Here is a 49,583-nt window from a genome sequence, read left to right on the forward strand (position 1 = left end):
GGGAGATCCCGCCGGGCCGGGCGTCCTCGGGCTCCCCGACGTCCGGGCCGCCCCAGGAGACCCGGACGTCGCGGGGCCCGCCGAACCCTGCCTGGTGCGCGGGATCCGCCTGCCAGCCCCCGTACCCGGGCGGCTCCCGCCCGGCGTCGGGCGCGGGCGCTCCCGAGGGGGCCCCGCCCCAGGGGCCGTCGCCCCGCCAGGCCGTCGCGGCCGCGTGGTCGTCCCGTACCGCCGGACGGGGGTCGGGGAGGGCTTCCGTCGCGGAGGTCTCGTCGAGGAACACCGGCCCCGTCTCGTCCACCCGGGCGGGGGCGGGACGGCTCGTACCCGGGACCCAGGCGGCGCCGTTCCAGTACCGGACGTAGCCGGGGATGGACGGATCGGGGTAGAAGCCCTCGCGGGCCGCGTGCTCGCCGTCACCAGGGGAGGCCGTCAATGTCCCCAACTCCGATCGTGGCTCAAGGCTTGTGCAGGGGAGGACCCAAGGGGAGGACCATAGCCAAGAACCCCCTCCCGACAGGTCCGGTAACGGCAGATTCCAAGCCTTTGAGCGAACCTCACCCCACCCCCGGCCCAGCCTCCGCCCCAACCCCTTGATTTCGGTCATCCGACAGATTCCGGCCAACCTCGAAATCGGTGCCCGAAGTCGCGTCATACCCGGGCACATCGGCGCTCTCTCCGGGTGTGGGGCGGTCCGCGTCCCACGTCCGAGGACGACGCACCGAAGTGAGGCCCCCGTGCACCACCACCCCGTCATCGAGCGCGAGCTCGAACTCAAGCTGGTCCTGTCCCCCGAGCGCAGCATCCGCGTCCCCGCGAAGCTGCTCTACCTCACCGACGACCCCTACGCCGTGCACATCACCTTCCACACCGGCACCAGCGCCCCCGTCAACTGGACCTTCGCCCGCGAGCTGCTCGTCGAGGGCGTGTTCCGCCCCTGCGGCCACGGGGACGTCCGGATCTGGCCCACGAAGATCGACAACACCTCCGTGCTGTGCATGGCGCTCAGCTCCCCCGACGGCGACGCCCTCCTGGAGGCCCCGGCCGGGGCCGTGTCGGCCTGGCTGGAGCGCACCCTGCGCGCGGTCCCGCCCGGGTCCGAGCCGGAGCGGCTCCGCCTGGACGAGGCCCTGGCCGAGCTGCTCACCCCGACCCCGGCCGACGAGCTGTGGCTGCGCGACCCGTGGCCCTCGGACGAGTCCGCGGACGGTGACCTGTGAGGGCCTCCGGCGGGGGACGCCCGGGCGGGACGGGCACCGGCGCGGACGGGCCCGGCACGAGCGGGTCCGGCACGAGCCGGCCCGGCGGGGTCTCAGAACAGCTTGCCGGGGTTCAGCAGCCCGAGCGGGTCGAAGGCCTGCTTGACGGCGCGCTGCAACTCCAGCCCGACCGGCCCGAGTTCGCGGGCGAGCCACTCCTTCTTGAGCACCCCGACCCCGTGCTCCCCGGTGATGGTCCCGCCCAGGGAGAGCCCGAGGGCCATGATGGCGTCGAAGGACTCGCGGGCCCGCCGCGCCTCGTCCTCGTCCGCGGGGTCGAAGCAGACGACCGGGTGGGTGTTGCCGTCGCCGGCGTGCGCGCAGACGCCGATGAGCAGGTCGTGCTTCCGCGCGATGGCGGCCGTGCCCTCCAGCATGTCGGCGAGCCGCGACCGGGGCACGCACACGTCGTCGATCATCGTCGCGGGCCGCAGGGCCTCCAGCGCGGTCAGGGACATCCGCCGGGCCTGGAGCAGCAGGTCCGACTCCGCCTCGTCCTCGGCGGGGACGACGGCGCTCGCCCCGGCGGCCGCGCACAGTTCGCCGACGGCCGCGAGGTCGGCGGGCGCGTCCGGGGTGTCGAAGGCGGCCAGCAGCAGCGCCTCCGTGCTGTCGGGCAGGCCCATCCGGCCGAGGGCGTTGACGGCGCGGACGGTCGTCCGGTCCATCAGCTCCAGCAGCGAGGGCGTCAGGCCCGCCTCCATGACGGCGCACACGGCGGCGCAGGCGGCGGCGACGGACGGGAACTCGGCGGCGAGGGCCAGCTGGCGGGGCGGCGCCGGCCGCAGCGCGAGGACGGCCTCCACCACCACGCCCAGGGTGCCCTCGGAGCCCACGAAGAGCCGGGTCAGGTCATATCCGGCGACCCCCTTGGCGGTCCGCCGCCCGGTGCGCAGGAGCCGTCCGTCGGCCAGCACCACGTCGAGCCCGAGCACGTACTCGGCGGTGACCCCGTACTTGACGCAGCACAGCCCGCCCGAGGCGGTGCCGATGTTGCCGCCGATCGTGCACTGCTCCCAGCTGGAGGGGTCGGGCGGGTAGTACAGGCCCTGTTCGGCGACGGCCCGGGAGAGGACCGCGTTGACCACGCCCGGCTCGACGACGGCGGTCCGGTCGACGGTGGAGACCTCCAGGATCCGGTCCATCTTCACCAGGGAGAGCACGATGCAGCCGTCGGAGGCGTTGGCGGCTCCGGAGAGGCCGGTGCGGGCGCCCTGGGGGACCACGGGGACGCGTAGGGCGGTGGCGGTGCGCATCACGTGCCGCACCTGTTCCACCGTCCGGGGCAGGACGACGACGGCCGGGCTGCCGGCGGGGCAGAAGCCGGCCATGTCGGAGGCGTACGCGGCGGTCACCTGCGGGTCGGTGAGGAGCGCCTCGGGCGGCAGGCCCTCGCGCAGCCGTGCGAGGAGACCGGGGGGCGGGGAGGCGTGGTCGTCGTCCATGGGGCCAGAGTGGCAGCCGGGGCCATCGGTGTGAACACGGCTGCGGCGGGCTTCGGACACCCGGGCGGCCTCTTCATATTGACGCACAGTGAGCGCATGGACGGTTTCGACGAGCATTCCCCGCAGCCCGCGCCGCCCGTGACCTTCACCGGCCGCAAGACGGTGGTGGCGGCCGCGGTGACGGTGGTGCTGATCGCCGCGACCCTGCTGATCCGCCCCGCCCGCACGGGCGACGACGCCCGCCCGCCGGGGCCGAGCGAACGGGCCGCGTCGGCGGTGGGCATGGGCGCCCCGGCGGCGGCGGTGGACCTGACGGCGCTGGTGGCGGACCGGGAGAAGTGGCTCGCCGGGCATCCCGACGACGACGCTTCGTGGGCGGTGCTGGGCTCGGCCTACCTGGAACAGGCCCGGCGGACGGCCGATTCCGGCTGGTTCCCGAAGGCGGAGCGGGCCCTGAAGCGGTCGCTGGAGGTCCGGCCGGCGGAGAAGGGCAACTTCGACGCGATGACGGGCATGGGCGCGCTGGCCGGCGCCCGGGGGGACTTCGTGACGGCCCGCAAGTGGGGTGAGCTGGTACGGGCGCAGGCGCCGCGGCGTTGGACGGCGTACCCGGTCCTCGTGGACGCGTACACGGGCCTGGGCGACTACAAGGGCGCGCAGCGGGCGCTGGAGCAGCTCCAGGAGCTGCGGCCGGGCCTGGCCGGGGACCTGAGGGCGGCCCGGGTGTACCGGGACCGGGGCTGGCGCGAGGACGCGGTGGTGGCGCTGGAGGCGGCGGGGGGTTCGGCGAAGTCCCCGGCGGAGAAGGCGTACGTGCTGTTCCGGCTCGGGGAGCTGGCCTGGGAGCGGGGCGACCCGGCCGAGGCGCTGCGCCAGTACGAGGCCGCGCAGCGCACGGACCCGGCGCAGGCGGAGGCCCTGGGCGGCCGGGCGCGGGCGCTGGCGGCGCTGGGGCGGAGCGGGGAGGCGGTGCGCGACTACCGGCTGGCGCTGGGGCGTACGCCGCTGCCGGGGCTGGCGCTGGAGCTGGGCGAGCTGCTGGACTCGCTGGGGCGTCCGCAGGAGGCGCGGGCGCAGTACGAGGCGGTGTCGGTGCTGGCGGCGCGCGGTGCGGCGGACGGGGTCGACCAGGAGGTGGTGCTGGGCCTGTTCGAGGCGGACCACGGCGATCCGGCGGCGGCGGTGCGCCGCCTGTCGGCGGAGTGGGAGCGGCACAAGAGCGTGCAGGTGGCCGACGCGCTGGGGTGGGCGCTGCACCGGGGCGGTGAGGACGCGGCGGCGCTGGAGTACGCGAAGAAGGCGACGGAACCGGGGCTGCGGAGCGCGGAGTTCGCGTACCACCGGGCGGTGATCGAGCAGGGGCTCGGGGACGAGGCGGCGGCGCGGCGGCACCTTCAGGAGGTCGAGCGGACGAACCCGGTGTTCTCGCCGGTCCGCGGCCCGCTGGCGAAGGAGGCCCTGGCCACGGTCGGGCAGCCGGCGCCCGGGGGGCCGGAGAACATGCAGCCGCGCACGCCGTGGGTGGCCCCGGAGATGCCGAAGCCCCGCCCCAAGCCGAAGCCGAAGCCTTCGGCGCAGCCCGTGAAGCCGAAGCCGAGCCCCTCGGCCACCTGAGCCCCGGGACGGCGTCGAGCGCCGGCCGGGCCGTGAAGGGCCCGGCCGGCGCTCGGCGCACGGGGGTGCGGGGGCGGAGCCCCGGGGAGGCTAGAGGTTGCCGCGGATGTCCTGCTCGCGCTCGATCGCCTCGAACAGCGCCTTGAAGTTGCCCTTGCCGAAGCCCATCGACCCGTGCCGCTCGATGATCTCGAAGAACACCGTCGGACGGTCCTGGACGGGCTTGGTGAAGATCTGCAGCAGGTAGCCGTCCTCGTCGCGGTCCGCGAGGATCTTCAGCTCGCGCAGCTCGTCGATCGGCACGCGCGTGTCGCCGACCCACTCGCCGAGCGTGTCGTAGTAGGTGTCCGGCACGGACAGGAACTCCACGCCCGCCGCGCGCATGGTGCGCACGGTCGAGACGATGTCGTTCGAGGCGAGCGCGATGTGCTGGACGCCCGGCCCGTTGTAGAACTCCAGGTACTCGTCGATCTGCGACTTCTTCTTCGCGATCGCGGGCTCGTTGATCGGGAACTTCACCTTCTTGGTGCCGTCCGCGACCACCTTCGACATCAGCGCCGAGTACTCGGTCGCGATGTCGTCGCCCACGAACTCCTTCATGTTCGTGAAGCCCATGACCTTGTTGTAGAACGAGACCCACTCGTTCATGCGGCCGAGCTCGACGTTGCCGACGCAGTGGTCGATCGCCTGGAAGGTGCGCTTGTCCGGCGCCGCGACCAGCGGCTCGCGCGCCACGTAGCCCGGCAGGTAGGGGCCGGTGTAGTCGACGCGCTCGACGAGGGTGTGGCGGGTCTGGCCGTAGGTGGCGATCGCGGCCAGCACGACCGTGCCGTGCTCGTCCTTGGCCTCGTACGGCTCGTCGAGGCCGCGCGCGCCCTGCTCGACCGCGTACGCGTAGGCGGCGCGCACGTCCGGGACCTCGATGGCGAGGTCGACGACGCCGTCGCCGTGCTCGGCGACGTGCTCGGCGAGGAAGCGGCCGTGGTCCGTGGTCGCCTTGATGACCGAGGTCAGGACGAACCGCGCGGAGCCGTTGGTCAGGACGTAGCTGGCGGTCTCCCGGCTGCCGGTCTCCGGTCCGGAGTAGGCGACGAGCTTCATGCCGAAGGCGGTGGAGTAGTAGTGCGCGGCCTGCTTGGCGTTGCCCACGGCGAAGACGACCGCGTCCATGCCCTTTACCGGGAAGGGGTCGGCCTCACGCGCGGTCTGCGGGGTGGTGTCCAGGGTCTCAGTCATGTGCGCAGCGTCCCGCCGTTCCACAAGCTGCGCAATAGTTTCCATTTCCGCTGTACATATTGCCCAGCCAGGTTCGAGGATGACTGAGAGATCTGTGCAGTATGACCAGCCGATCGAGGGAAGGTTTCCATGGCTATCGACGAACTCGACGGACGCTTGATCGTGCTGCTGGCGCGCGAGCCCCGGATCGGGGTGCTGGAGGCCTCGCGCCGGCTCGGGGTGGCGCGCGGCACGGTGCAGGCCCGTCTGGACCGGCTCCAGTCGAACGGGGTCATCCGCGGTTTCGGCCCGCAGGTGGACCCGACGGCCCTGGGCTACCCGGTGACGGCCTTCGCCACGCTGGAGATCAAGCAGGGCCAGGGCGCGGACGTACGGGCCCACCTGGCCGGGGTGCCGGAGGTGCTGGAGCTGCACACCACGACCGGGCACGGGGACATGCTGTGCCGGCTGGTGGCGCGGTCCAACGCCGACCTCCAGCGGGTCATCGACCGGGTGGTCGGCTTCGAGGGGATCGTCCGGGCCTCGACGGCGATCGTCATGGAAAATCCGGTACCGCTGCGGATCATCCCGCTGGTGGAACAGGCGGCCGAGGACCACTGACCGCCATCCAAAGAAAGGCTTGCAAAGAAACCCTTGCATAGAACTCTTTGCAAGCCTACGGTTGAGCCATGCCCGAGAAGAACACCGAAACCCCGCAGCCGGAGCCGGAGCAGCCGGCCGGTCCGCAGCAGCCCGCGGTCCGCACCCTGGACGCCCGCTCCCTGCGCGGCCTCGCCCACCCCCTGCGCATCCGCATGCTGGCCGCCCTGCGCCACGAGGGACCCGCCACCGCGTCCCGGCTGGCCGAGCAGCTCGGCGAGTCCAGCGGCGCCACCAGCTACCACCTGCGCCAGCTCGCCGCCCACGGCTTCGTCGAGGACGCGCCGGGGCACGGCAAGGGCCGCGAGCGCTGGTGGCGGGCGGTCCACCAGGGCACGGCCTTCGACGAGACCCTGATGTACGACGAGAGCGACCCGGAGACGCGCGGCGCCGCCGACGCCTTCCTGCACGAGATCGCCACCATCCACACCCAGGAGCTCAACACCTGGCTCGGCGACTCGCACAACTGGCCGCGGGAATGGCGGGCTTCGACGGACATGAGCGACTTCACGCTCCGCCTGACGCCCGCCCAGGCCACCGAACTGATCCACAAGGTGCACGACCTGGTGAACGGCTACCGCGACCTGCCGCAGGCCGAGGACACGGAGACGGTCCGCTTCCACACGCACGCCTTCCCGCGCCGCGGCCACGCGTAGCCCCGCCGCCCCGCCCCTCCCCCTCACCACCCCCACCCGCTCCGAAGGAGTCCTGCCATGCACGCCTTCACGCACACCCGGATACACGCCGCCCGCACCGCCGAACTCGCCGCCGACGCCGCCGCCGAGCGCCTCGCCCGTGAGGCCGCCGACGCCGCCGCGCCCGCGTCCGCCGCCCTGCGCGAGCGGCTCGGCGAGGCCCTGGTCGCCGCCGGGACCCGGCTGATGCGCCCCGGGCACCCGCACGCCCGCGTCCAGCGGCACGCCGTATGAGCCGGCGCCCGTTCGTGGCCGTCCTGGCCGCCAACACCATCTCCATCGCGGGCAGTTCACTCACCCTGATCGGCGTCCCGTGGTTCGTGCTCCAGACCACGGGCAGCGCCGGACGGGCCGGGATCGTCGCCTTCTGCGCCACCCTGCCCATCGTCGTCGCGGCCCTCGTCGGCGGCCCGGTCATCGACCGGATCGGCCGCCGCCGCGTCTCCGCCGCCTCCGACCTGGTCTGCGCCGTCTCGGTCGGCGCGATCCCGCTGCTGCACTACGCGGGACTGCTGGAGTTCTGGATGCTGTGCGCGCTGATGGCCGTCGGCGGCCTCGTGCACACCCCGGGCCTGACCGCCCGCTCCGTACTGCTGCCCAGCCTCGCCGAGCACGCGGGCACCACCGTCCCCCGCGCGGCGAGCCTGTACGACGCCGTCTCGCGCGGGGCCCGGATGATCGGGGCCGCCGTGGCCGGCCTGCTGATCGCGGTCCTCGGCGCGGAGACCGTCCTGCTGATGGACGCCGCCACCTTCGCGGCGTCGGCACTGCTGGTCTCCGTCTTCGTACGCGGCCTGGCCGCCGCCGAACCCCAACGCAGCGCCGAGAAGGCCTCGTTCGCCTCCTACCGCGCCGAACTCGCCGAGGGCTGGCGGTTCCTGACCCGCTCGCGCCTCCTGCTGGGCATCACCCTCATGGTGATGATGACCAACGGCCTGGACCAGGGCTGGTCCTCCGTCCTCCTGCCGGTCCACGGCCGCGAGGACCTCGGCGGGGCCACCGCCCTCGGTCTGATGATCTCCCTGTTCGGCGGCTTCGCCCTGCTCGGCGCCCTCCTGTACGGGGCGTGGGGCGACCGCTTCCCGCGCCGCGCGGTGTTCGCGGGCGCCTTCCTGGCCTCGGGCGCCACCCGCTACGCGGTCGCGGCCGTCACCGACACCCCGCTCCCCCTGGCCGTGACGATGGCCCTGGCCGGCCTGGGCGCGGGCATGCTGAACCCGATCCTGACGACGGTGATCTTCGAGCGGGTGCCCGAGGAGCTGCGCAGCCGGGTCTCCGGCGTGACCACGGCCGGCTGCGAGCTGGTCATGCCGATGGGCGGTCTCGCGGCGGGCCTCCTGGTCGACGGCTTCGGCGTCCGCCGGGCCCTGCTCGCCTTCGGCGGCGCCTACCTCCTGACCACCCTGACCCCGCTGCTCTTCCCCGCCTGGCGCGGCCTGGACGAGAGGCCCGCACCCCCGGTCAGCAGGACGGAACGTCCGCTCCCCGGTTCAGCCCCCGCAGCGCGTTCACCGCATCCGTCAGCGAAGTGACGGGAATCAGCTGGAGCCCCGCCGGCAGCTCGGACTTCGCGTCGGAGCACTCGGCCTTCGGCACGAGGAACACGGTGGCCCCGTCCCGCCGCGCGGCCTGCGTCTTGAGCCCGACCCCGCCGACCGCGCCGACCGTTCCGTCGGCACTGATGGTCCCCGTGCCGGCGATGCTGCGGCCGCCCGTGAGGTCGCCGCCGCTGCCGTCCCCGTCGATCTTGTCGACGATGCCGAGGGTGAAGAGCAGGCCGGCGCTCGGGCCGCCGACGTCGGCGAGGTTGAGGTCGACCTTGACCGACTTGGGGTCCTTGTGGAGGAAGCCGAGCGCGGCGGCCGCGGCGGCCGACTGCGACTGGTTCATCTCCTCCAGGTTGTGCTGCTCGATCTCCTTGTCGCTTCCGCCCGAGGGGTAGACCGCCTCCCTGGGCATGACCGCCTCGTCCGTCCTGAACCAGTGGTCGACGAGCTCGTGCAGCCGCATCGTCGAGGAGGGTCCGGTGGCCCGGATGGTGGTCATCCGCAGCTGGCCCCTGGTGTCCCGGACGGGGGTGCCGGTGACGGTGATCACGGGCTTGCCCTGGTCGGAGCCCAGCACGTCGGCCGTGGGCCCCGGGACGGCCACCACGAAGGGCAGCGGTGCGAGGGCCGCGACGGCGAACAGCGCGAGGACGGGCGCGGCGCAGACGGCCAGGGCGGTGGGACGCGGCAGACGTGTGAGGCGAGAGAGCACCCGGTCAATCTACCGACCCGCACCGCCCGCACCGCGCCGCACACAGCCCAGCGCGGCCGCGCACGCCGGACGGAGCCCCGGCGCGGAGCCCCGGCGCGGGGCGCCGGGGCACCGGGGCGGGGCAGGGCGGGGCGGTCTCCGTCAGCGGAGGGCGTCGGCGACCTCGCGGGCCGCGTCGACCACGCGGGGCCCGACCCGCTCCGGCACGGCGTCGGCGAGCATGACCACGCCGACGCTGCCCTCCAGGCCGGTGATGCCGACCAGGGGCGCGGCGGCGCCGCTGGCGCCCGCCTCCAGTTCGCCGTGGGTGAGCGTGTAGCCGGGCTCGATCAGCGAGCCCTGACGGGCCGCCAGGATGGCCCGGCCGGCCGCGCCGCGGTCCAGCGGGTGGCGGAAGCCGGCCCGGTAGGCGACGTGGTAGTCGGTCCAGGTGGGCTCCACCACGGCCACGGCGAGCGCCTCCGTGCCGTCGACGAGGGTCAGGTGCGCGGTGGCCCCTATGTCCTCGGCGAGGGAACGCAGGGCGGGCAGGGCGGCCTCGCGCACCAGCGGGTGGACCTGCCGGCCCAGCCGCAGCACGCCGAGGCCCACGCGGGCGCGGCCGCCGAGGTCACGGCGGACCAGGGCGTGCTGCTCCAGGGTGGCCAGCAGGCGGTAGACCACGGTGCGGTTGACGCCGAGCCGGTTGGAGAGCTCGGTCACGGTCAGCCCGTGGTCGGTGTCCGCGAGGAGCTTGAGGACTCTGAGCCCTCGGTCGAGAGTCTGGGAGGTTTCCGCAGTCACGAACGCCTCTCCCTCTGTGTCGTCGGTGGACGGCGGTGACTCTCATGGGGTCAGCGCTGCCGGTCCCTCGGCGACGCACGGAGAGGCCGCCGGTAGCGGCCATGGCACCGGCTGCGCTCCCGCGGCGGCGCTGCCACGGGGCGTTCATTGCGGGGACAGTAGCGAGCGGGTCCGCTCAGCGGAAGACCTCGTCCAGAATCCGGTCGCCTCCTGCCGGTTTCGGCCCTTTTCGCCGCCCGACTGTATCGATTCGTAATGTCCCTCGACCGAAAATCGGTTTACACGCCTACTACTCTGATCGTGTTCAAAAAGATGTTGGGGAGGGTCGGGGCGACACGCGCTCCGAACACATAAGGGGAGAGAAGCACCAAGTGAACCTGAAGCGCATGGCCGTCGTGGCCGCAGCCGCCGTGGTGGGTCCGACGGTCCTCATGGCCACGCCCGCGATGGCCGACGAGGTCCAGAACCCGGCCGTCACCACCCCGGACGCGGCCCCCAAGGGCGACTCCGCCGCCGCGGAGACCCCGGCCGCCCCGGCCGCGGACACCGCGAAGCCGGCCGTCGAGACCCCGGCCCCGGCCAAGGACGCCAAGCCCGCCGCCGAGAAGCCCGCCCCGGCTCCGGCCAAGCCGGCCCCGGCCCCCGTCGACGAGGACGAGAACTACAAGGCCACCGGCCCGGTCCTGGGTCTGGGCGGCGTCCCGGGCTCCTTCAAGGCCGGCGGCGACTGGACGAACATCACCGTCAAGGTCGACAACTCCAAGGGCAAGGCGCAGGAGAGCTACGTGCTCGTCCTGGCCGTCGCCGACGAGGCCAACAAGCTCAGCGCCAAGGACGTCCACGTCCAGCTCTACTACCAGGGCGGCTGGCACGACGTCGAGGTCATCAGCGACGGGGGCACCCCGGTCGCCCTCCTGACCGACGACGTCGAGATCCCGGTCAAGTCCCTGAGCCTCCAGGTCCGCGTCAAGTTCAACGCGGGCGCGCCGAAGGGCGACATCGCCATCGCGGTGGCCGGCGGCAGCAACGTCGACGAGGGCGTCTACTCCGACACCGCCTGGGCCGAGTCGAAGATCGTCTCCGGCAGCACCAACGGCGGTGGCAACACCGGCGGCAACACGGGCGGCAACACCGGTGGTAACACCGGCGGCCACGACAACGGTGGCGGCAACACCGGTGGCGGCAACGACACCAAGCCGAACGGCGGCGGCACCACCACGCCGATCGTCGACCACAACACCGGCAGCGGCACGGGCACCGGCACCAACACCGGCGGCGAGCTCGCCGAGACCGGTGCGGACGCCGCCACCAGCTGGGCGCTCGGCGCCGGCGGCGTGGCCCTGGCCATGGGTGCGGCCCTGGTCGCCGGCACCGGCCGTCGTCGCCGCGTCACCAGCTGACCCGGCTCCACGCCTGACGGCGACGGGGTCCGTGCGCACCGCGCACGGACCCCGTTCCCGTATCCACACCTACGCCGACGGGCTCACCGCATCCGGGTGGCCCACTCCTGCACCTTCTTGATCCGCTCCTTCAGCTGCCCCGCCGTCGCCTCCGCGCTCGGCGGCCCGCCGCACACCCGGCGCAGCTCGGTGTGGATCACCCCGTGCGGCTTGCCGCTCTGGTGGACGTACGCGCCCACCATCGTGTTCAGCGACTTGCGCAGCTCCAGCAGCTCCTTGTGCGAAACCACCGGACGCCGCTCGGCCGGCAGCTCCAGCAGGTCGGCCTCCGAGTCGGGCTTGCGGCGGCTGTGCGCGATCTGCCGCGACTGCCGCTTCTGCAGCAGCAGCTGCACCTGGTCCGGCTCCAGCAGCCCCGGGATGCCGAGGTAGTCCTGCTCCTCCTCGCTGCCGGGGTGGGCCTGCATGCCGAACTCGGCCCCGTCGTACAGCACCCGGTCGAAGACCGCGTCGGACTCCAGCGCCTCGAAGGACATCTGCTCGTCCTCGCCGGTGTCCTCGTCCTCCTGCCGGTTCGCCTCCTCCATCTCCTTCTCGGACTGGGCGTACGGGTCCTCGTCCTCGCCCGCCTTCTTCGGCCGGTCGAGGACGTGGTCGCGCTCGACCTCCATCTCGCTGGCGAAGCCGAGCAGGTAGGGAATGGTCGGAAGGAACACGGACGCCGTCTCGCCGCGCCTGCGCGATCGCACGAAGCGGCCGACGGCCTGCGCGAAGAAGAGCGGGGTCGAGATGGTCGTCGCGTACACGCCCACCGCGAGGCGGGGGACGTCGACGCCCTCGGACACCATGCGGACCGCGACCATCCAGCGGTCGTCGTTCGCGCTGAAGGTGTCGATGTTCTTCGACGCGCCGGTGTCGTCGGAGAGCACGACGGTCGGCTTGGTCCCGGTGATCTCCCGGATCAGCTTCGCGTACGCGCGCGCCGCGTCCTGATCGGCGGCGATGACGAGCCCGCCCGCGTCCGGGATGCCCTTGCGGACCTCCGTGAGCCGCTGGTCGGCGGCGCGCAGCACGTTCGGCATCCAGTCGCCTCGCGGGTCCAGCGCCGTGCGCCAGGCCTGCGAGATGGCGTCCTTGGTCATCGGCTCGCCGAGGCGGGCCTCGATCTCGTCGCCGGCCTTGGTGCGCCAGCGCATGTTGCCGCTGTAGGACAGGAAGATCACGGGCCGGACGACGCCGTCGCCCAGCGCGTTGCCGTAGCCGTACGTGTAGTCGGCGGAGGAGCGGCGGATGCCGTCGTTGCCCTCCTCGTACGTCACGAAGGGGATCGGGTTGGTGTCGGAGCGGAACGGGGTTCCGGTCAGCGCGAGGCGGCGGGTCGCCGGGTCGAAGGCCTCCAGGCAGGCCTCGCCCCAGGACTTCGAGTCGCCCGCGTGGTGGATCTCGTCCAGGATCACCAGGGTCTTGCGCTGCTCGCAGCGGTTGCGGTGCAGCATGGGCCGCACGCCGACGCCGGCGTAGGTGACGGCGACGCCGTGGTAGTCCTTGCTGAGCGGCCCGGCCGAGTACTCGGGGTCGAGCCGGATGCCTATGCGGGCGGCGGCTTCCGCCCACTGCTTCTTCAGGTGCTCGGTCGGCGCGACCACGGTCACCTGCTGCACCACGTGGTGGTGCAGCAGCCAGGAGGCCATGGTCAGCGCGAAGGTGGTCTTGCCGGCGCCGGGGGTGGCGACGGCGAGGAAGTCACGGGGCTGGGTCTGGATGTACTTGTCCAGCGCCCCCTGCTGCCAGGCACGCAGCTTGCTGGCGGTACCCCACGGCGCGCGGCCGGGGAAGGCGGGTGAGAGGTGGTGGGAGGCGGTAGTAGTCACGGTCTCCGGTTCGGGCTCTCGGTGGCGGTCGCACTGCGTTCAGGACGACCGGACGGACAACCGGGCCACCTTACCCGCGCCGCACCGTCCCCCGCGGAGGGACAGGCCCGTGACCTCGGCCGGTGCGGCGAGCGTCACACCGCGACCAACTCCCGCGACCCGTCGGCGATCTTCACCGCCCGGGACCCGGTCCGGGGCGGTGGGACGGGTGCCGTCCGGGACGGTGGCGGCCCCTCACACGGAGTGACACTCCCCTCTCTTTATTTCTTTTCCTTTGGTCAATCGATCGCTGCCGCCGCTGCCGGGCGCTCCTGCAGCCGGGTCGCCACCCACGCCCCCACCAGGGCCACGCAGGCCATCATCAGGAAGACCGCGAGGAAGGCGGCGGGGTGCGAGGCGCCGCCCTCCGCGTCCACCACGTGCCCGGCCCCCACCGCGCCCCCGCCCAGCGCGGCGAACGCCGCTCCACCGGCGGCCAGCAGCACCACGTTCGCCAGCGCGTCGGAAATCTGGAGCGAGGCGGAATTCGCCCCGGCCTCCTCCGGCGCCGACAGCCGCATCAGCAGCACGCTCGCCGAGCCGACCACCAGCCCCATGCCGAGCGAGCCCACGGCCCACGCCAGGGCCAGCGTCCACACCGGTACCGACTCGATCAGCACCGCCGGGGCCGCGAGGATCGCGAGCGCCACCATCACCATCCCGGCCGCCATCAGCCGCTCCCGGTACGGCGCCGTCCGCCCCTGGGACTGCACCCACGAGCCCACCGCCCACGTCACCCCGCCGAGCGCCAGCGAGAACCCGGCCAGGGTCGGGCTGAGCCCGCGCTGGGTGACCAGCATCAGCGGCACGAAGCTCTCCGCCCCGATGTAGGCCCCGCCCGCCAGCCCGCGCAGCAGCACCACGGCCGGCAGCCCGCGCCGCGCCCGGTACGTCCCGCGCGGCAGCAGCCCGAGCACCGCCGGCACCAGCAGCGCCGCGCCGACGGCCCCGGGCAGCAGCGACACCCACCGCAGGTCCTGGGCGGCGTACTGGAGCAGCCCGGCCCCGACCGAGATCCCGAGCGCCAGCCGGATCCGCCGCCGGTCGAACGCCGTGGGCGCCGCCCCGCCGGTGTCCACCGGCCCGGAGGCGGTCCGGCGGATCGCCGGCAGCGCCACCAGCAGCGGCACGACCACCAGCACCGGGATCCCGAGGAACACCCAGCGCCAGCCGAGGTACTCGGTGACCGTCCCGGCGGCCAGCGGCCCGACGATCGACGGCACCACCCAGGCCGCGGCGAAGGCCGCCATGATCGCGGGCCGCAGCCGCTCCTCGTAGGCCCGGCTGACGACGACGTACAGCGCGACGATCACCAGCCCGCCCCCGAGCCCCTGCAGGGCCCGCCCGAGCACGAACATCCCCATGACACCGGCGGTCCCGGAGCACACCAGCCCGGCGGCGAAGGCCCCGATCCCCACGGTCAGCGGCCGCAACGGCCCCTGCCGGTCGGCCCACTGGCCGGAGAGGACCATGCCGAAGAGGCTGGTGGTGAAGTAGGCGGAGAACCCGAAGGCGTAGAGCCCGATCCCGTCCAGCTCACGCGCGGCGACGGGCATGGCGGTCCCGACGGCGGTGGCCTCGAAGGCCATCAGGAAGATCACGGAAATGATCCCGACGCTCAGCGCCCGGTAGACCGGCCCGAGAATGCCGCCCTGCGGTGGGGCCGGGTCGGCGGAGGTCTCTGATATCCGGGGTTCAAGGGCGCTCATCGCCCCAGAGTAAGGTGCACGGCCTGGATTCGCCCCTGTCAATTGGTCGCATTCCGCTTACTCCGCACGACCTAGGTCCGAGGCCCGACCGCCACCCTGTGTAAACGCCGCATGGCAGTCACATTGCATCCCCACCGACCGCCTTCCCCAGCACTCCCGGCCCCCGTACGTTCTTCCTCAGCAAGGCCGTGTGCCCGAGTGGTTGAGGGACTCGCCTGCAAAGCGAGTTACGCCGGTTCGATTCCGGTCACGGCCTCCAGCTGGTCTGACCAGCCAGAACGACAGGGCGGCACCCTTCCCAGGGCGCCGCCCTGTCGTTCCGCCGTCTCAGTTGCCGTCTCAGTTGCGGCGTGGGACGGAATCATTGCCCTGCAACGATTCACTCACGGCATCAATCAGGTCGCTGTGTGCCCGTGCGAGGGAGTGCGTCTGCTGCTCCCCGCGCACCCGCCATCCCGCCCTCGTCTCGTCCGTCGCGGTCATGATGCCGTCGCACCACTCCTCAACTCCTTCGTGGTACTGCTCGATCGACTGCCAGAGCTCACGTGCCGCCTGATGCACCGGGGCGGGACCAAGGAGCCGGAGGGGGAAATAAGCCCTCCGAATCTCGTTCACGCTCGTCCTGTAGGCGTTCCAGATATCGGGGGACGCCTCAATCTCCAGGTCAAACATGCGCATGACGCTGGATGCGGCAATGGTGAACCTGTCGTACGCCTCCAGCATGAGGACCGCCACACGTTTCCTCTCATCCCGTAACCAGTGGTCGTGTTGAGCACGCCCCTGGGTCCGTGCCTGTTCTATCGTCGCGCGCGCCGTAGTCTCCGCCCCCATACGAGCCCCACGGACCGCAGCCAGTCCGCCCATGGCTGCGCCGCCAAGCGCCCCGACCAGCCCGACGCCCGCCGTCACTATCGCCACAAGTCCTTCGTCCATGAGGGCAGGATGGCGCGGCTGGAGGTCGGAAGAAGCGAGTTTCGGCAGGATCGGCCGCACCGCTCACGCCGCAACGCTGCGGACCCACAGCTGTCCTAACCGGCTGGCACAAGCTTCCCAGCAGCTCCGTCATCATCGTCGCCATCAGACCGGCCCGTCTCGGCCTTCCAGATCAGAGCGTCCACCTGCCGCGCGATATCCGTCCGAAACGCCGGCCAGGACGGGCAAGCCCGCAAGGCGAGTTACGCCGGTTGGATTCCGGTCACGGCCTCCAGGAGGGGGCGAGGGCCCGCCGGGAGACACACCCGGCGGGCCCTCGGCTTCTCACCCCGCCGGCAGATCCTCGGCCCGCGCGGGCAGCCCGCCGTCGTCGACGCACCGGAGCTCTTTGGCGACTGCCAGGGCGGCGGAGTGGGTGGCGGTGAGGTAGTCGGGGCGGAGGGTTGGGTCGCCTTTGCTGGCCTGCCAGCGGTCCTGGAACAGGAGCCTGATGCGCAGGGGGATGTCCTGCGTGGAGCCGACTCGGGGGCTTACACAGTCGTACTCGAGGTAGACGATCTTCCTCTCGCGAGTGGAGACCCGCACGCCTCGGTCGTTTCCGCTGAGGAAATCGTCACGCTTGCTGGACGCGGTGAACCGCACCATTGCCGTGGGGACGTGACCCCCGCCATCAGACCCAGAGATCTCGCAGGTCGACTGAGGCATCTGGCGAATCCGGTTGCCAGACCTGTACGCGTTCTCCATCGCTTGCGACACCGTGCGGACATCCGGGTCTCTTGTGTCATCCATGATCCGGAACTTGGTGGACTCCAGAACGCGCTCCAGCGCCTTCCCACCTTCTGCCGCAAACAGACCGGCACAGACACGATCTACCGAGACCCTGTGCACGGTGGGTACCTGAGTCGGCCGTTGCTGCCCTCTACTGGAGCAGCCCACAACACCCAAGGCGATCAGCAGGAAGGTGGCCGCCGTACCCACTAGAGGCCGTCTTACCCCGCCTCGGCTCACGAGACGGCCTTCGTCTGGGCTTCATGGCCCTGTTGCTGCGCGATGGAGTTCCCCGTCCAGTAACCGATGCGCATCGCCTCAGCGAAATCATTGCCGAAGTCACTGTTGGGATCCACGGAATGACGCTTCATGAATTCCCTCATGGGTGCTTCCGCACTGTGTTCCCCAGCCTGGAACATCGCCTTGTTCCTGTCGTGCGTCGCACCGTCGATCTTGTCCTTGTGCTCCTCCTTGGCCGCGTCCGACCACTCACCGATGACCTGACCTGCGGCCTGCTCTACGAGGCCGGTACCGGTGTCCACGGCCAGGGGGACGACAACAGCCGCCGCGCCAGCGGCCGCGGCCGTGGTCGGCAGGAAGGCCACGCCGGCCGCGATGGCGGCGGTGGTGCCGAACTCCACCCAGGCAGAGCTCTGCTCATGGGCCTTCTCGTACTCCTCGTGCCGCTTCTCACCAACGCCCCTGACCTGTTCCGCCCGGGACTCGTCGAGAATGCCCTGCACCTCGGCACTGGTACGGACCGCGGCCCGAGCCCGGCCCTCGTCGATCGCGCCATCGTGGGTCGTCTCGCTCTCCAGCACGCTCGTGGCATAGACGCGTTCAGCGGTGGAGACGGTGGCGTAGGCATCGGGATGCTGCCCCAACGCAGCGAGTAGGTCACGCGCCTCCTCGCGTTCGAACTTCGCATGCGCTTGCATGTTGCCGTCTCTCGACGCGAAGACACTCTGCTCACCGTTGCCGTCGAGCGCCTGGTTGAGGTCATCGATGTACCCGGCGCTCATGCGTCCGAGGCTGTCCGCAAGCACCTCCTGGCTCATAAGCAGACCGGGGTCACCCCCGTACTTCGATGCGACTGCCGTCATGACAGCCGCCCCCGCCTCGGTCCGGTGCAGCTCCGGCCGAGGGTCATCCCAGGCGTGCCCCAAAGTCGCCGCTTCCAAGGCGTGCCCCAGCGCATCGGGCATGTACTTCTCGGCCTTGTTCAGGTCGTCCGGGTTCATGCCCTCCATGTCGATCGTCGAGTGGTAGCTCTCGCTTGCGAAGAAGTCGAGGTAGCTGGAGACGGGCCTGCCCTTGACGTCCCTGCCCAGGTTGGCGACACCGGCATTCACCGTGCCGTCCACGTTGTACGACGGAAGCGGTTCGCGCTTCGGGTCGAAGAACTGCGCCGACGCCTCCGGGCTGTGCCCCAGGGCCTCCAGGAAGCTGACCACCGGGTCGTAGCCCGCCCCGTTGATCCCGGAGGGGTTCAGCATGTTCTTGCCGTAGCCGTTGAGCTGGCGGGAGCCGCCGAAGAAGTCCGGGTCCTTCGCGTGGATCTGCGTCGCGTGCTCGGCGATCGGGACCAGGAACTTCGGGTCGTAGTTCCCGTACCGCATGATCCCGCCGAGCAGCTGGTACCCGTACGGCGGGTTCTGGTCGTTGCGGGCGAGGGGGATGGGCTGGGTGCCGAGCCTGCGCAGCTCCTGCGCGTAGCTGTCCGGAAGGTGCGGCTCGTTGCCCGAGCCGGTGGCGGTGGCCAGGTTGAGGCCCAGGTTCCGCTGGAGGTCCCGGACGTCCTTCAGCCGCTGCTCGTCGAGCTTCCCGTACTCGTAAGTGTCGGTCGCCATGGTGCCGAAGAACTCGAGCGCGCCCCTGGGACCGAGGTTCCCGTAGAAGGCGGTGGCGAACTCGGGGACCTTCGCGTTGTCGGCCAGCAGCTCGTTGAGCTCGGCGAGCTCGGTGTGGGAGAGGCCGCGCCCCTTGCGGGCGAGGTCGGTCGCGCGGCCGGCCTGTTCGGCGGTGAGGCCGGCGTACTTCGGGGCGGTGAAGTCGTGGTCCTGGGAGACGTTCGCGTCGAGGAGGCGGGCCAGGGAACGGTCGGCGTCCTCGCAGGCGTCGACGGCCGCGTCCACCTTCGCCTGCCACAGGGGGCGGTTGACGCGTAGGGACTCCTGGTAATCGGGGTCGTGGCGGGCCGCCTCGCGGTCCGCCTCGGTGGGCAGCGGCAACGGCTCGACCCTCCCCTTGGCGTCCACCCGGAACCCGGCCGCGGGGGCCTCCTCCTCGGCGATCCTCCGCAGCCGCTCGCGGGAGGCCCTGAAGGTGTCGTGGCCCTGGGAGAGGGCCCGGTGGACACCCTTGGCCTCCTGGGCGGCGTCCCCGAACTCCTTGGCGGTCTTGTCGACGAACGGACGCGCCACGCCCGCCGTGACCCCGCTCCATTCGGCCCGGTCGGACTTGGCCTTCATGCCGGTGCGGGCCGTCTCGGCCAGGTCGTCGAGCTTGGCGGCCAGGGCCTGCCAGTCGCGGACGGCGGTGGCGAGCTTGTCGACGGGGGCGTTGAGGACGTTCTCGTAGGTCACCACGGCCGTGCGCCCTTCCCTACCGGAGGTACTCGTCGATCTTGGAGGAGGTGAACTCGGCGTAGAGCCGCTGCTCTTCCTTGGCGTGGGAGGAGAGGGAGTAGTCGAGGCCGTTGGAGATCTGGGCGCAGGCGGCGACGAGGGTCTTGACCTGGGTCTCCCAGCGGCCGTTCGCCCTGGCGAGGGCGGAGCCGCAGGCGAAGCCCTCCCGGGCCAGGGCGCCGGCGGCCTCGGCGGAGGCGGTGGCGGCGTGCCGGCCGTCGGTCTGGAGGCGGGAGTGGAGCCGGTAGGCCTCGCTGCCGACGGCTCCGATGTGGTCCTGGTCGAGGGCGAGGTCGGCGCCGGCGGCTCCGGTGGAGGCCGGGGTGTGGTCGAGGCGGAGGGTGGCGGCGGTGCGGGCGGCGGACCATTCCTCTTCGAAGGACATCGCGTGCGGGCTCCACTCCCGTGTCGGTTCGGGCTCGGTCAGCGTCTGCGCGCCCGGCGGACGGCGGTGACGGCTCCGCCGATGAGGAGGCTGGCCGCCAGACCGAGCCCGAGGGCGGTCCAGGGCGGGTCGGCGCTGCCGTCGCCCTTGTCTACCGGAGCGGCGGCCTGCGGCGCATGCGGGGGCGTGGTCTTTCCCCCGGGAGGGGGAACGGGGGCGGCTGCTGCTGCCGCGAGATCGGGGAGGGGGTAGACGTCCGGCGGGCCGGGGTCGCCGGGGGTGGGCAGCGCGATGCGGGGGCGGACCACGCCGTAGCCGATGTAGTCGTTGCGCTGGGCGCCGTCGACGGGTTTGCCGGCGGTGTTGAGGAGGACGCGGAGGATCTGGTTGTTGGTCCAGGTGGGGTGGGCGGACCAGAGGAGTGCGGCGGAGGCGGAGGCCAGGGCGGTGGCGTCGCTGGTTCCGCTACTGGTGCACAGCCCGGTCTCACGCGCACACGCCGTGACAAGGTCGAGGCCGGGGGCCGACATGTCGACCTGCGGCCCGTGCTGCGACAGCTTCGCAGCAGCACCGTCCTGGTCAACGGCCCCGACACCCACGACACCGGGCGTGGCGGCCGGGTAGAGGACCTGATTCGTCGTATCGCCGTCGTTGCCGACACTGGCGAAAATCAGCTTCCCCTTGGAGAGGGCGTACTTCACAGCATCACCTCGGTCGGGATCATCTGCGGACGTGACCATGGAAACGTTGATGATCTCGGCGTCCGAGTCGGCCGCATACCGAATCGCGGCAGTCCACGATGGACTTGTCGTGCTGTACTCGTGCGGGACCCGAATCGGAAGGATTTTGGCGCCAGGAGCGAGACCGAAGGCGCCATCGCCACTCGGGTGCCTTCCCGAGCCGGCGATCAGCGCCGCCATCGTGGTCCCATGCTTGTCATAGTCAGTTCGTTCGTCCCCGCTGTACGCCCCTTGCTCTACCGCAAAGTCCTTTCCGGGAAGGACTTGGCCCTCAAGTTCCGGAATTCTCTCGACGCCGCTGTCGATCACAGCAACGGTGACCCCCTGACCGGTGCTGGTCCTCCACACGTCATCCGCTTTCATGGCATCGAGATGCCACTGCTGCGCTCGGATGGTCTGCGCATGTACCGGGGTAGCCGCGACCCCAGCCAGGACGGCGCCCACCAGGGCCGAAAGCGCCTTACGCATACGCATCCGTTTCGTTCAGTCGATCACTGGCGGAACGACACGACGGTGGCTTTGCCAGGTCTCTTCGTCTTCCAGAAGGTAGTCAGGGCGCTCAGCCCCCTGGTCCCCACGCCACCTGTTCGAGGTCGGTACGCCCGCTGCGCCAACGACAGGCCCATTACGGAGGAGCCCCGAACCGCCTTGAGTGAAGGGCTGGCTAACAGCAGCTCCCTGGCGCCCTCCGACAACACCACCAGGCTCCATGGCCAGCCGGCGGCCGACCGCTGGTCCGCTCGTGCTCCCGTGCGGGCCGCCGAAGCCGCCGCCCATCGTTCTGGGCATCGCTCGGCCTCCATTGGCTGGAGAGCCCTCCGCTCCAGCGACTGCGCCCGGCGGGAAGTGCACGCTGGAACCACTGGCGGAGACCGAGCGGCCTCCGACAATGCCGATCTCGCGCTGCGAAAAAGGAATCGGCGGGATTGACCCATAAGGCAAGTCCCCACCGGGCCGACCAGGGTCTGGTCCGACACGCATCGTGGAGGCGGGGTGCGGATCCTCACCCGGGACGGCCGCAACGTGGTCCAGATTCACCTCCACCTCACGCTTTGGGACAACGGGCCCGAAGGACGACTCGAAGTCCGGCAGGGCATGTCGCGGTGACCAAGCGGACCTCTCGGTGGGCACACCACCACGCGCAGCGGACGCATAACGCTCGGGACCGGCCGAACCGGAAATTCGGTCAAGCCCACTGTCCCCACGGGTTCGGGAGAACTCGTCGTGGCCGGACCCCTTCGGTTCGAACTCCGCCGGCGGCGGCGGAAACGTCGGCGGTTCCGCTCGGGTTAGTTCCGCTGTCGTCAGGGCGTACGACTGGGCCAGCTTCGTCAGTTGTTGGACCGCCCGCGTGTGGTCCGCCGTCAGTTTCGTGTGGGCCCCGGCGGCCAGGGCTCGGGCGTCCGGGTCGTTGGGGTGGGGGGTGGTCGAGCGTAGGGTTTCCGCCGCCGTGCTGTCGTACGGCGGGGTGTTGGCCCTGACCTCCACCATCGTCTGGGCCGCGTGCGTCAGCCAGCGGCCGCTCGTCTCCGTGTAGTCGCCCAGCGCCAGCGTCGCGCTGCCCGTGCGGCTCACCCAGTCCTGGTAGGCGTGCGCCGCCTCGCCCTCCCAGCCGCGGACCCGGTGGCGCTTGAGGCTCTCGCCGATCTCGCCGATCGCCTTCGCCGCCTCCGTCAGCTGCGCGGCCCGCGTCCTGACCGTCTCCGGGTCGAGGGAGGCGATCATCGCGAGGAGCTGCTCGTGCGAGTGGGCCTCGAAGTCCGTGGCCGTGGCCGCCGGCGCCGGCGCCGCCATCAGATCGTGCCGCCCGCCGGACGGTCCTGCCGCGCCAGCGGGTCGCGGGCCGGGACGTACTCCTCCTTCGAGTGCCGGACGAGCGCCCGCATCCGGGCCCGGGTCTCCTCGTCCACCGCCCCGTAGCCCCTGCCGGCCGTCAGGATCGCGATGCCGAGGGCCTCGATCTGGCCCGCCAGCCCCCGCGACAGCCGCTGGAGCCGCCCGTGGACCGTGTCGTACGCCGTGAACAGCGCCCGCGCCTCCGCGAAGCCCGTGCCGAGGGCGGCGGCGGGGAGGGTCTCGTGGGCGAGTCTGCGGGAGTCGGCCGCGGAGCCGTCCAGGGTCCTCAGCAGGGCGTCGACCCGGTTCTTGTACACCGTCATCGACTCGTACTCGACCTCCAGGGCCCGCGCCTGGCGCGTCAGCGCGTCCGCCACGCCCCCGGCGACATCCGCCCCATGCGCCCCGCCCGGCAGTCCCATCGTGTCCTCCCCCGTCCACACCCTCCGCCAGTGTAACGGGTGGTGACGGAATGGACGCGCGGAGTTACTGGGCCGCCGCGACCGCCGCCGACGGCCTGATCGGGATCCGGTTCACCGGCCGCCCCGTCGCCGCGCGCACCGCCGACGCCACCGCCGCCGGCGTCGTCACCACCGGAACCGCGCTCGCCGCCTTCGCGCCGAACGGGGCCACCACGTCCCGCTCCTCCACCAGCCGGACGATCCGCACCGCCGGGGCGTCCAGCGACGTCGGCAGGGCGTAGCCCGTCAGGTCGGGGTGGCGGACGAGGCCGGCGACCGAGCGGAGGTTCTCCGTCAGGGCCGCGCCCACGCCCTGCGTGACGCCCGCTTCGATACGGGCCTCCAGCTGGCGGGGGTTGAGGATGCGGCCCACGTCCTGCGCGACGGCCAGCTCCACCACCCGGACGGTGCCCAGCTCGATGTCCACGTCGACCACCGCGCGGATCGCGCAGAACGCCAGGCCGACGAACGCGTCGCCCTGGCCGTGCTCGTCCAGCGGCTCCGTCGGGTGCGGGCGGCACTGGGCCGTCGCCCAGAGCTCCTTGCCCTCTATGGCCTCCGCGACGGACATGGAGAAGGCCCCGTCGTACGAGGTGATCCGGCCGTCCTGGATCTGGAGGAGTTCCGTCGACATGCCCAGCTTGTGGGCCATCGGCTGGAGGAGCTGCGTACGGACCATCTTCGCGGCCCGCTCGACGGCCCCGCCCGACACCCAGGTGTGGCGGCCGTGGGCGGACGCGCCGGCGGGCGGCTGGTCGGTGTCCACGGGGGCGGTGGCCACCTCGTCGATGCCCAGCACCTCCTGGACGATCTGCCGCGCGAGGGTCGCGAAGCCCTGGCCGGTGTCGACGGCCGCGCAGATGACGGTGGCCATGCCGCCGACCACCTTCACGGTGGCGGTCGACACCTCGTCGGTGCCCTCCGCGCCGAGCATGTGGACCATGCCCACGCCGTAGCCGACCCCGCGCCGCACCGCGCCGGGCTCGCCCGCGCCCTCGGGGCCGCCGGGCAGCAGCCAGTCCTCCTCCGGGGTGTCCTTGGGGAGGGAGGGCAGGGGGAAGTCGCGGACCGCGCGCAGGAGTTCGGCCACGGGGGCCGGGCAGGTGACCGTCTGGCCGGTGGGCAGGAGGTCGCCGGTGGCGAGGACGTTGCGCAGGCGCAGTTCGGCGCCGTCGATGCCGAGGGCGGCCGCGAGCTTGTCCATCTGGCCCTCGTAGGCCGCGCAGACCTGCATGGCGCCCTCGCCGCGCACGTGGCCGGAGGGCGGGTTGTTCGTACGGACCGCCCAGCCCTCCACGAAGGCGTGCGGGACGACGTACGGGCCGCACGCGAACGCCACCGCCGCCGCGAGGGACTCCGCGGAGGCGTCGGCGTAGGCGCCGGCGTCCATCAGGATCTGCGCCTCCACCTTGACCAGCCGGCCCTCGGCGTCCGCGTGGTGGCGGTAGCGCAGCAGGGTCGGGTGGCGGTGGGCGTGGCCGAGGAAGGACTCCTCGCGGGTGGCGGCCAGTTTGACCGGGCAGCCGGTGCGCAGGGCGAGGAGGCCGAGCGGGAGCTGGAAGGCGGGGTCCTCGCGGTCGGCCGTGGCGCCGGGGACGCCGGTGACGACGACGCGGACGCGGTCCGGGTCGAGGCCGAAGCAGGCGGCGGCGAGGTCGCGGTCGGTGTGCGGGTCGGTGGAGGCGGTGTAGATCTCGACGCCGCCGTCGGGGCGGGGCACGGCGAGGCCGGCCTCGGCGCCGATGGGGGCCGGGTCCTGGCGGCCGATGCGGTAGAGGCCCTCGACGACCACCTCGCCGGTCGCCTCCGGGTCGCCGTAGCGCAGCGGGATGTGCCGGATCAGGTTGCCGTCCGGGTGGAGGGGGGCGGCGCCGAAGGACTGCTCGGGGTCGGTGACGGCGTCGAGGAGCTCGTACTCGACGGCGATGGCCGCGGCCGCGAGGCGGGCCGTGTCGGGGTGGTCGGCGGCGACGGCGGCGATGGGCTCGCCGTGGTGGCGCACGACGTCGTGGGCGAAGACCGGCCGGTCGGCGATGCGGCGGCCGTGGGTGGTGGCGCCGGGGACGTCGGCGTGGGTGATGACGGCCCGCACGCCCGGCATCTCGGCGGCGGCCGAGGTGTCGATGGAACGGATGCGGGCGTGGGCGTGCGGGGAGCGCAGCACGGCGGCCCACAGCAGGCCCTCGGCCCACAGGTCGGCGGCGTAGGGGAAGGTGCCCTCGGTCTTGGCGCGGGTGTCCGCCGAGGGGAGGGAGACGCCGATGCCGCGCACGGGGCGCGGCTGCTCGCCGCCGTCACCGTCTCCGTCGGCGCCGACGCCCCGCGTCGCCATGGTCACGGTCGTGGTCGTCGCCGTGGCCGCGTCCTGCCCGCTCACGCCATGCCTCCGTTGTGGTGGATCCCGTCGAATCCGCTGGTGCCGCCGTGAGTGCCGCCCTGGGGCCCGCCGTGGGGCCCGCCGTGGGTGCCGTCGTACCCGTGCGGGCCGGGGGTCGGGCCGCCGGGCGCGCCCGGGATGCCCGGGGTGCCGGCTCCGTCGAGGGTGCCGAACGCGTCGAAGCCGCCCGCCGCGGGGGCCGCGCCGGACACGTCGAAGCCGTTGCCGCCCAGCGTCCCGGTCGGGCCGGGGGTCGCCGCACCGGACGGGTCGAAGCCGTTGCCGCCGAACATCCCGTCCGGGGACGGGGACGGGGAGGTGGCCTGGGCCTGGGCCTGGCCCGCCGCGTCGAACGCGCCCGCCACCTCGAAGCCGTTGCCGCCGAGCGTCCCGGTCGGGCCGGGGGCCGCCCCGCCGGACACGTCGAAGCCGTTGCCGCCGAGGGTGCCGTTCGGGCCGGGCGCCGCCGCGTCGAAACCGCCCGCCGCGTCGAAGCCGTTGCCGCCCAGCGTGCCGTTCGGGCCGGGCACGGGCGCGCCGGACGGGTCGAAGCCGTTCAGGCCGAACAACCCGTCCGGGGAGGGGGCCTGGGCCGCGGCGTCGAAGCCGTTGCCGTTGCCGCCCAGCGTCCCGCCAGGGCCCGCAGCCGACGCGTCGAAGCCGTGGCCGCCGAAGGCAGTGGGGTCGAAGGCGTGGACGCCGCCCTCGCCCGGCTGCGCCTGGTGCGGGATGAGCGGTTCCGCGGGGGTCTCCGCCGCCTGGGCGGCGGTGGTCTCGCGCTCCGCGATGACCTCGCGGACCGCCTCGATGACCCCCTTGTAGCCGGAGCAGCGGCAGAGGTTGCCGCACAGCGCCTGCCGGGTCTCCAGCTCGCTGGGGGCGTGGTTGCCCTCCAGCAGGTCATGGATGGTCATGGCCATGCCGGGCACGCAGAACCCGCACTGCACCCCGCCCGACCTGCACAACGCCTGCTGTACGTCCGAGAGTTCCCCGCCCTGGGCGAGCCCCTCCACCGTGCGGACCTCGGAGCCGGCCGCCGTCGCCGCCGGGACCAGGCAGGAGGCGACGAGCCGCCCGTCGACCTGGACCGCGCAGGCCCCGCACTCACCCTGCGAGCAGCCGTCCTTGGCGCCGGCCAGGCCGAGCCGCTCGCGCAGCACGTAGAGCAGGGACTCGCCGATCCAGGCGCCGGTGACGGGCCGGTCGGCGCCGTTGACGCGCAGGACGTACGAAGCCGCGGGGTGCTCGTGCTGGGCGACGGCGGGGTGCCGTTCCTCCCCGTACGCCGCCTCCCCGAGCGGGAATTCCCCGGTGTCGTGGGCGGCCGGTGCCACCACCGCGTCGCCGGCGGTGTCCTCATCCGGCACCGGCGCGGCCTCCGCTCCGGCCGGGGCCCCGGGCCCCTCCCCGAAGCCGTGCGCGTGCGCCTCGCCCGGCACCGCGGCGGGGGCGGGCCCCTCCTCCGGTGCGGCGTCGGCGCCCTCGGCCTCCGCCTCCGCCGGACGCGGCCGCTCGTCCCCGGCCGGGGGCTGCGCCGGGCCGTGGCCGTGCGAGGCCTCGATGTCCGGGGCGGCCTCCAGAGCCGTCTCGGGCTCCGGCCCGGCCTGGTGGTAGCCCTCGGGCAGCGGGGTCCCGACCCCGGGCCCGCCCAGCACCCTCGGCCCGCGCCCCGTCGGCCCGGCCGCCGCGCCGTGGGCCCCCGGGACACCCTCGCCCGGCAGCACGCCGGAGCTCAGCAGCCCCTCGGGCACGGCCGAGGCTCCGGCCCCGGCCGGCGCCTCGGGCGCGGCCCAGGGGGCCTGGGACGCACCCGGAGCCTCCCCCGGGGCCCCGCCCCAGCCCGAGTCGTGGGCGCCGGTCCGGAACTCGCCGGTCCCACCGAGCCCGTCCCGACCGAGCCCGCCCTGGCCAAGCCCGTCACCGCCGAGCCCGCCCTGCCCGAGCCCGTCACCACCGAGCCCGTCCCGACCGAGCCCGCCCTGCCCGAGCCCCTCACCGCCGAGCCCGTCACCGCCAAACCCGTCACCGCCGACGCCACCCGCACCCGCGCCTGCGGCAGCGCCGCCCGTCAGGTCGGCCGGCAGCGTCCAGTGCCCGGTCGCCGAGGGGTCCTCGTCCCGGTGCAGCGCGTCCGGGAACTGCCACTCGGCCGTCGCCCCCATGTCCGTGCCCGCGCGCGGGTCGCCGTACTGCGCGTCGGCGTACTGCTGCGCGTGCTGCTGCTGCGCGGCCCCATGCGCGCCCGCCTGGGAGGCGAGGTGGGGGCCCGGCTGCGCCGCCGCGTGGGAGGCGTCCGGCTGCGCGCCGCCGTGGAACTCCGCCTGACCCTCCGGCTCGGCCGCCGCGAAGGCGGCCGCCACCGAGGCCGGGAGCGGGATGGACGCCGGAATCGGCGCGCGGGCCGGCCCCGGGTCGGCGGGGGCCTGCGCCGGCGCCCCGCCCGCCTCGGGCCACTGGACCGGCATCGTCCAGGTCCCGGTGGCGCTGGGGTCCGTACTGCCGGACGAACCCAGCGGCATGATCATCGGGGGCGGCACGAACCCGTGCCCGGGCGCCGCCAGGGGCTCCCCGGAGTCGAGCGCGTCCAGCATGTCCTGCGGCAGCTGCACGAAGGCCGTGGCGTCGGAGTCGTAGTCGCCGCCCTGCGGCACCGGCTCCCAGCCCCAGCCGGCCCCTGCGGCCGCGTCCGCGCCGCCGCCGTTCCCCGTGTGCCCCGTGTCCCCGGTCGTTCCGCTCACGTTCTCGTTCTCACTCATGAGGTCAGCGCCCTCCCCAGGGCCCTGCGCGCCAGCACGGCGACGGTCCGCCGCAGATGCAGTACTCCGGCGGAGACCTGCTGCCCCTGGTCGGGCACGCACGCCGCCGCCACGTACTCGCCGAAGGCCTCCAGGGCCTCCGGAGCCAGAGTGCGGTCCCCGTCCCAGTCGATCAGCGAGGCCACCCACTGCTCGGCCTCCAGCGGCCGCAGCGGCATCGGGGCCACCGCGCCGATCGCACACCGCACGCCCCGGCGCGCAGGGTCCAGCACGAGCCCCACGGAGGCCACCGCGCGCCCCGGCCCCGTACGGCCCGTGGCCTTCAGGAACACCTGCGGGGCGTGCAGCAGCGGAACCCGCACGAAGCCGATCAGCTCGCCCGGGTGCAGCATGTCGCGCCCGGCGAGCAGGTGGGAGACGGGGATCTCGCGCTGCGAGCCGCCGGGTCCGACGATGACCAGCACCGCCTCCAGCGCCGCCAGCACGGGCAGCGCGTCACCGGTCGGCGCGGCCGTCGCGATGTTGCCGCCGAGGGTGCCCGCGTTGCGGATCTGCGGCGGGCCGGCCGCGCGCGCGGCCGCGGCGAGCGCCGGGATCAGAGCGGCGAAATCCGGCCGCCCCATCCGGGCGTGCGTCAGACCGGCGCCGAGCAGCGCGTGCCCGTCCTGGTACTGCCAGCCGCGGATCTCGCTGATCCGCCCGAGTCCCACCAGCGCGGCGGGCCGCAGCAGTCCGGCGTTGACGGCGGCCATGAGGTCGGTGCCGCCGGCCACCGGGACGGCAGCGGGCATGGCTGCGAGCGCCGCGACGGCCTCGTCGAGCGAGGCCGGCAGCATCACGGACTGCGCCGCCTGCCCCGGCGACGCGTGCGGGGTGTGCGGCCCCTGAGCCGAATGCGGTGTGTGCGGTGCGTGCGTGGTCAACCCAGCTGCCCCTTCCCGATGTCCCGGTCCCGGCGCTCACGCCTGTCCGCCGTACGGTACGTGCTCACCGCCGGGACGTGGCAACTCTGGCACATCTTCGGGACCGCCCGGCGCGAGGGTCTCCCGCGTAACGGCGGCCCGGCCCGCCCGGCGGCGGAGGCGGGCCGGCCGGGACGCCTCCCGTGCGCCCGCCGGCCGCGCCCCCCTCACCTCCGCCCGAGCCCCCGGCCGGTGCCCGCCCGGGGCCCGCCCGGGGGCCGGGGACGCCCCGCGGACCCGGCCCGTGCCGCTCTCGTACCGACCCGACCCGAACGTCCGTTTTCCCCCGGATCCGCCTTGTTCGAGCGACAGTTCCAAAGGTTCCCGAAGAGTTCCGCTTCCGGTCGCCGGAGGCCCCGGCGCGGCCGGGCGGGCCCGCGCGCCCCCGGGTCACACGATCGGAGGCGCGCCCTCGATCGGCCGTCCCGGCACCCCCGGCCGCCGCTGCCACGGAAGCGGCCCGCCCGGTGGCCGGTATTCGACCCCGAGGGCGTCCAGCCGCGCCAGGTGGGCCGGCACACGGCCCTCGAAGTGCTCCCAGTCACGGGATTCCGGTTCCGGCATCCACGACCACACCACCTCCGCGAAGGCGGCCAGCCGGGGGAACACCTGGTAGTCGACCCGCCCCTGGTGCTCCATCACCTCGGTCCACACGTTGGCCTGCGCGCCCAGCACCCGCGCGGCGGCCTCCGCCGACAGCTTGGGCGGCACCGGCTCGAACCGGTAGACGTCCTCCAGCGAGCGGACGTACCCGATGGGCATCGGCTCGTCGGGGCCGTCCGCCTGACGGTGGTCCAGGTACACCTGCTGCTCGGGGCACATCACCACGTCGTGCCCGGCCTCGGCGGCGGCGATGCCGCCCGCGTAGCCGCGCCAGGAGGAGACGGCCGCCCCGTCGGCGAGCCCGCCCTCCAGGATCTCGTCCCAGCCGATGAGCCGGCGGCCCCGGTCGGCGAGCCAGCGGTCGAAGTGCCGGATGAACCAGGACTGGAGGCCGTCCTCCCCGTCCACGCCCAGATCCCGGATCCGCGCCTGCGCCGTCGCCGAGGCCCGCCACTGGGCCTTCGGGCACTCGTCGCCGCCGACGTGCACGAAGGGCGAGACCTCGGGCGGGAACAGCTCCAGCAGCTCCTCGAAGACCCCTTCGTAGAACCGCAGGACCTCCTCGGTCGGGGCGAGCACGTTCTCGCTGATGCCCCAGTCGTCCCACACCCCCAGCGCGGCGGTGTCGACGACGTCGGTGTTGCCCAGCCCGGGGTAGGCGGCGATCGCGGCCTGGGAGTGCCCGGGGATGTCGATCTCGGGGACGATCCGCACGTGCCGCTCGGCCGCGTACGCGACGATCTCGCGGATGTCGTCCTGGGTGTAGAAACCGCCGTGCGGGGTCTCGTTCCACAGCGGGGACGCCCGGTGCCCCCACCGGCTGCGGGCCCGCCAGGAGCCCGCCTCGGTGAGGCGGGGGTGGCGCCGGATCTCGATCCGCCAGCCCTGGTCGTCCGTCAGGTGCAGGTGGAGCACGTTGAGCTTGTGCGCGGCCATCAGGTCGATGTAGCGCAGCACCCCGTCCTTGGGCATGAAGTGCCGGGCCACGTCCAGCATCAGCCCGCGCCAGCCGAAGCGGGGGTGGTCGGCGACGCGGGCGTACGGCAGGTCCCAGGTCCGCCCGGGCCGCAGCGGGGCCCGCCGGTGGGCGTCGGGGCCGAGGAGCTGACGCAGCGTCTGGGCGGCCCAGAACAGCCCGGCCGGGTCCGCGCCGGTCAGCTCGACGCCGTCGGCGCCGACCTCCAGCCGGTACGCCTCGGGCCCCAGCCCCGCCGGCTCCAGCCGCAGCCGTACGTCACCCGGCGCGCCGGACGGCAGCGCCCATCCGGTGGCGCCCCCGACCTCCCGGCGCAGCCAGCGCGCGACCCCCTCGCAGCCCGGCCCGGCGTCGAGCACCGGCTCCGGGCCGAAGACGTAGCGCCGGCCCTCCTCGTCGGGAACGGCCACCCGGGGTACGGGGATCAGGTCCATGCGTCAGCCCCTCACAGCACAGCACTCGTGGCGCCGACCCTAACCCCGCCGCCACGCCCGGCAAAGGGCTCCGGGAGCGAAAGGTACGGACCACGGGGAAGGCCCCCGGGTGCGCACCTGCGTGCGCGCCCGGGGGCCTTCCCGGCGGGAGCCGGACGGGTTACTTGTCCTTGCCGCCCTTGTCCTTGTCGCCGCCCGCGCCCATGGAGTCGTAGATCTCCTTGCACATGGGGCAGACCGGGTACTTCTTCGGGTCGCGGCCCGGCACCCAGACCTTGCCGCAGAGCGCGACGACGGGGGTCCCGTCGAGGGCGCTCGCCATGATCTTGTCCTTCTGGACGTAGTGGGCGAAGCGCTCGTGGTCGCCGTCGCCGTGGGACACCACGGGCGTCGGCTCTACGAGGGTCCCCGTACCAGTCCCGCGATCGGGCTCGAGAGTGCTCATAAATCCAGGGTACTGAACGCCGCCCGGGTCAGTTCAGCGACGGGTCGTCCAGATAGGTGGCGACCATCGCGAGCTCGCTGCGCTGCCGGCGCAGCACCGCCCGCCACAGCCGTTCGGGGTCGGGGAAGGAGACGTCGCCGGGCTCGGAGTCCACGACGTACCAGGCGCCGTCGCCCAGCTCGTCCTCCAGCTGGCCGGGCCCCCAGCCGGAGTAGCCGGCGAAGATGCGCAGGCCCCCCAGGGCCGCGGCGAGCAGTTCCGGCGGGGCCTCCAGGTCGACCAGGCCGATGGCCCCGTGCACCCGGCGCCACCCGAGGGGGCCCTCCTCGCCCGGTATCACCGCCACGCCCAGCGCCGAGTCGAGGGCGACCGGCCCGCCCTGGAACACCACGCCCGGGTCGCCGGCCAGCGGGGCCCAAGGCAGCAGGATGTCGCGGACGTCCACGGGGGTGGGCCGGTTGAGGACCACGCCGAGGGAGCCCTGCTCGTCGTGGTCGAGCAGCAGCACCACCGCGCGGTCGAAGTTCGGGTCCGCGAGGGCGGGGGTGGCCACGAGCAGCCGCCCTGTGAGGGAGGACACCTCGGTCATGGGCACATGATCTCGCACATTCGCCCTTCGGGGGGAGCGGGCGGCGGGATCGGATCACGCGCAGCTCAGGGCGCACGGCTGCAGACGGGAGCGCGCGCCGCCGCACGCGCCGGAACGCCACACTCCGCTACCTGGCGGACACCGTAAGTGGTGTACCGAATTCATGACAGTCCTACGGCCCCGTCAGCCATACAAACATGGGGGTGGTGGCCCTTACCCTTACCACTGGTCCCCTGCCCATCCACTCCGGAACGCGAGATCCATGACCGGCAACGATGTCCTGCTTGTCCACGGCGGAACCCCGCTCGAGGGCGAGATCCGTGTCCGCGGTGCGAAGAACCTCGTGCCGAAGGCCATGGTGGCCGCCCTGCTCGGCAGTGAGCCGAGCCGGCTGCGCAATGTTCCCGACATCCGTGACGTGCGGGTCGTGCGCGGTCTGCTCCAGCTGCACGGCGTGACCGTGCGTCCCGGCGAGGAGCCGGGCGAGCTGGTCCTCGACCCCACCCACGTCGAGAGCGCGAACGTCGCCGACATCGACGCGCACGCGGGTTCCTCCCGCATCCCGATCCTCTTCTGCGGCCCGCTGCTGCACCGCCTCGGCCACGCCTTCATCCCGGGCCTGGGCGGCTGCGACATCGGCGGCCGGCCGATCGACTTCCACTTCGACGTGCTCCGCCAGTTCGGCGCGACCATCGAGAAGCGCGAGGGCGGCCAGTACCTGGAGGCCCCGCAGCGCCTTCGCGGCTGCAAGATCCGCCTGCCCTACCCGTCGGTCGGCTCGACCGAGCAGGTCCTGCTGACGGCCGTGCTGGCCGAGGGCGTGACCGAGCTCAGCAACGCCGCCGTCGAGCCCGAGATCGAGGACCTCATCTGCGTGCTGCAGAAGATGGGCGCGATCATCTCGATGGACACCGACCGGACCATCCGGATCACCGGTGTCGACCGCCTGAGCGGCTACAACCACAAGGCGCTCCCGGACCGCCTGGAGGCGGCGTCCTGGGCCTCCGCGGCCCTGGCGACCGGCGGCAACATCTACGTCCGCGGGGCGCAGCAGCGCTCGATGATGACCTTCCTGAACACCTTCCGGAAGGTCGGCGGCGCCTTCGAGATCGACGACGAGGGCATCCGCTTCTGGCACCCGGGCGGCCCGCTCAACGCGATCGCGCTGGAGACGGACGTCCACCCCGGTTTCCAGACCGACTGGCAGCAGCCGCTGGTCGTGGCCCTGACGCAGGCCTCGGGCCTGTCGATCGTCCACGAGACGGTCTACGAGTCCCGCCTCGGCTTCACCTCGGCGCTCAACCAGATGGGTGCGCACATCCAGCTGTACCGCGAGTGCCTGGGCGGCAGCGCCTGCCGCTTCGGCCAGCGCAACTTCCTGCACTCGGCGGTCGTCTCCGGCCCCACCAAGCTGCAGGGCGCCGACCTGGTCATCCCCGACCTGCGCGGCGGGTTCTCGTACCTGATCGCGGCGCTGGCGGCCGAGGGCACCTCGCGCGTCCACGGGATCGACCTGATCAACCGCGGCTACGAGAACTTCATGGACAAGCTCCAGGAGCTCGGCGCGAAGGTCGAGCTCCCCAACGGCGACCTGGTCTGACGACCGCCGTCCGGATCTTCCCCCTCCCGGGGCCCGCAAGGCCCCTGGGAGGGCCTGGAGGGCCCGGGAAAGGCCTGAGGGCGGCCACCCCACCGGGGTGGCCGCCCTCGGCCGTTCTACGTACTACTGCCGTCCCGAGGGCCTGTGCGGCCCTCGGCACAAGGGCGTACTACTTGCCCTTGGCGGCTTCCTTGAGCTTGGAGCCCGCGGAGACCTTCACGCTGTAGCCGGCCGGGATCTGGATGGGGTCGCCGGTCTGCGGGTTGCGCGCGGTGCGAGCGGCACGGTGGGTGCGCTCGAAGGTCAGGAAGCCGGGGATGGTGACCTTCTCGTCGCCCTTGGCGACGATCTCGCCGACGGTCTCGGCGAGCGCGGCCAGAACGGCGTCGGCGTCCTTGCGGGTCACCTCGGCGCGCTCGGACAGAGCGGCCACCAGCTCACTGCGGTTCATGTTGTACTCCCGTGTTCAACTTGCCTTAGAGGCGTGAGATCGAAGCCGATGCTGCCAGGGCCCTAGGACAGTCCCCGGACCCGGGTCTGAACGTCAGACCCTCTCGCCCGGTTACGCATCCTGCCCCCACCAGCGGCGGGAAAGCCAATCCGGCACCCGCCAGGGTCACACGAAAAGCGCCACAGTCACGCCGCAGTGACGCTCCGTCGCACCCGAGGCTCCGATGCCGATGCGGACCGCGCACAGCGCGGGCATCCCCGCAACCCTAGAGGCGCCCCGGCGGGCCCGCATCCCGCGACGCGCCGGGATCAGGCCGTGGGACCCGTCACAGCGGCCTTCTCGGCACCGGCCTGGGCGGCCTTGCGGACGGCGCCGGCGACGGCGCCCGCGACCTTGTCGTTGAAGACGGACGGGATGATGTAGTTCGCGTTCAGCTCGTCCTGGCCGACGACGTCGGCGAGGGCGGTGGCGGCGGCCAGCATCATGTCGGTGTTCACGGTCCGGGACTGGGCGTCCAGGAGGCCGCGGAAGACGCCGGGGAAGACGAGCACGTTGTTGATCTGGTTCGGGAAGTCCGAGCGGCCGGTGGCCACGACGGCGGCGGTCTGGCGGGCGACGGCCGGGTCCACCTCGGGGTCCGGGTTCGCGAGCGCGAACACGATGGCCCCTTCGGCCATGGCGGCGACGTCCTCGCCGGAGAGCACGTTCGGGGCGGAGACGCCGATGAAGACGTCGGCGCCGACCACGGCCTCCTTGAGGGTGCCGGTGTAGCCCTCGGGGTTGGTGTTGTCGGCGATCCAGCGCAGCGGGGAGTCCGGCGCGGCGTCCACCAGGTCGGGGCGGCCGGCGTGCACGACGCCGTGGATGTCGGCGCTGACGGCGTTCTTCACGCCGGCGGCGAGGAGCAGCTTGAGGATGGCCGTACCGGCGGCGCCGGCGCCCGACATGACGACCTTGACGTCCTCAACTGCCTTGCCCACGACGCGCAGTGCGTTGGTGAGGGCGGCGAGGACGACGATGGCGGTGCCGTGCTGGTCGTCGTGGAAGACGGGGATGTCGAGGGCCTCGCGCAGCCGGGCCTCGATCTCGAAGCAGCGGGGCGCGGAGATGTCCTCCAGGTTGATGCCCGCGAAGCCGGGGGCGATGGCCTTGACGATGGCGACGATTTCGTCGGAGTCCTGGGTGTCCAGGCAGATCGGCCACGCGTCGATGCCCGCGAAGCGCTTGAAGAGGGCGGCCTTGCCCTCCATGACGGGCAGCGCGGCCATCGGGCCGATGTTGCCCAGACCGAGGACGGCGGAGCCGTCGGTCACGACTGCGACGGAGTTGCGCTTGATGGTCAGGCGGCGCGCGTCCTCGGGGTTCTCCGCGATGGCCGTGCACACGCGGGCGACGCCCGGGGTGTAGATCATCGAGAGGTCGTCGCGGTTGCGGATGGGGTGCTTGGACGACATCTCGATCTTGCCGCCGAGGTGCATCAGGAAGGTTCGGTCGGAGACCTTCCCGAGGCTGACGCCCTCGATGCCGCGCAGCTTCTCGACGATCTCGTCCGCGTGGGCGGTCGAGGTGGCGGCGATGGTGACGTCGATACGGAGCTTCTCGTGGCCGGATGCGGTCACGTCGAGGCCGGTGACCGAGCCTCCGGAAGACTCCACGGCGGTGGTGAGCTGGGAGACCGCGGTTCCGCTCGCGGGCACTTCCAGGCGGACCGTCATCGAATACGAGACGCTGGGCGCCGTTGCCATGGCCGTGTTCCTCTTCTGTCCCTGGTTCTTCTGTACACACAGGGCCCCGTCACACGGCAGGTGTGGCAGGACCTGTTGTCCGATCGTCCCACCTACCAGCCGGTACAAGGTAACCAGCTACAAATTTCGGAAGAACACTTCCACCATACGAGAGAACTCTGGGTGTTGGAATGGTGGGTACACACAAAACAGGTCCGCGCCCCCCACAGCGTGGAAGGCGCGGACCTGGTGTTCCGACTAAGACACCGACCCGCCATGCTCGCCTCGCGGCAAGTGGTCGCTCTAAGCGACGAAGGTTGGGCCCGGGGGCTTGGATCGAGCCGGTGTCGTAACCAGGCTAACAAAGGATCGCCGGAAGCGATCCCCCCTCCCGCGAGTTGGACACCGCCGTCACGCTCATGGCCGCAGCAGCTCCGGCACCCCGGCCCCGTCCGGCTTGTCGGCCCCGGCCGACACCACCGTCAGCTGCTGCGTCGCACGCGTCAGCGCCACGTACAGCACCCGCAGGCCCGCCGGGGACTCCGCCGCGATCTCCGCCGGGGAGACCACCACCGTGGCGTCGTACTCCAGCCCCTTCGCCTCCAGGCTGCCCAGCGCCACCGCCCGCTCGCCCAGATCGGCGAGCCAGCCCGCCGCCTCGGCCCGCCGGTCCATCGCCACGACCACGCCGACCGTGCCGTCCACCTGCTCCAGCAGCCGCCGGGTCTCCTCCCTCACCGCCGCCCCGAGGTCCTCTCCGGCGGTCGTGAAGCGCGGCTCCAGGCCCGTGGAGCGCACCGCCGTCGGCGGCTCCATCCCGGGCATCGCCAGCTCCAGCACCCGCGCCGCCACCTCGGCCACCTCGGCCGGGTTGCGGTAGTTCACCGTCAGCGTGAACCGCCGGCGCGGCCGGGAGCCCAGCGCCTCGTCCCGCGCGGCGGCCGCCTCGCCCGGATCCGTCCACGAGGACTGCGCCGGGTCCCCGACCACCGTCCAGGTACCCGTACGGCCGCGCCGGCCCACCATCCGCCACTGCATCGGCGTCAGGTCCTGCGCCTCGTCCACGATCACGTGCGCGTACTCGGTGCGCTCCGCCGCGATCCGCTCCGCCCGCTCCCAGGTGGTCTCCTCCCGGGTCGGCATCAGCTCCTCCAGCCCGCTGAGCTGGTCCAGCGGGTCCATCTCCCGCCTGCGCTTCGGCCGCGCGGGCGCGCCCAGCAGCTGCTGGAGCTCGTCGAGCAGCGCCACGTCGTGCACCGAGAGCGGACCCGAACCGTCCGCGCCGACCCGGCGCAGCGAACGCGCCAGCTGACGGGTCTCGCGCGGGTTCAGCTCCCGGCGCGCCCAGCGGCCCAGGCGCCGCTCGTCGGCCATCGCGGCCAGCACCCGGCGCGGGGTGAGCTCCGGCCACCAGGCGTTCAGGAAGCCGAGGAAGTCGTCCTCGGTGGAGATGTCCTCGTCGAAGGCGCTGCGCAGCTCGGCGGCCAGCTCCGGGTCGCTGTGCCGGCCGTTCGCACCGGTCTTCGCGTACAGGGCGTCCAGGAGCAGCTTGCGGGCGCGCGGGCGCAGCAGGTTCACGGGGGCGGTGCCGCCGAGGATGCCCTGCCGGATCCGGTTCAGCTCCGGCGCCTCCAGCTCGACCCGGCGGCCGAAGGCCACCACGCGCAGCCGCTCGGGGGCGTTGCCCAGCTCCAGGGCGCCGCGCACCGCCTTGCGGAGCACCTTGAGCATGCGCGACGAGCCCTTGATCCGGGCCACGGCGGGTTCGTCGTACGTGGTCGCCTCGGCGCCGTCGACGAGGGAGCCGAGCGCCCGGATCGCGACCTGGCCCTCCTCGCCGAGCGAGGGCAGGACGCCCTCGGTGTAGGCGACGAGCAGCGGCGTCGGCGAGACGATCAGGATGCCGCCGGAGTAGCGGCGGCGGTCCTGGTACAGCAGGTAGGCGGCCCGGTGCAGGGCGACGGCGGTCTTGCCGGTGCCCGGCCCGCCCGCGACCTCCGCGACGGAGGCGGCGGGGGCGCGGATGACCAGGTCCTGCTCGGCCTGGATGGACGAGACGATGTCCCGCATGGAGTGCGTACGGGCCCGCCCGAGGGCGGCCATCAGCGCGCCGTCGCCGATGGCGGGCAGCTCCCGGCCGTCGAGGCTGGCGGTGATCTCGGGACGCATCAGGTCGTCCTCGACGCCGAGCACCTTGCGGCCCTTGGAACGGATCACCCGGCGGCGGATGACCCGGCCGGGGTCCTTGGGCGTCGAACGGTAGAACGGCGCGGCGGCCGGGGCGCGCCAGTCGATGACGAGCGGCGCGTAGTCGCTGTCGAGCACGCCGATCCGTCCGATGTGCAGCGTCTCGGCGATGTCGGCGGTGAGGTCGGGCCGGATCGCGTCCTCGGCGGGCTGGACCGAGGTGTAGGCGCCGTCGGGCCCCCGCTCGCCGTCCTTGCCGAGGACGAGGTCGATCCGCCCGAAGAGGAAGTCCTCGAACTCGTTGTTCAGCCGGTTGAGGTGGATCCCGGCACGGAACACCTGCGCGTCCCGCTCCGCGAGCGCACCGGGCGTCCCGACCTGGCCGCGCTTGGCGGCGTCGTTCATGAGGAACTCGGCCTCGTGGATCTTCTCCTCAAGGCGCCGGTACACCCGATCGAGATGCGTCTGCTCGACCGCGATCTCCCGATCGCGGACGGAATCCGCCGTGCTGTCGACAGCGGCATTCTGCGCGGCCACCAAGGCCCCCTTCTTACGTGCATGGGCGACCGTCAACCGTACGCGAATCAGCCCCCACTCCGCACGCCAGGTCCGCGCGCCGGGACACGGAGTGGTCGTTTCGTACGAGACACGGCGGCCCGGGGCCCCCACCCCCGCGAGCCGCCGGGGGCCGGGCGGCGGCTGCCCACCCGCCGGTGCGGGGTGACCGCGGGGCGGAGGCGGCACGGTGCGGCGGGGTGCCGGCAGGCCGCTCACGGCGCGGGCCCGCTATCTCCCCCGCGAGGGGTCGGTGGCGGGTCGGTGGCTGCCCACCCGCCTCCCCGTCTGCGGGGCGGTGGGTGGGGGGCGGTGTCCCGCCGGGCGGTAGCGGAAAGCCGGGCGGCACCGGGGGTGTCGGGGTTCCGGCGGGACGACCTCAGAGAAGGGCTGGGGCTTTCCCGTCAGTCCCACTGTCCTTCCAGTCCGGGCCGGCCTGTCAAGGGCGCTCCTTCGTCGCGTCGCTACGCGATCGCCTACGGCGACCCTTGACAGACCGACCCGAACCGGAAAGACAAGGACTGCCGGGAAACCCCCAAAAGGACGGCACGGGTCATGGTCATGCAATCGGCGGGATCAGCGATGAGCCGGGCAGGCCGGGCCCCGGCAGACCGGGCATCCGGCCCCCGAAAGCACCAAACGGCAATCCGGGCCAGCCCACGCACCAGATCGCTACGCGCTCCTCCCGTCTCAGCGTCCGCCGCCCGCCTGGGGCCGCTACCCGCACGAAACGCCAACCGGTTCGTCATCGGGGCCGGTGGGCGCAACTGATCGCTACGCGCTTCTCGTCGCTTGGCGTCCGCCGCCCGCCTGGGGCCGTTACCCCCGCCAAAGGCCGATGGGATGGGCATCCGGGGCCGGCGGGCGCGTCAGATCGCTACGCGCTCCTCTCATCTCGGCGTCCGACGGCGGTCCAGGGCTGGTGCCTGTGCGGGAGGTCGGCCCGGCCGCTCCGCAGAGCACTCAAGGCCCGGATTCGTCCCCGACTCCGCCGAAGCGGGGTTGCATAGGCTCGGCGCCATGACGACGAGGACGCTCTACCTGTTCTGCTCGGCAGCGCCGCCCGTGTTCGACGTGGCCCACGTGATCGAGGAAGCCCAGGCACGTGGCTGGGACGTCTGCCTCGGGCTCACCCCGGCGGCCGCCGAATGGCTGGAGGAGAGCCTCGCCGGGCTGGAGGCGCTCACCGGCCACCCCGTCCGCCACCGCTACAAGCGACCCGGCCAGCCGGACGTCTGGCCACCGGCCGACGCCGTCCTCGTCGCCCCGGCCACCACGAACACGATCAACCGCTGGGCCCTGGGCATCACCGACAGCTTCGTCGTCGGCTTCATCGCCGAAGCACTCGGCAAGGACATCCCCCTGACGCTGATGCCGTGCGTCAACGCCGCCTACGCCCAACACCCGCAGCTCCCCCTCTCCCTGGAAACACTGCGCACCGCCGGTGTGCACGTCCTGTTCGGAGAGAACGGCTTCCAGCCGAACCCACCGGGCGAAAAGCGCCCGTACCCATGGCCCGTGGCACTCGACGCCTTGGAAGCCGTCGACCGCTGAGCCCCAGCGCCCGATGTCCTCACCACGACCAGCCCCAGACCGCCTGCGGACGCCGTGACGAGGGCAGCGCGTAGCGATCTGACGCGCCGACCGGACCGACATGCTGCTCTGATTGGCATTTCGTGCAGGTAGCAGCCCCAGGCGGCCGCCGGACGCCGAGATGAGAGAAGCGCGTAGCGATCTGTGGCGCCCACCGGCCTCCGATGACGAACCGGTTGGCGTTTCGTGCAGCCAGCGGGCACAGACGGGCGGCGGACGCTGAGAAAAGAGAAGCGCGTAGCGATCTGGCGCGGGCCGGGGCTCCGTTCACGCGGCCAGGGGGCCGGATGCCCGGTCTGCCGGCCCCTGGCCCCGCCTCGCATCGCTGATCCCGCCGTATGTCCAAGGAACGTCCGTCCCGTTCCTTTGGGGGGTTCCCGGCAGTCCTTGTCTTTCCGGTTCGGGTCGGTCTGTCAAGGGTCGCCGCAGGCGATCGCGTAGCGACGCGACGAAGGAGCGCCCTTGACAGGCCGGCCCGGACCGGAAGGACAGTGGGACTGGCGGGAAACCCCCAGCCCTCCCTGAGACCGCCCCGCCCGAGTCCCGCCCTCCCCCGGTGCCGGTTCGCTGTTCAGTGCCGACCCGGCCGGGTCCCGCCGCGCGGCGGGTGGGCGAACGCCGCCCCGCCCCCGGCCCCTCGCGGGGGAGATGGCGGGCCCGCGCCGTGCGCCCCACGTCACAGCTGCGCTGCAAGGCGTGGACGCCCCGGACGGGGGTGGTGGGGGTCCTCGTAGAATCGCCGGGTGGATACGACCCTGGATGACCCCCTCGTCGGGCGCGTGCTCGACGGCCGCTACCGCGTCGACGCCCGTATCGCCGCAGGCGGCATGGCGACGGTCTACCGGGCGCTCGACACCCGCCTCGACCGCGTGCTCGCGCTGAAGATCATGCACCCGGACCTGGCCGCCGACGCGGCCTTCGTCGACCGGTTCATCCGTGAGGCGAAGTCCGTGGCGCGCCTCGCGCACCCCAACGTGGTCGCCGTCTTCGACCAGGGGACCGACGGCCCCTACACGTACCTCGCCATGGAGTACGTGTCCGGCTGCACCCTGCGCGACGTCCTGCGCGAGCGCGGCGCGCTCCAGCCGCGGGCCGCCCTCGACGTCCTCGAACCGGTGCTCGCCGCCCTCGGGACCGCCCACCGGGCCGGCTTCGTCCACCGGGACATCAAGCCCGAGAACGTCCTGATCGGCGACGACGGGCGGGTCAAGGTCGCCGACTTCGGCCTGGTCCGCTCCGTGGACGCCGCCACCCAGACCACCGGCTCCGTCCTCGGCACCGTCTCCTACCTCGCCCCCGAGCAGATCACGGACGGGGTCTACGACGCCCGCGTGGACGTCTACGCCTGCGGCGTCGTGCTGTACGAGATGCTCACCGGCTCCAAGCCGCACACCGGCGGCACCCCCGCCCAGGTGCTGTTCCAGCACCTCAACGAGGACGTCCCGCCCCCGTCGGCGGTCGTCCCCGGGCTGCCCGCCGCCCTCGACGAGCTCGTCTCCCGGGCCACGGCCCGCACCCCCGACCTGCGCCCCGCCGACGCCGCCGCCCTGCTGGGGGTGGCCCGCGAGGCGCGGGCGCGGGTCGGCGAGGCCGAGCTGGACGCCGTACCGCCGCAGGCGCGGGCCGCCGAGCGGTCCTCCGCCGAGGACCGCACCGGCGTGATCCCGCGTCCGCTGGCGGGGCCGGAGGCGCAGGAGCCCGTCCTGCACCACACCTCCCGCCTGGAACGGCCGTACGTTCCCGCGCCCGCGCCCCAGGCTCCGCCGCGCCGGCAGCGCCGGGGCATAGTCCTCGTGGTCGCCGGGGTCCTGCTCGCCCTGGGTCTGGGCGCCGGCGTCTGGTACATCAACGCCGGGCAGTTCACCAAGGTCCCCAACCTCCTCGGCAAGACGGAGGAGCAGGCCAGGACGGAGCTCTCCGCCGCCGGTCTCGGCGTGAAGAAGGTGGACCGGAAGTTCAGCGAGGCCTTCGACCGAGGGACGGTCATGAACTCCGACCCCGCGGGCGGCAAGAAGATCCGCGGCAACGGCGCGGTGACCCTCACGGTGTCCCGCGGTCCCGAGCTGGTCAGCGTGCCCGACCTCAAGGGCCGGCCGCTGGAGGACGCAAAGGCGGAGCTGACGAAGGCGGGGCTGGCCCCGGGCATCGTCACCCAGACCTTCAGCCAGGACGTGGCCCAGGGCTCGGTGGTCTCCACCGACCCGGCCGGCGGCCAGAAGCGGGCACCGGACACCGCCGTCGCCCTCCAGGTGAGCAAGGGCCGCCCGGTCCCCGTCCCGAACGTCACCGGCCAGCCGGCCGACCAGGCGCGCGCCGCGCTGGAGGCCCTCGGCCTGAAGGTGGCGACGGCCCCCGACCAGGTCAACGCCCCTTCCCCGGCCGGCACGGTCGCCAACCAGTCGGTCGGCGCCGGCGCCCAGGCGGCCGCCGGGGACACCGTCACCCTGACCCTCTCCAAGGGCCCGCGCCCCGTCCCGGTCCCGAACGTGGCCGGTCAGGACGTGGACACGGCCCGCAAGACGCTGGAGGCGCTGGGCTTCAAGGTGAAGGTGGAGCGCCCGTTCCTCTCCTTCAGCAGCACGGTGGACACCCAGTCGGTGCCCGCCGGACAGAGCGTCCCCGAGGGCAGCACGATCACCATCAAGACCAAGGGGCTCTGAGCACCGTTGTCACGCAATCCCGTGGGCGGGCACGTGCCCGTCGCCGGCGGGCTGGCCTCGGTCGGCCTGACCTACGCCCGTGAGATGGGCGCCGAGGCCGTCCAGGTCTTCGTCGCCAACCCGCGCGGCTGGGCCACCCCGACCGGGAACCCGGCGCAGGACGAGCTGTTCCGCGCGCAGTGCGCGGAGGAGTCGATCCCGGCGTACGTGCACGCCCCGTACCTGATCAACTTCGGCTCCCACACCGAGGCGACCGTCGAGAAGTCGGTGGAGTCCCTGCGGCACTCGCTGCGCCGGGCCCGGGAGATCGGGGCGCTCGGGGTGGTCGTGCACACCGGCTCGGCGACCGGGGGCCGCCCGCGCGAGTCGGCGTACGCGCAGGTCAGGGAGTACATGTTGCCGCTGCTCGACGAGCTGACGCACGAGGACGACCCCTTCCTGCTGCTGGAGTCCACGGCCGGGCAGGGTTCCTCGCTCTGTTCGCGGACCTGGGACTTCGGCCCGTACTTCGAGGCCCTCGACCACCACGAGAAGCTGGGCATCTGCCTGGACACCTGCCACATCTTCGCGGCGGGCCACGACCTGGCCGAGCCTGGCGGCACCAAGCAGACGCTGGACCTGGTGGTGGACACGGTCGGCGCGGGCCGGCTCAAGCTGATCCACGCCAACGACTCCAAGGAGGGCGTCGGCGCCCACAAGGACCGGCACGCCAACATCGGCCAGGGCCACATCGGCCGGGAGGCCTTCGCCGAGCTGTTCTCGCACCCGGAGATGGACGGCGTCCCGCTGATCATCGAGACCCCGGGCGGCAAGGAGGGCCACGCGGCGGACGTCGCCCTGCTCAAGGAGCTCCGCGACCTGCACTGACCGCTCCGAAATTCCTTGAGGAATACCCCTGGGGGGTATACGGTTCCACCAGTCGGCGGGACCGCCACCCGGCGTTCCGCCAGACCTTCAGGGGGTAGTCGTCATGGAGCAGTCGCACGCACACCACGAACATCACGGGCACGAGCACGGGCACGAGCAGCAGCACGAGCAGCACCAGAACCACGAGCAGCACGCCGAGCACGGCCACCACGCGGACCACTCCGCCCACGCCCCCGGCCCGGTCGGGTGGGGGATGGCGGCCAAGGCGACGCTGCACTGCCTCACCGGCTGCGCCATCGGCGAGGTGCTCGGCATGATCGTCGGCACCGCCCTGGGCTGGGGGAACCTCCCGACGATGGTCCTGGCGATCGTCCTCGCGTTCTTCTTCGGCTACGCCCTCACCCTGCGCGGGATCCTGTCCGCCGGCGTGGACCTCCGTTCGGCCGTCCGGGTGGCGCTGGCCGCGGACACCCTTTCGATCGCCGTCATGGAGCTGATCGACAACGGGGTCATCGCGGTGTGGCCGGGCGCCATGGACGCCCAGCTCTCCGAGGCGCTGTTCTGGATCGCCCTGGCGATCTCGCTGGCGCTCGCCTTCGTCGTGACCACCCCGGTCAACAAGTGGATGATCGGCCGCGGCAAGGGCCACGCCGTCGTCCACCAGTACCACCACTAAGGAGCCGTCAGAGCTCCGGACCGTCCCCCGGCCCCTCCTGGTACGAGTAGCGCTGCTCGCGCCAGGGGTCGCCGATGTTGTGGTAGCCGCGCTCCTCCCAGAAGCCGCGGCGGTCGGCGGTCATGTACTCGATGCCGCGGACCCACTTGGGGCCCTTCCAGGCGTACAGGTGCGGGACCACCAGGCGCAGCGGGAAGCCGTGTTCGGCCGTCAGCGGCTCGCCGCCCATGTGGGTGGCGAAGACGGTCCGGTCCGAGGCGAAGTCCTCCAGCCGCAGGTTGGAGCTGAATCCGTACTCGGCCCACACCATCACGTGCGTGACCTGCGGGGCCGGCGGGGCCAGGGCGAGGACGTCGCGGGCCAGCACGCCGCCCCATTCGGCGCCCTGCATGCTGAACTTGGTGACGCAGTGCAGGTCGGCCACCACCGAGTTGAACGGCAGCGCCGCGAACTCCTCGTGGTTCCAGCAGTGCTTCTCGCCGTCGGCCGTCGCGCCGAAGACGCGGAACTCCCAGCGGTCCGGCTTGAACTTGGGCACGGGACCGTAGTGGGTGACGGGCCAGCCCCTCTGCAACCGCTGCCCCGGAGGCAGCTCCAGCTGCTCTGCTCCCGGAGATTCCCGGCTTTCCGGCTGACCCATACCTCCATGGTGACAGACGTGGCGGGGTGGTCACGACCAGGTACGAGCCGAAACGGGCAAGTCCCGGCAACTCCCACTAAGGAGGCACTTACTGGACGACCCCGTACGGCGGTGCAAAGATGCGCGCACCTGCCCAGTCACCTAGCTGACATTGCTTGGAAGGAGCCTCTGCGATGCAGGGCGACCCCGAGGTCCTCGAGTTTCTGAACGAGCAGCTGACCGGCGAGCTCACGGCCATCAACCAGTACTGGCTGCACTACCGCATCCAGGACAACAAGGGGTGGACGAAGCTCGCCAAGTACACGCGTGAAGAGTCCATCGACGAGATGAAGCACGCGGACAAGCTCACCGAGCGCATCCTGATGCTCGACGGGCTGCCCAATTACCAGCGCCTCTTCCACGTGCGCGTGGGACAGACGATCACCGAGATGTTCCAGGCGGACCGGCAGGTCGAGGTCGAGGCGATCGACCGCCTCAGGCGCGGCATCGAGGTCATGCGCGGCAAGGGCGACGTGACGTCCGCGCGCCTCTTCGAGGAGATCCTGGAGGACGAGGAGCACCACATCGACTACCTCGACACCCAGCTGGAGCTGATCGAGTCCCTCGGTGAGGCGCTGTACATCGCGCAGCTCATCGAGCAGCCGAGCTGAGGCCCCGGGCCTAGTGCCGGGCCTAGCCCCGGACCTAGGCGGCTTCGACCAGCCGCGGCGCCGGGTCGGCGGCCAGGACGGCGGCCGCCTCGCCCTTCTCCAGCAGTTCCCGGCGCGGGCACGCGCCGCGGCCCAGGAGGCCCTGGATGGTCCGCACGCAGGAGCCGCAGTCGGTGCCGGCCTTGGTGGCCGAGGCGATCTGGCGGGGGGTGCAGGCCCCGGCGGCCGCGTGGTCCTTGACCTGCTTGTCGGTGATCCCGAAGCAAGAGCAGACGTACACGCGGTTCACCTCCCTGAGCGGAATGGTTCTTGCAGCCATCCCCGGTGCGGTGAGGCTTACCTAACCGTACCCAAAGTTAGGTAAGCCTAAAAGGCCCGGAGACGCGGATGGGGCGCGGATCACATCGATCCGCGCCCCGTCCTCACGTGCTGCCACCTACCGCCTACTGGTCGCGGTACATCTCCGCCACCAGGAACGCCAGGTCCAGGGACTGGCTGCGGTTGAGGCGCGGGTCGCAGGCCGTCTCGTAGCGCTGGTGCAGGTCGTCGACGAAGATCTCGTCGCCGCCGCCCACGCACTCGGTGACGTCGTCACCGGTGAGCTCGACGTGGATGCCGCCCGGGTGGGTGCCCAGCGCCTTGTGGACCTCGAAGAAGCCCTTGACCTCGTCCAGGACGTCGTCGAAACGGCGCGTCTTGTGGCCGGAGGCCGCCTCGAAGGTGTTGCCGTGCATCGGGTCGGTGACCCAGGCGACGGTCGCACCGGACGCGGTGACCTTCTCGACCAGCTCGGGGAGCTTGTCGCGGACCTTGTCGGCGCCCATGCGGACGACGAAGGTCAGCCGGCCCGGCTCGCGGTCCGGGTCCAGGCGGTCGATGTACGTCAGCGCCTCGTCCACCGTGGTGGTGGGGCCGAGCTTGATGCCGATCGGGTTGGCGATCTGCGCGCAGAACTCGATGTGCGCGTGGTCCAGCTGGCGGGTGCGCTCACCGATCCAGACCATGTGGCCGGAGGTGTCGTACAGCTTGCCGGTGCGGGAGTCCGTACGGGTGAGGGCGCCCTCGTAGTCGAGCAGCAGGGCCTCGTGCGAGGAGTAGAACTCCACGGCCTTGAACTCGGCCGGGTCGGTGCCGCAGGCCTTCATGAAGTTCAGCGCGTTGTCGATCTCCCGCGCGAGCTGCTCGTAGCGCTGCCCGGACGGGGAGGACTTCACGAAGTCCTGGTTCCAGGCGTGCACCTGGCGCAGGTCGGCGTAGCCGCCGGTGGTGAAGGCGCGCACCAGGTTCAGCGTCGAGGCCGACGCGTGGTACATGCGCTTCAGGCGCTCCGGGTCCGGGACGCGGGCCTCTTCGGTGAAGGCGAAGCCGTTGACCGAGTCGCCGCGGTACGTCGGCAGGGTCACGCCGTCGCGGGTCTCGGTGTCCTTGGAGCGGGGCTTGGAGTACTGGCCCGCGATGCGGCCGACCTTCACGACGGGCACGGAGGCCGCGTACGTCAGGACGGCGCTCATCTGGAGCAGGGTCTTCAGCTTGGCGCGGATGTGGTCGGCGGAGACGGCGTCGAAGGCCTCGGCGCAGTCGCCGCCCTGCAGCAGGAACGCCTCGCCCTTGGCGACGGCTCCCAGACGGGCGCGCAGCTGGTCGCACTCGCCCGCGAAGACGAGCGGAGGATACGACTCGAGGTCCGCGACGACAGCGCGCAGGGCCTCGGCATCGGGGTACGAAGGCTGCTGCGCCGCGGGAAGGTCTCGCCAGGTCGCCTTGGCGGCGAGGGCGTGGGTTTCAGCGTTCACGGTCACCTCGTACACATTACGGCGTCATTCGCCGTGTCCGGCCGGACGCCCACCTGGTGAGACGGTGTCGTTCCAAGGTCCACGGAGCCCAGATGAACGGAATTCAAGGTTCATCCGGCGGGAAAGGCGGGATGCGGCGGGATGCGGCGGACGGGGGCCCTCGTGGGCTAGGGTGCCTCCCATGTACGCGCTCTCCCTGCAGAACTGGTGGTGGTCCGCTCCCGGCGGCCCACCCCTCGTGCGTACCCACTGACACGAGCGACGCGAAGGCCGCCCCGAGGGGCGGCCTTCCGCGTGCTCAGGCAGGCGGCGGCCGTCCCTCCTCCCGACACCCCACCGGAAGGACGCCCGCCCCATGCCCCAGTCCGACTTCTCCCTCACCCGGCTCCTGGACGACTCCGCCCCGCCCTTCGCGCTGCTGCGCCGGCGCACCCCGGGCCGGGACCACGACACCGTCGAGGTGCTCCTCGGCCCGGTCCACGAGGCCGAGCGCCTGGCCGACCTGCCCGTCCGCGAGCTGCCCACCCTCGCGCTGGTCCCCTTCCGCCAGATCCGCGAGCGCGGTTTCGACGTCCGCGACGACGGCACCCCGCTGAGCGTGCTGGCGGCCGAGGAAGCGTACGAGATCCCGCTCGCCGAGGCCCTGGCCGCCCTGCCCGGGCACGCCGTACGGGTCGACGACGGCCGCTTCGACGTCGCGGACGAGGATTACGCGGCCACCGTCGAGCGGGTGATCCGCGACGAGATCGGCCGCGGCGAGGGCGCGAACTTCGTGATCCGGCGGACCTACGGCGGCCGGATCGACGGCTTCGGCCGGGCCGACGCCCTGGCCCTGTTCCGGCGGCTGCTGGAGGGCGAGCGGGGCGCGTACTGGACGTACGTGGTCCACACCCCGGACCGCACCCTGGTCGGGGCCAGCCCCGAGGTGCACGTCCGCATGACGGGCGGCACGGTCGTCATGAACCCCATCAGCGGCACCTACCGCCACCCGGCCGGCGGGCCGACCGCCGAGTCCCTCCTCGCCTTCCTCGGCGACCGCAAGGAGACCGAGGAGCTGTCGATGGTGGTCGACGAGGAACTGAAGATGATGTGCACGGTCGGCGACATGGGCGGCACCGTCGTCGGCCCCCGGCTGCGCGAGATGGCCCACCTCGCGCACACCGAGTACGAGCTGCGCGGCCGCTCCTCCCTGGACGTCCGGGAGGTGCTGCGGGAGACCATGTTCGCGGCGACGGTGACGGGCTCGCCGGTGCAGAACGCCTGCCGCGTGATCGAACGGTACGAGCACGGGGGCCGCGGCTACTACGCGGGCGCGCTCGCCCTCCTGGGCCTGGACGCGTCCGGCGCCCAGACCCTGGACTCCCCGATCCTGATCCGCACCGCCGACATCGCCCCGGACGGGACGCTGCGGGTGCCGGTCGGCGCCACCCTGGTCCGCCACTCGGACCCGCGCGGCGAGGTGGCGGAGACCCACGCCAAGGCCGCCGGGGTACTGGCCGCCCTGGGCGTGCGCGAGGCCGCGCCCCGGCCGGCCGCCTCCGGCGCGGCCCGGCTGGCGGACGACCCCCGGGTCCAGGCGGCGCTGGCCTCGCGGCGGGCGGACCTGGCGCCGTTCTGGCTGCGGATGCAGGAGCCGATGCCCGCGGTCGCCGGGCACGCGCTGGTGGTGGACGGCGAGGACACCTTCACGGCGATGCTGGCGCACGTGCTGCGGGCGGCGGGCCTGGCCGTGACGGTACGCCGCTTCGACGCGCCGGGGCTGCGGGAGGAGGCGCTGGCCTGGGACGGCCCGATCGTGCTGGGCCCGGGCCCGGGCGACCCCTCCGACGCGGCGGACCCGAAGATGCGGATGCTGCGCGGGCTGGCGGGCGAGCTGCTCGCCTCCCACCGGGGCGGGCTGCTCGGGGTCTGCCTGGGGCACGAGCTGCTGGCGGCGGAGATCGGCCTCCCCCTCGTCCGCAAGGCGGAGCCGGCGCAGGGGGCGCAGGTGCGGATCGACTTCTTCGGCGTACCGGAGGTCGTCGGCTTCTACAACACGTACACCGCCGCCTGTGACGCGGAGGCGGAGGCGGAGCTGGCGGCGCACGGGGTGGAGGTCTCCCGGGACCCCGTCACGGACGAGGTCCACGCGGTCCGCTGCGCGGCGCGCGGCTTCGCGGGCGTCCAGTTCCACCCGGAGTCGGTGCTCACCCTGCGCGGGGCGCGGCTGGTCTGCGACCTGCTCCGCACCTTGGTCCCGGCGGGGCGGGGCGCGTAGCGGGGGGCGCGTAGCGGGGGATGGGCCCTGCGGGGCCGGTCCCCTACCCGCCCTTCCACCGTTCCCCGGGGCTCCGCCCCGGACCCCGC

General features: G+C 72.7%; 39 protein-coding genes and 1 tRNA gene. 15 read left to right on the forward strand and 25 right to left on the reverse strand.

Features of this window, described 5'->3' with window-relative positions; translation table 11 throughout:
* The coding region (locus AB0O29_RS16000) for a DUF2510 domain-containing protein (RefSeq protein ID WP_365151977.1) at window positions 1-436 on the reverse strand (436 nt) is incomplete at its 3' end.
* 301 nt (window positions 437-737) lie between these two features.
* On the opposite strand from AB0O29_RS16000, the gene AB0O29_RS16005 reads away from it, so the two are divergent.
* Complete coding sequence (locus tag AB0O29_RS16005) at window positions 738-1,220, forward strand: SsgA family sporulation/cell division regulator (protein WP_365151979.1); 483 nt, start codon at window positions 738-740, stop codon at window positions 1,218-1,220.
* A 92-nt stretch (window positions 1,221-1,312) separates the two neighbouring features.
* Here the strand turns inward: AB0O29_RS16005 and AB0O29_RS16010 are convergent, their stop codons facing one another.
* Window positions 1,313-2,704: an FAD-linked oxidase C-terminal domain-containing protein gene (locus AB0O29_RS16010; protein ID WP_365151981.1), complete on the reverse strand. Its 1,392-nt coding sequence runs from the start codon at window positions 2,702-2,704 to the stop codon at window positions 1,313-1,315.
* Window positions 2,705-2,800: 96 nt separating this feature from the next.
* Between AB0O29_RS16010 and AB0O29_RS16015 the strand changes: the two genes are divergently transcribed.
* Entirely contained in the window at window positions 2,801-4,318 is a 1,518-nt protein-coding gene (locus tag AB0O29_RS16015) for a tetratricopeptide repeat protein (protein ID WP_365151983.1), read from the forward strand.
* A 90-nt stretch (window positions 4,319-4,408) separates the two neighbouring features.
* Here AB0O29_RS16015 and hppD read toward each other — a convergent pair whose 3' ends face one another.
* Window positions 4,409-5,554: a 4-hydroxyphenylpyruvate dioxygenase gene (hppD, locus tag AB0O29_RS16020; RefSeq protein WP_365151985.1), complete on the reverse strand. Its 1,146-nt coding sequence runs from the start codon at window positions 5,552-5,554 to the stop codon at window positions 4,409-4,411.
* 129 nt (window positions 5,555-5,683) lie between these two features.
* Between hppD and AB0O29_RS16025 the strand changes: the two genes are divergently transcribed.
* The 4 genes from AB0O29_RS16025 to AB0O29_RS16040 all read left to right on the forward strand — a co-directional run bounded on the left by AB0O29_RS16025 (window position 5,684) and on the right by AB0O29_RS16040 (window position 8,420).
* On the forward strand, window positions 5,684-6,154 hold the full coding sequence (locus tag AB0O29_RS16025; RefSeq protein WP_362059080.1) for an Lrp/AsnC family transcriptional regulator: 471 nt from the start codon (window positions 5,684-5,686) through the stop codon (window positions 6,152-6,154).
* 68 nt (window positions 6,155-6,222) lie between these two features.
* Window positions 6,223-6,849: a winged helix-turn-helix domain-containing protein gene (locus AB0O29_RS16030; protein WP_365151987.1), complete on the forward strand. Its 627-nt coding sequence runs from the start codon at window positions 6,223-6,225 to the stop codon at window positions 6,847-6,849.
* A 57-nt stretch (window positions 6,850-6,906) separates the two neighbouring features.
* Window positions 6,907-7,122, forward strand: a complete 216-nt coding sequence (locus AB0O29_RS16035; RefSeq protein WP_365151989.1) for a hypothetical protein — start codon at window positions 6,907-6,909, stop codon at window positions 7,120-7,122.
* Complete coding sequence (locus AB0O29_RS16040; protein WP_365151991.1) at window positions 7,119-8,420, forward strand: MFS transporter; 1,302 nt, start codon at window positions 7,119-7,121, stop codon at window positions 8,418-8,420. Before AB0O29_RS16035 ends, AB0O29_RS16040 begins: the two co-directional genes overlap by 4 nt.
* On the opposite strand, the gene AB0O29_RS16045 is transcribed toward AB0O29_RS16040, so the two are convergent.
* Both AB0O29_RS16045 and AB0O29_RS16050 read right to left on the reverse strand, forming a co-directional pair.
* A complete protein-coding gene (locus tag AB0O29_RS16045) occupies window positions 8,350-9,147 on the reverse strand; it encodes a S16 family serine protease (protein WP_365151993.1) in 798 nt (265 codons plus the stop codon). The genes AB0O29_RS16040 and AB0O29_RS16045 overlap by 71 nt on opposite strands.
* 141 nt (window positions 9,148-9,288) lie before the next feature.
* Window positions 9,289-9,930, reverse strand: a complete 642-nt coding sequence (locus AB0O29_RS16050) for a helix-turn-helix domain-containing protein (protein WP_007264382.1) — start codon at window positions 9,928-9,930, stop codon at window positions 9,289-9,291.
* A gap of 371 nt (window positions 9,931-10,301) precedes the next feature.
* On the opposite strand from AB0O29_RS16050, the gene AB0O29_RS16055 reads away from it, so the two are divergent.
* Window positions 10,302-11,330: a hypothetical protein gene (locus AB0O29_RS16055; protein ID WP_365151995.1), complete on the forward strand. Its 1,029-nt coding sequence runs from the start codon at window positions 10,302-10,304 to the stop codon at window positions 11,328-11,330.
* An 83-nt stretch (window positions 11,331-11,413) separates the two neighbouring features.
* On the opposite strand, the gene AB0O29_RS16060 is transcribed toward AB0O29_RS16055, so the two are convergent.
* Both AB0O29_RS16060 and AB0O29_RS16065 read right to left on the reverse strand, forming a co-directional pair.
* A complete protein-coding gene (locus tag AB0O29_RS16060) occupies window positions 11,414-13,201 on the reverse strand; it encodes a DEAD/DEAH box helicase (RefSeq protein WP_365151997.1) in 1,788 nt (595 codons plus the stop codon).
* A gap of 278 nt (window positions 13,202-13,479) precedes the next feature.
* Window positions 13,480-14,949: an MFS transporter gene (locus tag AB0O29_RS16065; RefSeq protein WP_365151999.1), complete on the reverse strand. Its 1,470-nt coding sequence runs from the start codon at window positions 14,947-14,949 to the stop codon at window positions 13,480-13,482.
* A 184-nt stretch (window positions 14,950-15,133) separates the two neighbouring features.
* Here AB0O29_RS16065 and AB0O29_RS16070 point away from each other — a divergent pair.
* Window positions 15,134-15,208: transfer RNA gene (locus AB0O29_RS16070), tRNA-Cys, on the forward strand.
* Between the two features lie 80 nt (window positions 15,209-15,288).
* On the opposite strand, the gene AB0O29_RS16075 is transcribed toward AB0O29_RS16070, so the two are convergent.
* The 12 genes from AB0O29_RS16075 to AB0O29_RS16130 all read right to left on the reverse strand — a co-directional run bounded on the left by AB0O29_RS16075 (window position 15,289) and on the right by AB0O29_RS16130 (window position 31,841).
* Window positions 15,289-15,882 carry a hypothetical protein gene (locus AB0O29_RS16075; RefSeq protein ID WP_365152001.1) on the reverse strand — a complete coding sequence of 198 codons (594 nt, stop codon included), beginning with the start codon at window positions 15,880-15,882 and terminating at the stop codon, window positions 15,289-15,291.
* 324 nt (window positions 15,883-16,206) lie between these two features.
* Window positions 16,207-16,770 (reverse strand): hypothetical protein, encoded by a 564-nt coding sequence (locus AB0O29_RS16080; protein WP_365152003.1) that lies wholly within the window; start codon window positions 16,768-16,770, stop codon window positions 16,207-16,209.
* A gap of 116 nt (window positions 16,771-16,886) precedes the next feature.
* The gene (locus AB0O29_RS16085; protein ID WP_365152005.1) at window positions 16,887-19,238 is read right to left on the reverse strand and encodes a hypothetical protein; all 2,352 of its coding nucleotides are present in this window, start codon (window positions 19,236-19,238) and stop codon (window positions 16,887-16,889) included.
* A 16-nt stretch (window positions 19,239-19,254) separates the two neighbouring features.
* Complete coding sequence (locus AB0O29_RS16090) at window positions 19,255-19,662, reverse strand: hypothetical protein (protein ID WP_365152007.1); 408 nt, start codon at window positions 19,660-19,662, stop codon at window positions 19,255-19,257.
* A 38-nt stretch (window positions 19,663-19,700) separates the two neighbouring features.
* Window positions 19,701-20,870 carry a type VII secretion-associated serine protease mycosin gene (gene mycP, locus AB0O29_RS16095; RefSeq protein WP_365152009.1) on the reverse strand — a complete coding sequence of 390 codons (1,170 nt, stop codon included), beginning with the start codon at window positions 20,868-20,870 and terminating at the stop codon, window positions 19,701-19,703.
* A gap of 1,325 nt (window positions 20,871-22,195) precedes the next feature.
* Window positions 22,196-22,681, reverse strand: coding sequence for a hypothetical protein (locus AB0O29_RS16100; RefSeq protein ID WP_365152011.1), 486 nt, complete (start codon window positions 22,679-22,681; stop codon window positions 22,196-22,198).
* 43 nt (window positions 22,682-22,724) lie between these two features.
* Window positions 22,725-25,031, reverse strand: a complete 2,307-nt coding sequence (locus AB0O29_RS16105) for a xanthine dehydrogenase family protein molybdopterin-binding subunit (RefSeq protein ID WP_365152042.1) — start codon at window positions 25,029-25,031, stop codon at window positions 22,725-22,727.
* 41 nt (window positions 25,032-25,072) lie between these two features.
* Entirely contained in the window at window positions 25,073-27,832 is a 2,760-nt protein-coding gene (locus AB0O29_RS16110) for a (2Fe-2S)-binding protein (RefSeq protein WP_365152013.1), read from the reverse strand.
* Window positions 27,829-28,668, reverse strand: a complete 840-nt coding sequence (locus AB0O29_RS16115; protein ID WP_365152044.1) for an FAD binding domain-containing protein — start codon at window positions 28,666-28,668, stop codon at window positions 27,829-27,831. Before AB0O29_RS16115 ends, AB0O29_RS16110 begins: the two co-directional genes overlap by 4 nt.
* A gap of 516 nt (window positions 28,669-29,184) precedes the next feature.
* Window positions 29,185-30,807 (reverse strand): beta-N-acetylhexosaminidase, encoded by a 1,623-nt coding sequence (locus tag AB0O29_RS16120; RefSeq protein ID WP_365152015.1) that lies wholly within the window; start codon window positions 30,805-30,807, stop codon window positions 29,185-29,187.
* 160 nt (window positions 30,808-30,967) lie between these two features.
* A complete protein-coding gene (locus AB0O29_RS16125; protein ID WP_045947038.1) occupies window positions 30,968-31,252 on the reverse strand; it encodes a DUF3039 domain-containing protein in 285 nt (94 codons plus the stop codon).
* 28 nt (window positions 31,253-31,280) lie between these two features.
* On the reverse strand, window positions 31,281-31,841 hold the full coding sequence (locus AB0O29_RS16130) for a YqgE/AlgH family protein (protein WP_045947037.1): 561 nt from the start codon (window positions 31,839-31,841) through the stop codon (window positions 31,281-31,283).
* A 262-nt stretch (window positions 31,842-32,103) separates the two neighbouring features.
* Here AB0O29_RS16130 and murA point away from each other — a divergent pair, with 262 nt between their 5' ends.
* Window positions 32,104-33,441 carry a UDP-N-acetylglucosamine 1-carboxyvinyltransferase gene (murA, locus tag AB0O29_RS16135; RefSeq protein WP_365152018.1) on the forward strand — a complete coding sequence of 446 codons (1,338 nt, stop codon included), beginning with the start codon at window positions 32,104-32,106 and terminating at the stop codon, window positions 33,439-33,441.
* 169 nt (window positions 33,442-33,610) lie between these two features.
* On the opposite strand, the gene AB0O29_RS16140 is transcribed toward murA, so the two are convergent.
* The 3 genes from AB0O29_RS16140 to AB0O29_RS16150 all read right to left on the reverse strand — a co-directional run bounded on the left by AB0O29_RS16140 (window position 33,611) and on the right by AB0O29_RS16150 (window position 38,340).
* The gene (locus tag AB0O29_RS16140; protein ID WP_007264399.1) at window positions 33,611-33,892 is read right to left on the reverse strand and encodes an HU family DNA-binding protein; all 282 of its coding nucleotides are present in this window, start codon (window positions 33,890-33,892) and stop codon (window positions 33,611-33,613) included.
* A gap of 308 nt (window positions 33,893-34,200) precedes the next feature.
* The gene (locus AB0O29_RS16145; protein ID WP_365152020.1) at window positions 34,201-35,637 is read right to left on the reverse strand and encodes an NAD-dependent malic enzyme; all 1,437 of its coding nucleotides are present in this window, start codon (window positions 35,635-35,637) and stop codon (window positions 34,201-34,203) included.
* Window positions 35,638-36,033: 396 nt separating this feature from the next.
* The gene (locus tag AB0O29_RS16150; protein WP_365152022.1) at window positions 36,034-38,340 is read right to left on the reverse strand and encodes a UvrD-helicase domain-containing protein; all 2,307 of its coding nucleotides are present in this window, start codon (window positions 38,338-38,340) and stop codon (window positions 36,034-36,036) included.
* A 1,038-nt stretch (window positions 38,341-39,378) separates the two neighbouring features.
* Between AB0O29_RS16150 and AB0O29_RS16155 the strand changes: the two genes are divergently transcribed.
* The 4 genes from AB0O29_RS16155 to AB0O29_RS16170 all read left to right on the forward strand — a co-directional run bounded on the left by AB0O29_RS16155 (window position 39,379) and on the right by AB0O29_RS16170 (window position 44,154).
* Window positions 39,379-39,912, forward strand: coding sequence for a flavoprotein (locus AB0O29_RS16155; RefSeq protein WP_365152024.1), 534 nt, complete (start codon window positions 39,379-39,381; stop codon window positions 39,910-39,912).
* 782 nt (window positions 39,913-40,694) lie between these two features.
* The gene (gene pknB, locus AB0O29_RS16160) at window positions 40,695-42,611 is read left to right on the forward strand and encodes a Stk1 family PASTA domain-containing Ser/Thr kinase (protein WP_365152026.1); all 1,917 of its coding nucleotides are present in this window, start codon (window positions 40,695-40,697) and stop codon (window positions 42,609-42,611) included.
* 6 nt (window positions 42,612-42,617) lie between these two features.
* Window positions 42,618-43,478, forward strand: a complete 861-nt coding sequence (locus tag AB0O29_RS16165) for a deoxyribonuclease IV (protein WP_365152028.1) — start codon at window positions 42,618-42,620, stop codon at window positions 43,476-43,478.
* Window positions 43,479-43,581: 103 nt separating this feature from the next.
* Complete coding sequence (locus tag AB0O29_RS16170; RefSeq protein WP_365152030.1) at window positions 43,582-44,154, forward strand: DUF4396 domain-containing protein; 573 nt, start codon at window positions 43,582-43,584, stop codon at window positions 44,152-44,154.
* A 7-nt stretch (window positions 44,155-44,161) separates the two neighbouring features.
* Here the strand turns inward: AB0O29_RS16170 and AB0O29_RS16175 are convergent, their stop codons facing one another.
* Complete coding sequence (locus AB0O29_RS16175; protein WP_365152032.1) at window positions 44,162-44,794, reverse strand: sulfite oxidase-like oxidoreductase; 633 nt, start codon at window positions 44,792-44,794, stop codon at window positions 44,162-44,164.
* Window positions 44,795-44,967: 173 nt separating this feature from the next.
* On the opposite strand from AB0O29_RS16175, the gene bfr reads away from it, so the two are divergent.
* On the forward strand, window positions 44,968-45,444 hold the full coding sequence (gene bfr / locus AB0O29_RS16180; RefSeq protein ID WP_365152034.1) for a bacterioferritin: 477 nt from the start codon (window positions 44,968-44,970) through the stop codon (window positions 45,442-45,444).
* A 34-nt stretch (window positions 45,445-45,478) separates the two neighbouring features.
* Here bfr and AB0O29_RS16185 read toward each other — a convergent pair whose 3' ends face one another.
* Complete coding sequence (locus AB0O29_RS16185; RefSeq protein WP_365152036.1) at window positions 45,479-45,724, reverse strand: (2Fe-2S)-binding protein; 246 nt, start codon at window positions 45,722-45,724, stop codon at window positions 45,479-45,481.
* 163 nt (window positions 45,725-45,887) lie between these two features.
* Window positions 45,888-47,243, reverse strand: coding sequence for a class II 3-deoxy-7-phosphoheptulonate synthase (locus tag AB0O29_RS16190; protein ID WP_365152038.1), 1,356 nt, complete (start codon window positions 47,241-47,243; stop codon window positions 45,888-45,890).
* Between the two features lie 349 nt (window positions 47,244-47,592).
* On the opposite strand from AB0O29_RS16190, the gene AB0O29_RS16195 reads away from it, so the two are divergent.
* On the forward strand, window positions 47,593-49,494 hold the full coding sequence (locus tag AB0O29_RS16195) for an anthranilate synthase family protein (protein ID WP_365152040.1): 1,902 nt from the start codon (window positions 47,593-47,595) through the stop codon (window positions 49,492-49,494).
* Window positions 49,495-49,583: the final 89 nt, after the last annotated feature.

It is taken from the genome of Streptomyces sp. NPDC089915, assembly GCF_040684675.1.
Classification (GTDB): Bacteria; Actinomycetota; Actinomycetes; order Streptomycetales; family Streptomycetaceae; genus Streptomyces.

Coding starts and splice junctions, on each gene's coding strand:
- murA (WP_365152018.1), top strand. CDS start 32,104: ATGACCGGCAACGATGTCCTGCTTGTCCACGGCGGAACCCCGCTCGAG.
- AB0O29_RS16170 (WP_365152030.1), top strand. CDS start 43,582: ATGGAGCAGTCGCACGCACACCACGAACATCACGGGCACGAGCACGGG.
- AB0O29_RS16025 (WP_362059080.1), top strand. CDS start 5,684: ATGGCTATCGACGAACTCGACGGACGCTTGATCGTGCTGCTGGCGCGC.
- AB0O29_RS16010 (WP_365151981.1), bottom strand. CDS start 2,704: ATGGACGACGACCACGCCTCCCCGCCCCCCGGTCTCCTCGCACGGCTG.
- AB0O29_RS16195 (WP_365152040.1), top strand. CDS start 47,593: ATGCCCCAGTCCGACTTCTCCCTCACCCGGCTCCTGGACGACTCCGCC.
- mycP (WP_365152009.1), bottom strand. CDS start 20,870: ATGCGTAAGGCGCTTTCGGCCCTGGTGGGCGCCGTCCTGGCTGGGGTC.
- AB0O29_RS16120 (WP_365152015.1), bottom strand. CDS start 30,807: ATGGACCTGATCCCCGTACCCCGGGTGGCCGTTCCCGACGAGGAGGGC.
- AB0O29_RS16140 (WP_007264399.1), bottom strand. CDS start 33,892: ATGAACCGCAGTGAGCTGGTGGCCGCTCTGTCCGAGCGCGCCGAGGTG.
- AB0O29_RS16015 (WP_365151983.1), top strand. CDS start 2,801: ATGGACGGTTTCGACGAGCATTCCCCGCAGCCCGCGCCGCCCGTGACC.
- AB0O29_RS16115 (WP_365152044.1), bottom strand. CDS start 28,668: ATGCTGCCGGCCTCGCTCGACGAGGCCGTCGCGGCGCTCGCAGCCATG.
- AB0O29_RS16130 (WP_045947037.1), bottom strand. CDS start 31,841: ATGACCGAGGTGTCCTCCCTCACAGGGCGGCTGCTCGTGGCCACCCCC.
- AB0O29_RS16145 (WP_365152020.1), bottom strand. CDS start 35,637: ATGGCAACGGCGCCCAGCGTCTCGTATTCGATGACGGTCCGCCTGGAA.
- AB0O29_RS16090 (WP_365152007.1), bottom strand. CDS start 19,662: ATGTCCTTCGAAGAGGAATGGTCCGCCGCCCGCACCGCCGCCACCCTC.
- AB0O29_RS16035 (WP_365151989.1), top strand. CDS start 6,907: ATGCACGCCTTCACGCACACCCGGATACACGCCGCCCGCACCGCCGAA.
- AB0O29_RS16105 (WP_365152042.1), bottom strand. CDS start 25,031: ATGGCGACGCGGGGCGTCGGCGCCGACGGAGACGGTGACGGCGGCGAG.
- AB0O29_RS16075 (WP_365152001.1), bottom strand. CDS start 15,882: ATGGACGAAGGACTTGTGGCGATAGTGACGGCGGGCGTCGGGCTGGTC.
- AB0O29_RS16175 (WP_365152032.1), bottom strand. CDS start 44,794: ATGGGTCAGCCGGAAAGCCGGGAATCTCCGGGAGCAGAGCAGCTGGAG.
- AB0O29_RS16110 (WP_365152013.1), bottom strand. CDS start 27,832: ATGAGTGAGAACGAGAACGTGAGCGGAACGACCGGGGACACGGGGCAC.
- AB0O29_RS16155 (WP_365152024.1), top strand. CDS start 39,379: ATGACGACGAGGACGCTCTACCTGTTCTGCTCGGCAGCGCCGCCCGTG.
- hppD (WP_365151985.1), bottom strand. CDS start 5,554: ATGACTGAGACCCTGGACACCACCCCGCAGACCGCGCGTGAGGCCGAC.
- AB0O29_RS16030 (WP_365151987.1), top strand. CDS start 6,223: ATGCCCGAGAAGAACACCGAAACCCCGCAGCCGGAGCCGGAGCAGCCG.
- AB0O29_RS16040 (WP_365151991.1), top strand. CDS start 7,119: ATGAGCCGGCGCCCGTTCGTGGCCGTCCTGGCCGCCAACACCATCTCC.
- AB0O29_RS16065 (WP_365151999.1), bottom strand. CDS start 14,949: ATGAGCGCCCTTGAACCCCGGATATCAGAGACCTCCGCCGACCCGGCC.
- AB0O29_RS16125 (WP_045947038.1), bottom strand. CDS start 31,252: ATGAGCACTCTCGAGCCCGATCGCGGGACTGGTACGGGGACCCTCGTA.
- bfr (WP_365152034.1), top strand. CDS start 44,968: ATGCAGGGCGACCCCGAGGTCCTCGAGTTTCTGAACGAGCAGCTGACC.